At 59.6% G+C, this 55631-nt stretch carries 63 protein-coding genes and 3 pseudogenes (1 of these 66 running past the window's edge); 24 read left to right on the forward strand and 42 right to left on the reverse strand.

Annotated elements, in window-relative coordinates; all coding sequences use genetic code 11:
- Positions 1–322: 322 nt before the first annotated feature.
- Both OEJ37_RS21915 and OEJ37_RS21920 read right to left on the reverse strand, forming a co-directional pair.
- Entirely contained in the window at positions 323–538 is a 216-nt protein-coding gene (locus OEJ37_RS21915) for a hypothetical protein (RefSeq protein WP_152855901.1), read from the reverse strand.
- Positions 539–1147: 609 nt separating this feature from the next.
- On the reverse strand, positions 1148–1300 hold the full coding sequence (locus OEJ37_RS21920; protein ID WP_175917262.1) for a hypothetical protein: 153 nt from the start codon (positions 1298–1300) through the stop codon (positions 1148–1150).
- Positions 1301–1378: 78 nt separating this feature from the next.
- On the opposite strand from OEJ37_RS21920, the gene OEJ37_RS21925 reads away from it, so the two are divergent.
- From OEJ37_RS21925 to OEJ37_RS21955, 7 genes are all read left to right on the forward strand, one after another.
- Positions 1379–1663 (forward strand): hypothetical protein, encoded by a 285-nt coding sequence (locus tag OEJ37_RS21925; protein WP_131948223.1) that lies wholly within the window; start codon positions 1379–1381, stop codon positions 1661–1663.
- Positions 1664–1947: 284 nt separating this feature from the next.
- On the forward strand, positions 1948–2151 hold the full coding sequence (locus OEJ37_RS21930; protein WP_047902004.1) for a cold-shock protein: 204 nt from the start codon (positions 1948–1950) through the stop codon (positions 2149–2151).
- Positions 2152–2876: 725 nt separating this feature from the next.
- Complete coding sequence (locus OEJ37_RS21935; RefSeq protein WP_174416970.1) at positions 2877–3161, forward strand: hypothetical protein; 285 nt, start codon at positions 2877–2879, stop codon at positions 3159–3161.
- A 47-nt stretch (positions 3162–3208) separates the two neighbouring features.
- Entirely contained in the window at positions 3209–3418 is a 210-nt protein-coding gene (locus OEJ37_RS21940; RefSeq protein WP_174416840.1) for a hypothetical protein, read from the forward strand.
- A gap of 35 nt (positions 3419–3453) precedes the next feature.
- A complete protein-coding gene (rpsU, locus tag OEJ37_RS21945) occupies positions 3454–3666 on the forward strand; it encodes a 30S ribosomal protein S21 (RefSeq protein WP_174416841.1) in 213 nt (70 codons plus the stop codon).
- A gap of 19 nt (positions 3667–3685) precedes the next feature.
- A complete protein-coding gene (locus tag OEJ37_RS21950; protein WP_034181799.1) occupies positions 3686–3883 on the forward strand; it encodes a hypothetical protein in 198 nt (65 codons plus the stop codon).
- A gap of 482 nt (positions 3884–4365) precedes the next feature.
- Complete coding sequence (locus tag OEJ37_RS21955) at positions 4366–4545, forward strand: hypothetical protein (RefSeq protein WP_174416843.1); 180 nt, start codon at positions 4366–4368, stop codon at positions 4543–4545.
- Between the two features lie 528 nt (positions 4546–5073).
- Here OEJ37_RS21955 and OEJ37_RS21960 read toward each other — a convergent pair.
- From OEJ37_RS21960 to OEJ37_RS22015, 12 genes are all read right to left on the reverse strand, one after another.
- The gene (locus OEJ37_RS21960; protein WP_174416844.1) at positions 5074–5277 is read right to left on the reverse strand and encodes a hypothetical protein; all 204 of its coding nucleotides are present in this window, start codon (positions 5275–5277) and stop codon (positions 5074–5076) included.
- A 246-nt stretch (positions 5278–5523) separates the two neighbouring features.
- On the reverse strand, positions 5524–6243 hold the full coding sequence (locus tag OEJ37_RS21965; protein ID WP_175917261.1) for a Crp/Fnr family transcriptional regulator: 720 nt from the start codon (positions 6241–6243) through the stop codon (positions 5524–5526).
- Between the two features lie 65 nt (positions 6244–6308).
- A complete protein-coding gene (locus OEJ37_RS21970; protein WP_175917260.1) occupies positions 6309–6530 on the reverse strand; it encodes a hypothetical protein in 222 nt (73 codons plus the stop codon).
- A gap of 142 nt (positions 6531–6672) precedes the next feature.
- Positions 6673–7248 (reverse strand): nitroreductase family protein, encoded by a 576-nt coding sequence (locus OEJ37_RS21975; protein ID WP_263345606.1) that lies wholly within the window; start codon positions 7246–7248, stop codon positions 6673–6675.
- Complete coding sequence (locus OEJ37_RS21980) at positions 7242–8270, reverse strand: SagB/ThcOx family dehydrogenase (RefSeq protein WP_263345608.1); 1029 nt, start codon at positions 8268–8270, stop codon at positions 7242–7244. The genes OEJ37_RS21975 and OEJ37_RS21980 overlap by 7 nt, the downstream gene beginning before the upstream one ends.
- A gap of 317 nt (positions 8271–8587) precedes the next feature.
- A complete protein-coding gene (locus tag OEJ37_RS21985) occupies positions 8588–8854 on the reverse strand; it encodes a DUF1488 domain-containing protein (RefSeq protein WP_034181437.1) in 267 nt (88 codons plus the stop codon).
- Complete coding sequence (locus OEJ37_RS21990; RefSeq protein ID WP_174416848.1) at positions 8855–9040, reverse strand: hypothetical protein; 186 nt, start codon at positions 9038–9040, stop codon at positions 8855–8857. It lies immediately after the preceding gene.
- Positions 9041–9570: 530 nt separating this feature from the next.
- On the reverse strand, positions 9571–9726 hold the full coding sequence (locus tag OEJ37_RS21995; RefSeq protein WP_174416849.1) for a hypothetical protein: 156 nt from the start codon (positions 9724–9726) through the stop codon (positions 9571–9573).
- A 361-nt stretch (positions 9727–10087) separates the two neighbouring features.
- Positions 10088–11101, reverse strand: a complete 1014-nt coding sequence (locus OEJ37_RS22000) for a hypothetical protein (RefSeq protein WP_175917258.1) — start codon at positions 11099–11101, stop codon at positions 10088–10090.
- Between the two features lie 114 nt (positions 11102–11215).
- The gene (locus OEJ37_RS22005; protein ID WP_174416851.1) at positions 11216–12043 is read right to left on the reverse strand and encodes a hypothetical protein; all 828 of its coding nucleotides are present in this window, start codon (positions 12041–12043) and stop codon (positions 11216–11218) included.
- Positions 12044–12163: 120 nt separating this feature from the next.
- On the reverse strand, positions 12164–12751 hold the full coding sequence (locus OEJ37_RS22010) for a tetratricopeptide repeat protein (protein ID WP_263345612.1): 588 nt from the start codon (positions 12749–12751) through the stop codon (positions 12164–12166).
- A 126-nt stretch (positions 12752–12877) separates the two neighbouring features.
- On the reverse strand, positions 12878–13051 hold the full coding sequence (locus tag OEJ37_RS22015; protein ID WP_263345614.1) for a hypothetical protein: 174 nt from the start codon (positions 13049–13051) through the stop codon (positions 12878–12880).
- 177 nt (positions 13052–13228) lie between these two features.
- Between OEJ37_RS22015 and OEJ37_RS22020 the strand changes: the two genes are divergently transcribed.
- A complete protein-coding gene (locus tag OEJ37_RS22020; RefSeq protein ID WP_263345616.1) occupies positions 13229–13840 on the forward strand; it encodes a TetR/AcrR family transcriptional regulator in 612 nt (203 codons plus the stop codon).
- Positions 13841–13963: 123 nt separating this feature from the next.
- Positions 13964–14914: a universal stress protein gene (locus OEJ37_RS22025; RefSeq protein ID WP_174416855.1), complete on the forward strand. Its 951-nt coding sequence runs from the start codon at positions 13964–13966 to the stop codon at positions 14912–14914.
- Positions 14915–14925: 11 nt separating this feature from the next.
- Here the strand turns inward: OEJ37_RS22025 and OEJ37_RS22030 are convergent, their stop codons facing one another.
- A complete protein-coding gene (locus tag OEJ37_RS22030) occupies positions 14926–17217 on the reverse strand; it encodes a heavy metal translocating P-type ATPase (protein WP_263345619.1) in 2292 nt (763 codons plus the stop codon).
- A gap of 228 nt (positions 17218–17445) precedes the next feature.
- Here OEJ37_RS22030 and OEJ37_RS22035 point away from each other — a divergent pair, with 228 nt between their 5' ends.
- The gene (locus OEJ37_RS22035; protein WP_263345621.1) at positions 17446–18063 is read left to right on the forward strand and encodes a hypothetical protein; all 618 of its coding nucleotides are present in this window, start codon (positions 17446–17448) and stop codon (positions 18061–18063) included.
- 108 nt (positions 18064–18171) lie between these two features.
- Here OEJ37_RS22035 and OEJ37_RS22040 read toward each other — a convergent pair whose 3' ends face one another.
- Positions 18172–19128 (reverse strand): cation diffusion facilitator family transporter, encoded by a 957-nt coding sequence (locus OEJ37_RS22040; protein ID WP_411859278.1) that lies wholly within the window; start codon positions 19126–19128, stop codon positions 18172–18174.
- A gap of 315 nt (positions 19129–19443) precedes the next feature.
- On the opposite strand from OEJ37_RS22040, the gene OEJ37_RS22045 reads away from it, so the two are divergent.
- Positions 19444–19827: a hypothetical protein gene (locus OEJ37_RS22045; protein ID WP_263345623.1), complete on the forward strand. Its 384-nt coding sequence runs from the start codon at positions 19444–19446 to the stop codon at positions 19825–19827.
- A gap of 114 nt (positions 19828–19941) precedes the next feature.
- On the opposite strand, the gene OEJ37_RS22050 is transcribed toward OEJ37_RS22045, so the two are convergent.
- The 6 genes from OEJ37_RS22050 to OEJ37_RS22075 all read right to left on the reverse strand — a co-directional run bounded on the left by OEJ37_RS22050 (position 19942) and on the right by OEJ37_RS22075 (position 24350).
- Complete coding sequence (locus OEJ37_RS22050; protein ID WP_263345797.1) at positions 19942–21321, reverse strand: ATP-binding protein; 1380 nt, start codon at positions 21319–21321, stop codon at positions 19942–19944.
- A gap of 5 nt (positions 21322–21326) precedes the next feature.
- Complete coding sequence (locus OEJ37_RS22055) at positions 21327–21992, reverse strand: winged helix-turn-helix domain-containing protein (protein WP_263345625.1); 666 nt, start codon at positions 21990–21992, stop codon at positions 21327–21329.
- A gap of 24 nt (positions 21993–22016) precedes the next feature.
- Entirely contained in the window at positions 22017–22754 is a 738-nt protein-coding gene (locus tag OEJ37_RS22060; protein ID WP_263345627.1) for a cytochrome b/b6 domain-containing protein, read from the reverse strand.
- Positions 22720–23217 (reverse strand): diheme cytochrome c, encoded by a 498-nt coding sequence (locus tag OEJ37_RS22065; protein ID WP_263345629.1) that lies wholly within the window; start codon positions 23215–23217, stop codon positions 22720–22722. Before OEJ37_RS22065 ends, OEJ37_RS22060 begins: the two co-directional genes overlap by 35 nt.
- Before the next feature lie 12 nt (positions 23218–23229).
- Positions 23230–23646 carry a DUF1924 domain-containing protein gene (locus tag OEJ37_RS22070; RefSeq protein WP_411859282.1) on the reverse strand — a complete coding sequence of 139 codons (417 nt, stop codon included), beginning with the start codon at positions 23644–23646 and terminating at the stop codon, positions 23230–23232.
- A 227-nt stretch (positions 23647–23873) separates the two neighbouring features.
- Positions 23874–24350 carry a carboxypeptidase regulatory-like domain-containing protein gene (locus tag OEJ37_RS22075; protein WP_263345632.1) on the reverse strand — a complete coding sequence of 159 codons (477 nt, stop codon included), beginning with the start codon at positions 24348–24350 and terminating at the stop codon, positions 23874–23876.
- Between the two features lie 271 nt (positions 24351–24621).
- Here OEJ37_RS22075 and OEJ37_RS22080 point away from each other — a divergent pair, with 271 nt between their 5' ends.
- Positions 24622–25089, forward strand: coding sequence for a CreA family protein (locus OEJ37_RS22080; RefSeq protein ID WP_263345634.1), 468 nt, complete (start codon positions 24622–24624; stop codon positions 25087–25089).
- A 220-nt stretch (positions 25090–25309) separates the two neighbouring features.
- Entirely contained in the window at positions 25310–25783 is a 474-nt protein-coding gene (locus OEJ37_RS22085) for a hypothetical protein (protein WP_263345635.1), read from the forward strand.
- 4 nt (positions 25784–25787) lie between these two features.
- Here OEJ37_RS22085 and OEJ37_RS22090 read toward each other — a convergent pair.
- Positions 25788–25916, reverse strand: a pseudogene (locus OEJ37_RS22090) (chromate resistance protein ChrB domain-containing protein); the annotation flags it as partial.
- A 153-nt stretch (positions 25917–26069) separates the two neighbouring features.
- On the opposite strand from OEJ37_RS22090, the gene OEJ37_RS22095 reads away from it, so the two are divergent.
- Positions 26070–26213 carry an H-NS family nucleoid-associated regulatory protein gene (locus OEJ37_RS22095; RefSeq protein WP_411859279.1) on the forward strand — a complete coding sequence of 48 codons (144 nt, stop codon included), beginning with the start codon at positions 26070–26072 and terminating at the stop codon, positions 26211–26213.
- Positions 26214–26480: 267 nt separating this feature from the next.
- Here the strand turns inward: OEJ37_RS22095 and OEJ37_RS22100 are convergent, their stop codons facing one another.
- Positions 26481–27134, reverse strand: coding sequence for a response regulator transcription factor (locus OEJ37_RS22100; RefSeq protein ID WP_263345637.1), 654 nt, complete (start codon positions 27132–27134; stop codon positions 26481–26483).
- A gap of 224 nt (positions 27135–27358) precedes the next feature.
- Between OEJ37_RS22100 and OEJ37_RS22105 the strand changes: the two genes are divergently transcribed.
- Positions 27359–27649: a hypothetical protein gene (locus OEJ37_RS22105; RefSeq protein ID WP_263345638.1), complete on the forward strand. Its 291-nt coding sequence runs from the start codon at positions 27359–27361 to the stop codon at positions 27647–27649.
- 114 nt (positions 27650–27763) lie between these two features.
- Here OEJ37_RS22105 and OEJ37_RS22110 read toward each other — a convergent pair whose 3' ends face one another.
- On the reverse strand, positions 27764–28483 hold the full coding sequence (locus tag OEJ37_RS22110) for a Bax inhibitor-1/YccA family protein (RefSeq protein WP_263345640.1): 720 nt from the start codon (positions 28481–28483) through the stop codon (positions 27764–27766).
- A gap of 296 nt (positions 28484–28779) precedes the next feature.
- On the opposite strand from OEJ37_RS22110, the pseudogene OEJ37_RS22115 reads away from it, so the two are divergent.
- Both OEJ37_RS22115 and OEJ37_RS22120 read left to right on the forward strand, forming a co-directional pair.
- A pseudogene (locus OEJ37_RS22115) lies at positions 28780–29347 on the forward strand (oleate hydratase).
- A gap of 470 nt (positions 29348–29817) precedes the next feature.
- Positions 29818–30600 (forward strand): helix-turn-helix domain-containing protein, encoded by a 783-nt coding sequence (locus OEJ37_RS22120; protein ID WP_175943144.1) that lies wholly within the window; start codon positions 29818–29820, stop codon positions 30598–30600.
- 101 nt (positions 30601–30701) lie between these two features.
- Here OEJ37_RS22120 and OEJ37_RS22125 read toward each other — a convergent pair whose 3' ends face one another.
- On the reverse strand, positions 30702–30926 hold the full coding sequence (locus OEJ37_RS22125) for a DUF3562 domain-containing protein (protein ID WP_263345642.1): 225 nt from the start codon (positions 30924–30926) through the stop codon (positions 30702–30704).
- A 269-nt stretch (positions 30927–31195) separates the two neighbouring features.
- Here OEJ37_RS22125 and OEJ37_RS22130 point away from each other — a divergent pair, with 269 nt between their 5' ends.
- Both OEJ37_RS22130 and OEJ37_RS22135 read left to right on the forward strand, forming a co-directional pair.
- Complete coding sequence (locus tag OEJ37_RS22130; RefSeq protein ID WP_263345804.1) at positions 31196–31489, forward strand: c-type cytochrome; 294 nt, start codon at positions 31196–31198, stop codon at positions 31487–31489.
- Positions 31490–31559: 70 nt separating this feature from the next.
- A pseudogene (locus tag OEJ37_RS22135) lies at positions 31560–31948 on the forward strand (DUF3564 family protein).
- A 130-nt stretch (positions 31949–32078) separates the two neighbouring features.
- Here the strand turns inward: OEJ37_RS22135 and OEJ37_RS22140 are convergent.
- Together OEJ37_RS22140 and OEJ37_RS22145 are read right to left on the reverse strand one after the other, a co-directional pair.
- Positions 32079–32390 carry a hypothetical protein gene (locus tag OEJ37_RS22140; protein ID WP_263345807.1) on the reverse strand — a complete coding sequence of 104 codons (312 nt, stop codon included), beginning with the start codon at positions 32388–32390 and terminating at the stop codon, positions 32079–32081.
- Positions 32391–32717: 327 nt separating this feature from the next.
- Complete coding sequence (locus OEJ37_RS22145; protein ID WP_263345644.1) at positions 32718–32930, reverse strand: DUF2964 family protein; 213 nt, start codon at positions 32928–32930, stop codon at positions 32718–32720.
- Between the two features lie 174 nt (positions 32931–33104).
- Here OEJ37_RS22145 and OEJ37_RS22155 point away from each other — a divergent pair, with 174 nt between their 5' ends.
- A complete protein-coding gene (locus OEJ37_RS22155) occupies positions 33105–33725 on the forward strand; it encodes a hypothetical protein (RefSeq protein WP_263345645.1) in 621 nt (206 codons plus the stop codon).
- A complete protein-coding gene (locus OEJ37_RS22160) occupies positions 33692–34030 on the forward strand; it encodes a lysylphosphatidylglycerol synthase transmembrane domain-containing protein (RefSeq protein WP_263345646.1) in 339 nt (112 codons plus the stop codon). Before OEJ37_RS22155 ends, OEJ37_RS22160 begins: the two co-directional genes overlap by 34 nt.
- 197 nt (positions 34031–34227) lie before the next feature.
- Here OEJ37_RS22160 and OEJ37_RS22165 read toward each other — a convergent pair whose 3' ends face one another.
- The gene (locus OEJ37_RS22165; RefSeq protein WP_175942794.1) at positions 34228–34470 is read right to left on the reverse strand and encodes a hypothetical protein; all 243 of its coding nucleotides are present in this window, start codon (positions 34468–34470) and stop codon (positions 34228–34230) included.
- 826 nt (positions 34471–35296) lie between these two features.
- On the opposite strand from OEJ37_RS22165, the gene OEJ37_RS22170 reads away from it, so the two are divergent.
- Positions 35297–37558, forward strand: coding sequence for a putative bifunctional diguanylate cyclase/phosphodiesterase (locus OEJ37_RS22170; RefSeq protein ID WP_263345649.1), 2262 nt, complete (start codon positions 35297–35299; stop codon positions 37556–37558).
- 190 nt (positions 37559–37748) lie between these two features.
- On the opposite strand, the gene OEJ37_RS22175 is transcribed toward OEJ37_RS22170, so the two are convergent.
- Both OEJ37_RS22175 and OEJ37_RS22180 read right to left on the reverse strand, forming a co-directional pair.
- A complete protein-coding gene (locus OEJ37_RS22175) occupies positions 37749–38015 on the reverse strand; it encodes a hypothetical protein (protein ID WP_411859280.1) in 267 nt (88 codons plus the stop codon).
- 136 nt (positions 38016–38151) lie between these two features.
- Positions 38152–38286 (reverse strand): entericidin A/B family lipoprotein, encoded by a 135-nt coding sequence (locus tag OEJ37_RS22180; RefSeq protein ID WP_063500114.1) that lies wholly within the window; start codon positions 38284–38286, stop codon positions 38152–38154.
- 584 nt (positions 38287–38870) lie between these two features.
- Here OEJ37_RS22180 and OEJ37_RS22185 point away from each other — a divergent pair.
- A complete protein-coding gene (locus OEJ37_RS22185) occupies positions 38871–39275 on the forward strand; it encodes a DUF2384 domain-containing protein (RefSeq protein WP_263345653.1) in 405 nt (134 codons plus the stop codon).
- Positions 39276–39542: 267 nt separating this feature from the next.
- Here OEJ37_RS22185 and OEJ37_RS22190 read toward each other — a convergent pair whose 3' ends face one another.
- Entirely contained in the window at positions 39543–40982 is a 1440-nt protein-coding gene (locus tag OEJ37_RS22190; protein WP_263345654.1) for a hypothetical protein, read from the reverse strand.
- Between the two features lie 8 nt (positions 40983–40990).
- The gene (locus OEJ37_RS22195; RefSeq protein WP_263345656.1) at positions 40991–43537 is read right to left on the reverse strand and encodes a hypothetical protein; all 2547 of its coding nucleotides are present in this window, start codon (positions 43535–43537) and stop codon (positions 40991–40993) included.
- A 382-nt stretch (positions 43538–43919) separates the two neighbouring features.
- Between OEJ37_RS22195 and OEJ37_RS22200 the strand changes: the two genes are divergently transcribed.
- Complete coding sequence (locus tag OEJ37_RS22200; RefSeq protein ID WP_263345658.1) at positions 43920–45044, forward strand: HEPN-associated N-terminal domain-containing protein; 1125 nt, start codon at positions 43920–43922, stop codon at positions 45042–45044.
- 104 nt (positions 45045–45148) lie between these two features.
- Here the strand turns inward: OEJ37_RS22200 and OEJ37_RS22205 are convergent, their stop codons facing one another.
- From OEJ37_RS22205 to OEJ37_RS22245, 9 genes are all read right to left on the reverse strand, one after another.
- Positions 45149–45862 carry a hypothetical protein gene (locus OEJ37_RS22205; RefSeq protein WP_192719835.1) on the reverse strand — a complete coding sequence of 238 codons (714 nt, stop codon included), beginning with the start codon at positions 45860–45862 and terminating at the stop codon, positions 45149–45151.
- 507 nt (positions 45863–46369) lie between these two features.
- Entirely contained in the window at positions 46370–46573 is a 204-nt protein-coding gene (locus OEJ37_RS22210) for a hypothetical protein (RefSeq protein ID WP_263345660.1), read from the reverse strand.
- A 38-nt stretch (positions 46574–46611) separates the two neighbouring features.
- Positions 46612–46797, reverse strand: coding sequence for a transposase (locus OEJ37_RS22215; RefSeq protein WP_317891540.1), 186 nt, complete (start codon positions 46795–46797; stop codon positions 46612–46614).
- Positions 46798–46801: 4 nt separating this feature from the next.
- Positions 46802–47380: a nucleotidyltransferase family protein gene (locus tag OEJ37_RS22220; protein WP_263345661.1), complete on the reverse strand. Its 579-nt coding sequence runs from the start codon at positions 47378–47380 to the stop codon at positions 46802–46804.
- A 438-nt stretch (positions 47381–47818) separates the two neighbouring features.
- Positions 47819–49081: a YiiX/YebB-like N1pC/P60 family cysteine hydrolase gene (locus OEJ37_RS22225; protein ID WP_263345663.1), complete on the reverse strand. Its 1263-nt coding sequence runs from the start codon at positions 49079–49081 to the stop codon at positions 47819–47821.
- A gap of 1 nt (position 49082) precedes the next feature.
- Positions 49083–49574: a GNAT family N-acetyltransferase gene (locus OEJ37_RS22230; RefSeq protein WP_263345664.1), complete on the reverse strand. Its 492-nt coding sequence runs from the start codon at positions 49572–49574 to the stop codon at positions 49083–49085.
- A 394-nt stretch (positions 49575–49968) separates the two neighbouring features.
- On the reverse strand, positions 49969–53103 hold the full coding sequence (locus tag OEJ37_RS22235) for a DEAD/DEAH box helicase (RefSeq protein WP_175033653.1): 3135 nt from the start codon (positions 53101–53103) through the stop codon (positions 49969–49971).
- A gap of 13 nt (positions 53104–53116) precedes the next feature.
- The gene (locus tag OEJ37_RS22240) at positions 53117–53944 is read right to left on the reverse strand and encodes a hypothetical protein (protein WP_143330888.1); all 828 of its coding nucleotides are present in this window, start codon (positions 53942–53944) and stop codon (positions 53117–53119) included.
- Between the two features lie 535 nt (positions 53945–54479).
- Positions 54480–55631, reverse strand: partial view of a hypothetical protein gene (locus tag OEJ37_RS22245; protein ID WP_263345665.1) — the 3' portion only. Its footprint extends 1128 nt past the window's final position; only the last 1152 of its 2280 coding nucleotides appear in the window; its start codon lies off the right edge, out of view; it ends in the stop codon at positions 54480–54482.

The following is a 55631-nucleotide window of genomic DNA, read 5'->3' on the forward strand; positions in this document are numbered from 1 at the left end:
TTGCCGTGGCGACCATTCTGCTGCTGTGGCACGTCAAGAAGCTCCAGGAACCGGTGATCGTCACCGCTGCGGCGCTCGTCGGGCTGATGGCCTACCCGTTGCTCCATCATTGATTCGAAGGCGCGATTCGCGCTTTCGAATCGACGAGCCGGCCTGCCGCTCCTGCCCGTCGACCGTCGAGCCGAACCCGTTCTCGCCAGCAGGCCGGGCACGAAGCGCTCGCAGCGCGAACGCTACGGCTTCGCTCTCTGTCGAAACCGGCCTCTTGCCCATTGCGGTTCGATCCCGGCGGCGCACGCTTCGGACGAAGTGTCCGCCGCCTTCAACCGAATTGGGCGGTCAGCCATCCTTCGGCCCATTTCGTCGCGTATGCGACCGCGTCGTCACGCGCATCGAAGCCGGCCAGATCGCCGCTGGCATGTACTTCCCGCTCACCGCCGTCCAAAAGAGTCGTGGTGATCCTCACATGCGCGATGTACTCTCCGTCCGCCCTGCGGGGTGTCGGATCGATTCGGAACCGTGTCGAATTGAAGAGCATGGGCTCCTCCCTGTTGGGTTACCGCGAGCCAGGCTGTCGCGGGAGCAGCGCGAGAAAGCGCCGGACGTCGACAAGTGCGATCGCCCGGCCGCCTCCTGGCAGGATTCACGACTCGCCATCCCGCTTTTGCGGCGTGGCGCACAACCCGATTCGAACATCAGGAACGCATCCGCATCGACCTCGCGGCGATGGTCGCGGATAGACCGGCGAATGAAATGCCGCCCGCAGGCAGAGATGGAAGCCCGTTGCTCCGGAATACTTCCGAAGCCACGCTCAAGCGACGGGACGAGAGGGGAGCGTCATCGCTATTCAATGGTGCCCGGACGATCGGCCACGGTGAGCAGCCCGATCGCATTCAGAGAGACACGCAGCGCAATGCGCAAGAATCGGTCATGGGTCATCCGATCGTTTGATGCTACGCCGTTCCACAATTTTGTATAGCGAAATTTCGGGTGAACTCCTGTCGCCGGAGCGTGCCTTCGTACTGTTGCGAGGTGTGAGTCACGGCGGCAGCGCGTATAGTGGGGCTAGCTGCACCACCGGCTCCGGATAACAGTTTCGGCACTGACGACGCAGCTCACGCATGGGAGCCGATGCTCACGACTCGCATCATCGAGCATCGATGAATTCGAAGCACGCCGTGCCTGGCTTGCACGAGCCGCGGATATCGATACTGGTGCTGCATTCGACGATGTCCTGCGCATCGAGCAGCGTCGACACATAGGCGAGAAGCACGTCACCAACGGTCTTTTGCGTCCACATCGAACACCCTGCTCGAAGGAGAGCGTCGACACGAGCTGGACCGGCTAACGTAAGCCCCTGGAACAAACAGCGCCACCCATGAAAATCGACCGCAGTTCCATTCCCCACTACCTCGTCCTTCGTGCCGGCTGGCCACCCTATGTGCTGAATGCGGACCGCCTGGTGCTCCGCCGCGAAGCGAGCCCGCTGTTGCGAGCGTTCGCGCGAACTCGCGGAAGCTTTGCACATGTCGATGACGTCGCGTGGAACATCTTCTCCGATGCAGAGGGCCTTTCAGTAATCGAGCGTCGGGAAACAGGGTTTTTCACGTTGATCACCGGAACCGAGACCGAGCATCAGCTGCATTTGCTGGCAACCCTCTGACATTGCTACAGGGACAGCGTACGGCCATCGTCGAACAAGGGCCGTGCCCGGGGATTTTTACGGAATGCTGATTTTTCCGGGCAGCCACTTGTTCTGCCCCTCGGCCGAAAGCGCTTGACACCTTCGTTGCCGAGGCGTACTGTCGGTCGCTGAAGTATTCAAGAAGCGTGATTGCTGCCCATCATTAACCGCGACCTGCGGTATTCGTTGTCCTCTCCCTCCTTGATTATTTTTCCCGCACCCATTCAGGGCGCATACGCACGTCCATTTTCAGGAGATCTAATATGGATACCGGTACCGTCAAGTGGTTCAACGACAGCAAGGGCTTCGGCTTCATCACGCCCGACGCAGGCGGAGACGATTTGTTCGCGCACTTCTCGGAAATTCGCGGCGACGGCTTCAAGACGCTCGCCGAAGGCCAGAAAGTCAGCTACGAAACGAAGAGCGGCCCCAAAGGCCTGCAGGCGTCGAACATTACCGCCCTGTAGTCCCCGCAAGCCGTCAGCCCGTTCACGGAGCGGCACGTAACTGCCGCTTCCGGCGCATACGCACCTCCATCGCGGACGCCACGCGTCTCGATGCATGCTCGACCGGATCACCGGTTTCGCATCCGATCGTCGAGCATGCGCGTATGCAGATGCCCAGCCGCCCCTCGCAGCACGCGTGTCCAGCCGCGTGTGCGTGATCGGACGAGTCCCGCGCAGCGGATCGCTCAAGCCGCGCAGCAGGAGAACCCGCATGACCAGAAGTCAACCTCGCAGTAACAAGGCGCCTCCGCGTGCCAAGCCTGCCATGACCCTGCCCAAGCTCGGCACGGCATTGAACTGGGTGCCGCCCAAGGCTCCCGCTGTCACGAAGTCGCGCCCGAAGAAGCGCCCGCCTGCTCAGTAATAGCGGATCGAGCCAGCCGCTGCGTGACAAAGCGGCAAAGAGGCGGCCACCGCTGCCGTGCAGCGCGATCCCGGCGCGATGGGTCGAAACGCGCGATCCGGAATAAGTTGAACGCCCAACAAACGATGCGCGTATGATGGGTTCATTCGGGCGATCATTTGCCGTCTGACTGCTCACCCCTCCATCTACCCTCTTGCTGCATCGCCCCTCCTCCGCGCTGCAACGTTGTCCCTTTCACCCCACCGGCACGCCCTGCAACGGCGATACTGGCCGGATGTGTTCGCCCATGCAATTCGTGGTGGCCGAACGCCAGGAGTTTGCCATGAGCATGCATGTCTACCGTGGATTCGAGATTTATCCACTGATTTACCCCCACGTACCGGCGCCGGATGGTTGTCCGCATAACTACGATGCCGGTTTCGACGCAGCAGTCAAGATTTGCCTTCGCGGCACCACCGACACGCTGACGCAAAGCCAGACGTTCAGATTGCACGACAAATCCCCGTTTGACAGCGCCGGTGACGCACGTCGCGCTTCGCTGCGCTACGCCGAGACCATGATCGACGACAACCGCGAGAAGCAGGGCTTCTTTTCCGGCGCGCTCTGACGCGACTCGTCAATACGACGCAATCTGTCGGCGATTTGGAGGACAAAATGATCATCGACGAACTACTCGGCCTGATCAGACGACATGAGGTCACCCGGACCGATGCCGTCCTGCCCGCCGGAATCGCCGACTCGGCACAAAGCCACCAGCAAGAACTGCAAATGTTCGTGGCGGTACGCGCACTATCGATCGGAGCCGGATATTCGGAATTCGAGTCCGACGAGATAGCGAGCGCCGTCATGACACGACTCGGTTAGTTTTTTCCGTTCCAACGCTCCCAAACAGGATCTACATGACAACAGTCACACTCAAGGTCAACGAACCGATCGACGTCGCACTGCGGCGATTCCGGCGCAGCATCGAGAAAACCGGGCTGATTCGGGAGTTGCGCAGTCGCACCAGCTACGAAAAACCCACGACGGAACGCAAGCGGAAAAAGGCCAGCGCCGTTTCCAGGCAGCGCCTGCAGGCGAAGCGGATGTTGCCGCCCCGCAAAATGTACTAGGGAGCACATCGTGTACAAGATGCCGGGCGACGAGCCGCCGTTCTTCCCGCTGACGAAATGCGAAGTCGATTTCGATCAGCAGAAAGACATGGTGACGCTGCTGCCGAGCTTCTATGCCTTCGGATGCGAGTACACCAGCCGCGGTTTTCTGATCGGGCGGGACGATGCGTTCAAACTGATTGCCGCGATCGAGAAAGCGCTCAGCATCCAGGGATGAGCCGACGCTCGCGCGCTCGCGAGCATCGACAACCAGAAGATGGACTATGCGCGTCCGGACCAAGTACGTAGATTTGCTCTATTTCCTCGTTGTCCTGCAACTCGTCACTCAACGGCAGAGTCGCGAGTGGCTGTCGCCGTTTCAACTCGTCGAATCGCTGCAAGGATGGCTTATCGTCCATCGCGCGAAATGCGAGTGGCGCGATCGTGTGTGGATCGGCCATGCGTCGCTTCAGATAGCGAAGTCGGTCCGCCCGGTCGACAACGCCGCATTTTCAGGACCGCTTCCTGATGTAACGAAAGACTCGACGCCCCCGCCACGAGACGCGCTCGCGGGCCGATCGAGTCTACGGATGAAGTGCATTCGCTACCTCAGGGAGCAGGTCTGATCGCGGCCGCACTCGCACGAGCGGCCATGCGTTCTCAACGGTACGAATCCGCCGCGACTGGCCAGCAACCCGCTCACCTCGCCCCGAGGGACACATGAAATACCAGGAAAGCACGGCAATCGATCGACGCGATCAGGCAACCCGGCAACAGCAGCGTGACGACCTCGCCCGAGCCGACATCGAACGGGCCGACAAGCGTACGCAAGACGACGCCCGCATCGACTCCAATGCGAGCAAGTGGCGCTACTTCCGTCCCGACCATCAGGTGAAGTAAATGACGCGACACTGCTCCCGGCGCAGGCGGCGGTTGACGTTCGCGCCTCGCGTCGTCGTGCGCGCGTCGCGCAGGCTGCACCGCAGACGTTCCGGCATCACGCACACCGGCGCAGGCGGTTCGAGAACTCGGCGCTGGCCTTGAGCCGGCACTGCTCCGCGCAACGACACCGCTCGGGCGACCGTGCAGGAAATGACTCGTGCGATGCGGGTGAGCGCTTGCCGCGTCGTCTTCGACCACTGCCGTGCTCGAGGGCAGGCGCAGTTTCATTGCTGCTCGCCGAATGGTCGCCAATCTCGATGCCGCCGGCATGAACGTGACGTTCGAGCCAGCCGCCCGGCGTGCCGAATTCATATTTGCGTAGCGTTTCCGCGCTTCGGCCCGGTACAGCGCCGCGACACGCGCTTCTGCGTAGCCATGCCGCTGACGCGCCAAAGTAAAAAGCCGGCGTTTGGCCGGCTTCGATTTCCGCCTTGCTGGGACGGCTCCCCGTTCTGTTTGAGATCGAGGAGATGTGCTACGCCTATGTCAATGGTTCGACAGAAAACCCATGCCCAGACGTTTCCTTGCATCGGAAATACGTTGCTTGGGTGTGACGGCTTTCCACGAAAGGGTATGGCGTCTTTTCCAGTCAGGACGAACGACGGGCATTCCATCGTCGGTCGCGCGTGCGTCCGCCTGTTCCTGTTGCCCGTCCTGCGAATTCTTTTCTCGTTTAGGGTAATCGTTCATCAACAGGCTCCGTCAAGAAACCGCGTTTAGTCATGGATTGGCTCGCGCCGCCCGAGTCGAGATAAAACGGCCCAAGCGATACGGATCGCAACGGCCCACTTCCGTCACGGCGTACTCCTTCCATGAGGTCTGCGGCCGATCTGCAATCTGTGCGTCACGTCGAACTATGCGCGTGCGGGCTTCGGCAGTCGGTACGCTGTCGTACGGACCGATGGCACGGACAGGTGCGCGGCCTCGGTGCCGGTTCTAAAGGCGCTTCAAATCAGGGAGCAAGCGGTCGAATTCTCGCCTGACCACGCCGTAGCATTCGCACACACGCTTTTCGAGCCCGGAGCGATCCAATACCTCGATGTGCCCGTAGTTGTACCGGATCAATCCGGCATCCTGAAGTTTCAGCGCAGCTTCCGTCACGCCCGATCGTCGAACACCGAGCATGTTGGCGATCAACTCCTGCGTCATTTTCAGTTCGCTCGATGGCAGCCGGTCAAGACTGAGCAGCAGCCAGCGGCACAGTTGCTGATCGATCGAGTGATGTCGATTGCATACGGCGGTCTGCGCCATCTGCGTGATGAGCGCCTGCGTGTAGCGCAGCAAGAGCCGCTGCATCGAACCGCCTCGACGAAACTCGTCCTTCAGGATGCGTGCATCGAGTCGGTAAGCGTGTCCGGCGCTTTGGACGATCGCGCGGCTCGGGGTTGTTTCGCCCCCCATGAACAGCGCGATGCCGATCAACCCGTCGTTGCCGACGATGGCAATTTCGGCTGACGAGCCGTCCTCCATCACGTACAACAGCGAGACGATGGATGTGGTCGGAAAATAGACATGACTGAGCGCGCCACCCGACTCGTACAGCACCTTTCCCAACGGCATGTCGACCAGCACGAGCTGCGGCGAAATATGCGCGAGACCTTCTGGCGGCAAGGCTGCGAGCAGATGATTGTCAATCGGAGAGGGCAGCGCCGACATAGGTCGCTCCTGCAGTGATTGCGGCCCCTACCCAACGCGAATCGACGCCACGAAACGTCATCGACTCAAGGCTCGAACTCGCGAAGCAGACGTTGCGCGAGGATCTTGGCGTCTTCGAGCGCGAGAGCGTACTGCTCCCGATCGGAATCGGTCTGGTAGGGCGGATCATCGTTCGGCCCCTCATTGGTGCGGCGCAGATACACATAGCCTCGGTACACACCACGCGCGGATTCCATCACACGAATGCGTGCGAAGTGTGTTTCGGTAGTGAATGTGAAATCGTCCATGATGACTTCCGCGTGTGTTCAATCATCCTAGCACTCTGGGTGAAATTGAACGGATGCGGTCGAAGCCGCGCAGCTCACGTGGAAGCCGGCAGGACGATCCTTGCGGATATCCCCTCGCCGGGGTCGACGTGCGAGCTGTCCGTCACGGCTGAACCTCGTACGGCGGAAATGCCGACAGACGTGGATCGTCCACCGCGCCGCCGACGGTGAAGTGATAGAGGGATTGCCAGACATGATCCTTCGTGCCGAGCAATGCGTGCATTTCATCATCGAAAAAGCAGCCGATCCCCGTTGCGCGCACGCCGGCGGCTTCTGCTTCGAGATAGAGCGCCTGGCCAAGCATGCCGCATTCCCAGAACAGATGGCGATAACGCCATGGTTGCTTCAACGCGATTTCGAATCTCGCGATCATCCCGAGCGCGAAGCAGGAATCGGCGCCGATATCCTGGTGGCAGCAGATCAGCCTTGCCGCCGCGCGCAAGTCGTAAGGCAGTAGAAGATAGAGCGGCAGGTCGGCCGGCCCGGTCTTTTGCCACAGCCATTCCGGACGCAGGGATCGCTTCAGGTCCGGCAGTGCGCCCGGGTTTCTTGCGAGCATATAGAGGCCCGGCTCCAGGCCGTCGACACGATGCACCATGAGCGCCGCATGCACCGCCTCAGGAGACGTCAGCGCATTCCACGGCGGCGTGCCGGGATGTGCCAGCAGGCATGTCAGCATGCCGAAAAAGCCGCGTCGCCGATGCGCGTCGTGCCATCGAAATCCACGGCGCTGCGACGCTGTCTGGCGATTCGGGCGAAGCCGAGATCGAGGGCTGGCGTCGCCGGCGCCGAGCGCGGCTCCTGGTTCGGCGACAGTGGTTCGCGAGTACGGGTCTTGTGCGTGGCGCGATGAATCGAATCGATGTCCGGCCAGGTCACATGTCCCGAACTCAGCTGATTGGCGTGTCCGTGCCACTGTGCGCTGTCCAGAGCGATCCGCATGCGCTCGAGATCGGGTCGCGTGTCGGGGTTGCCGATCCAGAGCAAAAGGTCCGGCGCCTCCGTTTCGGCTTCCGTGAAATCTTCGCGGCGGTCCACCCCAAGCAAGCCGGCCACTGCATCATCCGCAGCCGTCTCCATCAACCGTGCCTGCCAGCCGAGCGCAGCGGCTGCGTAACTCATCGCCGCGATGACATGGCCGCAATCCTGTTGGCAGTAGCGCCAGGCGCGCATCCCATATTTCCATGCTTCGCGCCAATGGATCGAGCTTATGCCGACCAGCACACCACTTCCCGAAAACGCGTCGGTCCATTGCGGCGCGTCCACCGCGGCACGATGTTCGAGTGCATGATCCCGGCTCAGGTAGTGGTAGACGCCTGCCGACAAGCCGGGCAGGGCCGGACACAGAAGATAGCCCTCGGTCGGATGCAGATTTCCGCTCGAAGGGTTGCAGCGCAATGCCCACCGCTCGGCGCCATAGGATTTCCACCCCGACAAGCCGAGCGAGAGTTCGAACAGGATTGCCAGACTGGACAGATCGAATCGGCGCGCAGGCGGCAGGTCGCCGCAACGCAACGCGTTGTAACGTGTGGCCAGCGTGTCCGCGGCTAACGGCAGATCAACGCGCGGTGCGCCGTGAAACACCCGGAACGGGTCCGGCTGGGTGGTCCAGTCGAGCCTCCCGGGGCCGGGAGCGTAGAAGTCGAGACGGTGCTTGCTGCGTTCGTGATAATCCAGCAGCGCATGCCTTAACCGATCCATGTCCATCTCAGACCCGGAATACCCGCACGCGCACTGTACAAAACCGGATGACCCGACGCTTGAGCGCGGCCATCATCACGTCGCGGAATTCGGTGCGCGCCTTCCTTCAACGTCGAACTCGCCGAGGTGCGAATGCTTGTTTTCCGCGAGGGCTTCAGTATGCGAGCGCCAGGAAACAGCGGCGGCCTCGCCTGACCGAGCCGACCGGGCGCTCCGCCCGAACGATTGGCGGCCCCGATGCTCGCAGACGACTACTCACGGCCCGTGCGGGTCAAAAGGAACGCGCCCGCCGGGTGCATGCGCAAACCGGCCCCCTCTCACGAGATCATGTACCTGTTCTGGGGACCGCCCTTGTAAAGGTCTCTGGCGAGCCCCAGAATCCGGTCGCGGTTGCGGTCGAAGGCCGCAAGCAACGCGGGCTCGCTGGAATCCATGTCGGAGTTCAGTTTCGCCAGCATCGCATCGTCGACCAGGAAGGTAATCTCGCGAGCATTGTCGTAGCCCCAGAAGCACACACAGTGTCTGGACATGTCGTAGGTGCGGCTGGGGTTGGGAAAGTTGAGTGCCGCGTCGATTTTTCCCATCTAACCCTCCTGGCAGATATATCGCCACTTGCTCGCGTTGACATCGAGGCGGGCGTCATTTTCGCGCCGCTTCTCGGCGCGCTCGATGTCCGCGCGCTTCAGTGCCAGGGCGCGAGACTTTTGCGCGTCGACGTAATCGTTTTGCCTGACGGACGTGGCGGACTTTCCTTCGGTTTGCTTGGGCATGCCGGTTCCCGAAAAATGAATTACAAATGTCAGGACCGTCGCGGTGACCGAATGTCGTCGTCTGCCCACCGGAGGCACGAACGACTACCCGCGGGCTTGCCGCCGACGGCCTCTCTTGCGCACTGAACTGCCGGATCGGGCCTCGCGGGGAGGCCAGGTTGACGCGCGACGTTCGCAGCTACGACGTTCGCGCGCGGGGTCGTTGTGGTGAGCGTTCTGCGGAGCCGTGCGGACAGGGGAAAGCGTAAGGAGTCGAAACAAGACCGCCGGTAGCGCACATCGAACCTCATGAGAATGCGCCCTATATCACGGCCATGCAAGCGCTATCTCGCGCCAGGGCCATGAACGGCACGATTTCCTCCAGGCCACACTACTGTCATCAAATCGGACTCGGCGGCGGCCGGCCGGCGCTTTTCCCGGCCCCGCGGCCCAAGCAACGCGCGGCGTGCGCGGCGGCTTGTTCGGCGTCGCGCACGACCGTCGTCACTGCCGTGGAGAGCGGGATCGGCACCGCATCGTCGACCACGCCGTCAGTGCTTGTGGTGCATCCAGCTCATGTGATGTGCATCAAGCCACTGAACCATCCCTTCGCCCTTGTGGTCGCGCAGGTAACGTAGCGCCAGCATGACCACGATGGCGAGCACGACCGCCAGGCCAACTACAAAGCTAATCATCGACTGAGTCATGGCAGCCTCCTTGACAGGTCGCGACCATCTTTACATTGTAGGTGATGCACTCGCGGAAACCAGCGTCCGGCTCGGCTTCTGTCCCTAAGAAAAACGAATCAGCGTCCCCCCCGGGCCGGCGGTCGATGGAGGCGGGCGGCTTCGCTTCGGTTCCGGCCGATTTTCTGGTTCGCCGGACAAAAAGGGGCCGGCGTTCGGCGGGCATCTGCCGTACGCGAAAACGAAATACCGCCGGCAAGCCGGAGGTAAAAGATGCGTCCGTCCACGGATGACGTGGCGCACCTGAGGCACTCGATTCGGCGAGCGACGGTCATTCAGCAGTCAATGACCCGCGAGACGCTGCTGCGCCGGAGGCACCCGCTCAGTTCTGCGTGAGCGGATTCAGCGTCGTGCACAGGAAGCCCGTGCAATTCGCCGGCTTGAAATAGAACGACGCCATCACCGGGGTCGTCGTGCCGAACGCGAGATCGCCCAGATACGCGGAGCCCTGCGCGCCGAAATCGTTCGACTGCTGGACGAAGCCGGCGCCGGTCGCCTGGATCGCGGCCGACTGGTACGCGAAGGTCGGCGACTGCGTCTGGTCCTTCACGTAGACCGACGAAATCGTGCTGCCGAACAGCATCCCGCCTTTCGCGCGATAACCCTTCGCGCCTTCGCTGTTGGCCTGCGCGATAAAGTCGCTGACGCTCGACGTCGGCACCAGTGCATCGTACGTGTAGGTCGCGTTCGACGCATTGTTCTTCATGTACACGTTCGCCTGCACCGATCCGACCATCATCGGGCCCACGAACCAGTAGCCCGACTGGCCCTGGCCGTTCGCCTGCGTGAGGAACGCGTTCGTGTCGGCCGGCAAGCCCGTCGTCGTATACGTGTAGGTAGCCGACGAGCCGCCGTCCTTGCGATAGAGATAGCCGTACGTGAGCGGCCCTTCGAAGCGGTATCCGCTCGCGCCTTGCGTGTTGGCCTGGCTGACGAAGCCCGTCATGTCGGCCGGCGTCGATTGCAGCTGGTACGTGTACGCCTGCACGGTGCCGTCGCTCACGAAGATCGAGCGCGAACCGCCGTTGGACGCGTTGTAGAAATAGTCGCCCAGATAACGATAGCCCTTCGCGCCTTCGCTGTTGAGCAGCGTCAGGAAACTCGCCTGATCCGCCGCGGTCGGCTGGGCGTCGTAGCGCAGCGTCAGCATGCTGCCGCCCGAACCGCCGCTGCCACCGCTTCCCGTACCGCCGGAACCCGTGCCGCCAGTGCCGCCGCTTCCGCCGTTATTGCTCGTGCCCGATCCGGCGCCGGACGATGCGGGCGAGGAATTGTCGTCGCCGCCGCAAGCGGTCAGCGCCAGACAGGTCAATGCGATCAATGCAACGGCTTTCATCGGAGTCACCTCGAAACGGAAAGGACGAACGAATCCGGTACGCGCGGACAGCACCGCGCGCATGGACGGTCATGTACGGAAATCGGCCGGCGGCACACCGCCGGCCCGGGAACGTCAGTTGACCTGGAGCTGGCCGCCGCGGCCGAGGCCGCCCTTGACGTCCTGCGCCTTGTAGCTGCGCAGTGCGACGACCATCTTGTTGTACGCATCGATGAATGCGACGACGGTCGCCTTGCCTTCCGGCGTCGACGAGAAGCCGGCCAGCGCGCCGCCCACGCCGCCGCCGAAACCGCCCAGCGCCGCGCCGTAGTTGGTCGCCGTCGAGCTGCCTTCCGACGCCGCGATCTGCACGGCCGAGCGCACGTCGAACAGCGTCAGCGTGACGACCGATGCCTTCGCCTGCAGGTGGCCGGCCACCGCCGCGATCGCGCCGTTGCCGATCAGTCCGCCGATCATGCTGCCGATGCCGCCGATCGGCGAATCGTTGATGACGATCTGCGGTTCCATGTAGTAATCGGCCGCGACACGCTGGCCCTTCTGCTGCTTCGAGCCCGCGCGGTATTCGCCGGAGCCGCGCTGCAACTGCGTGATGCGCGACAGGCGCGCGTCGCTCTTCTGGTTGCCGATCGACGTGATCACGAAGCAGTTCGACTGCTGGACTGCCAGGCGCAGCAGCGGGTCGATCGTCGTCATCTTGGTCGCGCTGCCGAACGGGCCCCACCAGTCGGCGTTGCGGCCGTCGTCGACGGCGATCGTGCCGAGCGGCGACGTGCAGCGCTGCAGCCCCGAATCGGCGCCTGCGCTCGTGCCGCCTGCCGCGGCACCTGTCACGCCGGCGTTCTGGCCGCCGGGCGTCACCACGCCGCCGCAACCCGCGACGGACGTGCAAAGCGCTGCAACCAGCGCACCTTGGGTGAGGCGATGGGAAAGGATGGTCTTCATGTCGTTATCGTTCGATAGAGTCGTTATTCGGCTTACGTGTCCGTACGAACGTCGATAAGCCCCCCGGCGTGGCGCGCGATGGTGGTCTCCCCGCTGCCGCCCCCGTTGCTTCCGGCCCGGTCAGTAGTACCAGTGCGTCTGATTCCAGACGCCGTAGTACGGATAGCCCGAGTACCAGTAGCCGTAATAGACGTCACGCCATTGCGTGCGCCATTTCCAGTCTTCTTCGTCTTCCTTTTTCGCTTTCCGCGCGAGCTCGAGCAGCTTCTTCGACTCTCTGTCGCCGCGGCCGGCCGCGATCGACAGCCACTTGTCCGCTTCGCGCGGATCGGAGCCCATTTCCTCGAGGCCGAACAGGTAGAAGCCGCCGAGCGCCTTCTGCGCCTGCAGGTCGCCGCGCTCGGCTGCGTCGCGCATCCACTTGAGTGCCTGGTAGCTGTCCTGGCGCACGCCGTCGCCGCGGAAATAACGCAGGCCGAGGTCGTAGGCGGCCTTCGGCTGGGCTTTCGCGGCCTGCTTCAACGCGACGATGCGAGGGTCTTCGCGATCTTCCGCATCGTCCTTCTTTTGGTAGGAGACCTGATCTTTTGGACGATAGGAACAACCAGTGTCGTCGCAAATCCGCACCGTGTTGCTCGTCACTGACGGATCCTGCGCGCACGCGGCCAACAGCAACAGCAGCCCCGATGCGAGTAAACGGCGGTACATTGATGTTTTCCTCAAGTTTTATTTGCGCCGACTGCTTCGCGCGATCCCGCCCCGCGAGCGTGCACCGGTTTGCGCGCGGCGCGGCGAATACCATCCGCCAGTGCCGGCACATATGCCAAGGCTCTCTCAGGTTCTCTTTTCGTCTTGCATTACCACTGCACCGTCAGAAGCCGGCGAGGCGCACAGGGCGCCGCTCCGGCATTCTTTCAACTCCGCCACGATGCCCGCTGCGGCACCGTCGAGCGGTGAATCGACGGCCGGCGTTCCTGTTTTTTCAAAGCACGCATCATCGACCGTCATTTTCTAGTTTCAAATGATACATATCGGTCTATATCATAGTCAAGACAACTTGCGAACGCGTATCAAGGGCAGGCCCGCCAAGTCCGGGAGGTCGGTGGCGAGACCAGATGTGACCGAGCGGTACGATGCTAGAATGTTCGATCTACGCAGTCGGAAGAATCAAGGAGGGAACCGTTCGTGCGAGCCAGCAAACGCCAGTTGGTGGTAGACAAAGCTACCGAACTGTTCTCGAAGCACGGTTTTCATCCGGTCGGCGTCGACTGGATCATCGACGATTCTCGCGTCGCCCGAATGACGCTGTATCGGCATTTTCCGAGCAAGGACGAACTGATCCGGGAAGTGCTGGTCCAGCGTTACGACCTGATCGTAGGCAGTATCGACGCCCAACTGCAGCACGTCACCAATCCGGTCGAGCGGGTCAAGACGATTTTCGACTGGTACGAAGCGTGGTTCAATACGCCGGCATTCGCCGGTTGCCTGTTCGAGCGCGCATTGGCCGAATTCGGAACGGCGTATGCGCCCATCTCGGATGTCGCGATCCGCTATCGCCGCAAGATGGTCGAATGGATCGCCGAGCTGCTCGCGGATCTCGTTTCGCCCGAAACGGCACAACGGCTGGCGGCCGTTTATATGATGCTGCTGGACGGTGCGACAGTAGAAGCGAGAGCGTTCAACGATTCGGCGTCCGCAGGGCGGGCGTGGCAAGCCGCAAAAGCGCTTCTGGAACAGGAAATACGTGCCGACACCGAGCACGCGAAACACGCGGACGCCCATACGCAACGCGCGTGATCCGAGTGGGGCCGGAACGTCGCCGGCTAATTCCCGAAAACTTGATGGCGATCAAGCTGCCACAAGCCGCACACGCAAAAAATTACCGCGTGCAATACCTTGGTTTGCCACCGGGAGACACTCATGGGCACCAGCACTTCAACCTTCCAGGCAGGGGCTCCTCTCCAAAGGGTGCTGATCGCAATCGACGGCTCCGTTGCATCCGACCGTGCAGTCGCCTATGCACGACACATCGTTCCATCGAATGCGTCGGTACACATCGTGAGTATTGCGGAAAATCCGCGAACGCTCGTTCCGCTCGGATCGCAGGCCACGTCATTTCTCGAAGCCGCGCGCAACGAGTTGCTTAAAGACGCATCCGACTCCGTGTCACGCGCCAAAAACGAAATGCAGCGCGACGATATCGACATCGACACCGAAGTAATCGACCTGTCCAAGCATGGCGGCGATATCGTGCGTGCGCTGATCGAGAGCACGGAAGTTCGCCAGGCCGAACTTCTGATCGTCGGTGCACATCAGCACCATGGCTTGCGCAGATGGATTGAAGGAACGGTTTCGGGTCCGCTGGCCAGACTTGTTCGTTGCCCGCTGCTTATCGTTCCGGAAAGTTTCGTCTCGACTGCCAAGCATCTGCCGCAGCGGATCCTGTTTGCCGTTGACGGAAGTCCCCTGGCGCTCCACGCATTGCGAGCCGGATTGCAGTTCTCGAGACCTGACACCGAGTTACGCGCGATCTACGTACAGGATCGCGCCGTATCGCTGGGCGACTTCGTACCTGTCGAGACAATAGAGGGCGCATTGATCAACGAAGGAAATCAGGCGCTGCAAGAAGCCACGGCCATGCTCGATGGCGTAACCGTGCACTCACAGTCACAACTGCTTCAAACGGATCGAACCGGCGCGGACGTTTCCCAGGTAATCGTGCGCGACGCCATCGAATGGAATGCGGACATGATCGTCATGGGCACCCATGGGCGGCGAGGCGTCGCGGGCTGGGTTGTCGGTAGCGTTGCCGGCCGCGTCGCGCGGATCACGAAGACGCCTGTCCTTCTCGTGAATGCGCCTCGTGCGTGACGCGTTTTTTGTCACGCATCCGTTCCGACCGCGTGGAACAGTTCCTCCTCCTGAGCACAATGCAGGCGCACGATTGCTTCCAGCCCGTACAGCAAGCGTTGTACTGCCTGCATCTGCATCGCGTCCGGTCCGTCATCCGACATGTCCGCGACCATCTGCCTGAGCGACCGGACCATCTTGAAAATCTCCCGGTGCGCGCTGCTCATCGCCGCGAGCGGGTCCTCGCCACCGAGAAGTGGCGCGAGACGCGGGTAGACGTCGAGGTCGTCGGATTGTTCGTGAGGCAGGAGCCGTTCGTCCAGCGAGTCGATTACATGAGCGAGTTCGTTCGCCATGATTGCGCCGGATAGCTTCGGTATGCGATCTGCCAGATCCCTGATCTGATCCATCAGCGGCGCCAATGCCGAATGCTCGCTCTTGAGTTTTTCGACGTCGATGTCGGCGCGGCGAGCCTCCGTCAACATCGGGCGCGCAAGTGACGCCCGTAACGCATTGATGATGACGACGACGTCGATGACCTCCTGAATCACCGCACCGGCGATCGGCTGCAGGAATCCCAACGCAGCAATCGTCATGGCGGCGACAGACAACGACATGCCAATCACCACGCTCTGCAGCGCAATCCGGCGCGACTGCCGGGCGATACGCATCGCGTCCACGAGTCGATCCAGCCGATCCACCAGCAGTACCACGTCGGCCGCTTCCGACGACGCCGCCGCCCCGCGCGCACCCATCGCAATACCGACGTCGGCCGCCGCCAGCGCTGGCGCGTCATTCACGCCGTCGCCCACCATGATCACTACGCCCTCCTTGCGAGCTGCCCGAATTGCGGCAAGCTTGTCCGTTGGCGTTTGCTCGGCGCGGACATCGGTTACGCCCAACAGTTCGCCAACGGTTTCCGCAATGTCCCGCCGGTCGCCGGTCAGCATGATGAGACGCTTGACGCCCTCGCGTTTCAGCAGCCGCAATGCCCTCGGCGTTTCCAGCCGCACCTGGTCGGCCATTTGAATTGCGCCGATCATCGCGCCATCGACCCCGACGAATACAGCGGCCCCGCCCTGGCTGCCGACCCGCCGAAGGAAGGCGTCGCTCCAGGGCACAACGGCCGAACGGGCGGATACGTACTCGAACTTGCCGATTGCGACGGTCCGATGGTCGACCTGGCCCGTCACGCCTTCGCCGGCCGTTTCGTTGACGGCCGACGGCGGAGAAAGGTCGACGTGGCGTTCGCGCGCCGCGACCGTCAACGCATCCGAGATGACATGCCCTGAAGCTTGCGCCAAGGATGCCGCGAAACGCAGCACATCGTGCGTTTCGACATCCGGGCCGCACTCGATCGAAACGATGCGCGCCCGGCCTCCCGTCAGCGTCCCTGTCTTGTCGAAGAAGAGAATCGTCGCTTGCGCAAGACGTTCCAGCGCGCCTCCGCCTTTGACCAGAACGCCTCGCTTCGAACAGCGCGACATGCCGGAAACGATTGCTACCGGCACCGCGAGGATTAACGGACATGGCGTGGCTACGACGAGCACGGCAAGCGCGCGCGCAACCTCGCCTGTCACCAGCCAGGAGATACCCGCGATCAGCAGCGAAACCAGCACGAAGAATGCCGCATAGCGATCCGCAAGACGGACGGCCGGACTGCGCTCGCGTTGCGCACTCTCGACCATCCGGACAATGCCGGCGAATGTACTGTCGCCGACCGTCGCGCGGGCGACCATTTCAAACGGAGCGCCGGCGTTTACCACGCCGCTGCATGCGAGCTCCCCGGAGCCTCGCCGCTGGGTCGACGACTCGCCCGTCAGCATGGATTCGTCCAGTTCCGCGTTGTCGGTCAGCGTGCCGTCGACCGGCACGAATTCGCCGCTTCGCACGAGCAGCCGGTCGCCGGGGCGGATGGTTTCCAGCGCGACAGAACGCCATTCACCATTCTCGAATCGGATTGCCCGCCGGGGCGCACGGCTGAGCAGCGCGGTCATCTCGCGTTGCGCGCGATCTTGCGCATACTGTTCGAGGGTACGTCCGCTGGCCAGCATCAATGCAATGACGGCGGCAGTGAGCGTCTCGTCGAGCGCCATCGCCAGCCCGATCGCCAGCCACGCGAGAACATCGATGCCGGCCTGCCGCTTCAAGACGGCCTTTGCGATGGATACGGTCAACGCGAGCAAGACCGGCAACGTTCCGAGCAACCAGACGACTCGCGCGAGTGAAGGCAGGCCGAACGCAACGCACATGCCTCCTCCGGCGAGCGTAACGGCCGCAAAGACCAGCAACATGAAATCGATAGACCACGGAATTCGAGACATGACGATATTTCAGATCCCCGTGCATGGACGTGTTCGGTGAACCCGAATCCGGTCGCGGAAGGCGTTGCATCAGTCTAGGAAACGCCTCCGTCCGACGCTTGACCTGGGTCAGGACGACGCGCCTCCGGCGAAATGCGGGCACGCCGCGTTGCTTGACGTGAGTCAAGCCGTCGACTCCTTTCGTCAGCAAAATGGAATCGTGATGCCGGATGGCCTGGAGTCGATATCGTGCTAACGCTGGCCGTGCTGTTCCTGGTGATTCTTCTGCTGAATCTCATACCGGCGTTCGCCCCTCCGACCTGGATGGCGATGTCGTGGGTCGGGTTCAATCTGCCTGCCGGAAATCCGTTGATCTTTGCTGTCGTCGCGGCTGGTGCAGCGACAACGGGGCGCGTCATTCTGGCTACCTTCGCGAGGTCGCTCGTCCGGTCCCGCTGGATACGGGAATCGGATCGCGAGAATATCGACATCGCCACACACTGGCTGCGGAAACACAAGACGCTGACCGCCAGCGCATTCTTTTTCTATGCGTTGAGCCCGCTTCCATCGAACTATCTCTTCATCGCGTATGGGCTCTCAGGGTTGCCGCTCAAAATCATTGCTGCGGCGTTCTTCATCGGCCGCACGATGACCTATGCGATCTGGGCGCTCCTCGGCCGCTTTGCGTCGACCCAGCTAGATGTGGAATCTCAGCTCGAAGGCGCTTACCTCGGCGGATACTTCGTCGTCACGCAACTGGTATTGCTCGGCTTGGTCTTCGCGTTGATGAAGCTCAATTGGCGTGCACTCGTCAACGAACGTCGATTGACGTTTCGACGCGGTCGTCGTCCGGGCAACCCGGGGTGATATGAGCGGGCGCGCCGGGAGCGTGTGGCGGGCAAACGCGCAACCAAGCTGCACCGATCCACCGCCGAGGCAGCATTCCGAACGAACGTGCCGGCAGCCCCTTCTTGTCTATGCACCCCGCATTTCCGACGCGATTTCGGTGACGCTTTCCCGCTTGCGGGGATCAACGTGCGTCATCACGTTCAGAACACGATGATGTCTCATCACGCGAGCACGCGCGTCGACAGCGATGTCATGCCCTTGAGCAACGGTGAGATCGGCGTCGATGTCGAGATGCACGTCGACGAGGATCAGATCGCCCGTCTTTCGCGTGCGCAGGTCGTGCGCGTCGAGCACGCCCGGTGTCGTACGTAGCGTCGCGAGGATCGCCTGCACATCTTTGGCGTCGGCCGATCGATCCATCAAGTCGTGCAGTGCGTCCCAACCGAAAGTAACGCCCATTTTCACGATCATCCCGCCGACGATCAGCGCGGCAATGGGATCAAGGAGCGGGTAACCGAGCAAATTGCCGACGATGCCGAACGCGACCACCAGAGAGGACGCGGCATCCGAGCGCGCATGCCATGCGTTGGCGACCAACATGCTCGATTTCACCCGCGTTGCAACCGCAAGCATGTAACGGAACAAGCTTTCCTTCGCGATAAGCGCAATAACCGCGACCCATAGAGCAACCGCGTGGACGCGCTGGATTGCTTCCGGATGTTCCAGTTTCTGTATCGCGGACCAGAGCATCCCGCCACCGACCAGTAGCAGGATCAATGCAAGTGCAAGCGATGCGCCGGTCTCGAAGCGCTGATGTCCGTACGGATGCTTTGCGTCAACGGGCTTCCTGCAATGGTGACTGGCCACCAGGACGACGAAATCCGCGAGCAAATCGGACAATGAATGAATACCGTCTGCAACGAGCCCTTGCGATCGAGACAGGACGCCTATCGCCACCTGTCCGATGCTAAGCACGAGATTCACCGCGACGCTCACCCAGGTGCTTCGAGTGGCTGCCACGGCCGCCGCTGGCGTCGCTTCCGCAACGATCTCCGGGAATTCATCGCTGTTTTTTGATGTCACGATCCGTGTCACATTCCAAGGATTGAGCGAACCGGATCGGCGCGTGCTTACCGGTCATGGCATGTCAGCAAGTCGAGAACACGGGGCAAGGACGCATGCTGTTCTGGCGCAAACGTTCACAGCGTAATTTCGTCGAACGCCATTAGCGCACGAGCAGCATGCATCATCGACGGTTCGGCGCACATTTGACCACAACGTGATCCCCGGCATGCGTTCGATAGTATTGACGGTCACTCGCTGGCACTTGATCTGAAACAAAGGATCTCCCGCCCTTCTCTATACGGTTGAATACACGAAAATGGTTTGGAGACTTCCATGTCCAGAACGAATATGTTCACCGTTGCTTGCCTGCTCGGCGTTGCAGTCGCGATGACGTCCAGTTTTGCCGATGCCCAGCCACGTCAGCCCGCTCGCAGTACGGCAAGTGAGGCAGGAGGCATGATTTACGGCAGCCAGCTGATGACGCCGGCCGAACGGAATGAATACCGTACTCGTATGCTCGCGGCGGCGTCGGACGCCGAGCGCGAAAAAATACGTGACGAACACCACGCCGAAATGCAGAAGCGAGCAAAAGCACGTGGCATCAAGCTCCCGGACGTTCCCCCCCATATGAAAGGCATGCATCGGGGGCAAGGCATGGGCATGGGCTACATGCACGGCCAACCTGGCGGTCCCGGAACCGGCGCGGCCAGCCAATGATCACATGGTTCGGCGCGTCCGGTGCCGAACGCGCCGATACTGCTGCTCTGGCCGCTCCCAAGATCTCCGGCAACGCGTAGAACTCGTCCTGCCTGGCTGGACCTACACGATCGGCTAACCTGGTGCCGTATCGATTTCGTCAGCATCCGGCCATGAAACGATCACACGTAGTCCGCCAAGCGTGGGCGATCGATCGATCTGGATGTCTGCATCATGCGCCGATGCGATTCTCCGCACGATCGACCATCCAAGGCCGCTCCCACTCGGCCGGGTTCCCGCCGGCCGAAAGAACCGTTCACCCAGTCTGCGCAGGTCGACGTCGCCAATGCCCGGGCCGCCATCTTCGACCCGTAGCGTGGTGCGCCGCTGTTGTCGGTACACCGAAACGACAATATGCGCCCGCGGCGGGCTATAGCGAATCGCGTTGTCGACCAGATTGCGCACCATCGACGCGAGCAATGCTTCGTTGCCGCCGACGATACACGGCGATGGCGCATTGAGTTCCAGTTTCTGCTGTTTCCCGATCGACAGTGGCGCTGCCTCCGCGACCACCCGCTTCGCCAGGACCGAAACATCGACCGGCGCCCGATCCGCCAGTGCGCCCGCATCGAGACGCGAAAGCAACAAGAGTTGATCCACCAGACGTGCCGCTCGATCACACCCTTCGAGAACGCCCCGCAGTGCATGCTGCCGCCGCTCGTCGTTTCGCTCTGCCATTGCAACCTGCGCCTGTGCCTTGACGGCCGCAATCGGCGTGCGCAACTCGTGAGCCGCATCGGCAGTGAATCGGCGTTCCGCGTCCAGTACGGTACGAATCCGTTCGAACAGGCGGTTCAGTGCATCCAGCATCGGCCGCATCTCCAGCGGCGTCCGATCCAGTTGAATCGTGTCAAGCGCCTGCGGATTTCGTTTCGCCAGTGCTCGGCCAAAATCACGCAGCGGCGCCGTGCCGCGGCGTACCGCCCAGCCGATGGCCAGCACCAGCAACGGCAAGGCAGCCGCCATCGGCCACAATGCACTTCGCATGACGGCGCCCAGGATCGCTTTGCGTGAATCGATTCGTTCGCCCACGAACACCTGAACATCGTCGCGCAATCCGCGCACCACAAAGACCCGCCACGCAGCCCCGTCGATCACGACGGTCCAGAATCCGGAAGCGCGATCGCGCCCGATCAGTTCGGAAGCCACCATCGGCATCGACGGCGCATTCTCGGAGTGCAGGCCGAGCCGCCCGTCATGGAACACCTGAAATGCCACGCGGGGCCCGTACGGATGAAGGATCGGCGCGTCAATCGCATTGTCGTCGTCATCCGGCCCTCGCGCCTGTTGCGCGACGAGCAGTGCCGCCGCCTGCGCGAGGTGGCCGTCGAGCAACTGGTCAATCTCGCGCCGAGCATCAAGCCAGGTCAGCATCAGCGTCGATAGCCAGACGCCGAGGACCACGGCCGGCACGAGCGTCAGCAGCCGGCCATGCAACGAGCGCGCGGGCAGCATGGCTTTCATTCGCCGTCCCGCATCAGCATGTAACCCACGCCACGCACGGTCCGGATCAGCTCGCTGCCGAGCTTGGTACGCAGACGATGTATGTGCACCTCGACGGCGTTGCTCTCCACCTCCTGCCCCCAGCTGTACAGATACTGCTCGATCTGCTCGCGCGACAGGACCCGACCGGCATTCAGCATCAGGATATGCAGCAGGTCGAACTCGCGCGTCGACAGCGCAACGGCGACGCCGGCGCGGCGCGCAGTTCGCGACGCGGGCTCCAGTTCGACGTCCTGCGCCTGGAGCCGCTCCGTCGGTCTGCCATGGGAGCGCCGAACCAGCGCTCTCAGGCGCGCACCGAGCTCGTATAAGTCTACGGGCTTGATCACGTAGTCGTCGGCCCCCACATCGAGCGCCTTGATGCGGTCGGGCACGGCATCGCGCGCAGTAAGAATCAGGATCGGTAAGGCAATACCGTCGCTACGAATGCGTTGCAAGACATCCATGCCATCCGCGAGCGGCAAACCGAGATCAAGAACCGCTGCGGCATGAACATGCGCGCGCAGCTCGCGCTGAGCCGCGTCGCCATCGCGCACCCAGTCGACCTGGAACCCTTGCTGGCGCAATCCGGCGCGGATTCCATCGCCGAGCAGGACGTCGTCTTCCACGAGCAGGATACGCACGATGATGCACTCCGCCTGCGGCCGTCAATCGTCATCCCGGCCCGCCCCATTCGCGGGACGGTTGGTGTCCGTCGCGACGGGCCGGTCCGCCGGTACGGGCTGCGGTGTCGCACGCCATTGTGTCCACCACCAGCCGATCACCGCTGCTGTCATGATGGCTGCAATCCCCCACCATGCACGCCGGATGCCGTCGATCGGCGCCCCGCGCTTGTAGCCGGTCACCATCGCACCGGCCAGATTCTCGCGATGAACGGCGCTGCTGACGAGAACGGCGACGACATGTACCGCAACGAGCGCGAGCATGATGTTCGCCGCACCCTCATGGAAATCACCGAACGATTCGCCGGTGCCCGTGTAGGCCGCCCAGCCGGTCGCCCCGGTGACAACCGTCATCGCCAGCATGGCGACAATCGCAACCGCGCCGGCCGGATTATGGCCGACGTAATGTTCAGGCCTGCCTTTAGCAAGGCTCAGCAAGTAGCGGAAAGCGGTCGCCGGCGGACGCACGAACGAAGAGAACCGCGCATGACGCGTGCCGGCAAGGCCCCACGCGACGCGAAACGCAACGAGCCCCAGCATCGTGTACCCGAACGCGACGTGCATCAGCCGCCATTGTTCGCTCTCGGCGGTAAGCCATGCGCCGCCAAAGGCAACGACCAAAAGCCAGTGGAACACGCGCAGCGGTGCGTCCCAAACCAGTATCCGTGCGGGACGCGACTTCTCCGGTTCACCTTGTACCGGGGATGCGGATGAATCGTTCATCGAAATTTCCTTTGTCTGCTTGTGTATGACACGCGGCACAGTTCGACGGCCGTTTGACTGCGGGGCGGTGCCACAACGACGCTGGGACTTCATCGTGGGTGGCGATGAACCACGACGATCGGGTAATCCTGTCTTCCGGCGGACGGCGAGCCGCGGAGCCCGTCGCCGCGTGTGCCGTCAGCCAGGTCTCCAGTTGCCCGACCGTTGCCGCATCCAACGTCGCATCGGTGCCGAAATGGCGATCGAGACCGTTCAGGATGCGGCGCCATGACTCGGCAGGCAGCGCCCCGGGCGGATAGGCGATATGGCAGGTCGCGCACTCCTGCTTGTACTTGGGCAGCAACGGAATCGCGGCACCCCGCATCTCCTCTTCCGCCGGCGCCGCGCGCGGCAGCAGCAGCATCATGACAAGGCTCAGGCAAACGAATTTGCGCACCGAGATCGTCGAATCAACGCTATTCATGGCCGTTCACCGTCAGGGTTTCAGGCTCATGAGCCAACTGAGGACGTCAGCCTTTTCGGCCGCCGAGCATTCGCGTCCAACGACGTCCTTGCAGTTTCTGCGGAACCATTTTTCCGTCCTGGCCCCGTCAGTGAACCGGGCGGGATTGAACGCGGGAGCGAGCGGCTCGATGGCCTTGCCAGTGACGACGTGCCGGCCGGGGCCGGTCGGCGTGCTGCCATGACAGGTCGCGCAACTCCAGTCGCGCCCATGTCGAGACGTGAAGAACTGTTGACCTCGCGACGGCATTGCGCCCGCGCCTGCCTGCGCTGTATAGCCGCTCAGCAACTGCGCTGGCGTTTCGGCATGTGCGCTGGCAATGGCGGCAACCAGCATCGCAACCCAAAGGCAAGGGTCGCAAAGCGCGCGAAATGAATGGGATATCCGCATCGTGATTCTCCTGAGCGATGCGTTCATGTTCGGGCGGATTCCTTACCGGATTCTTAACGTCCAGGCGTCCGGTGGTCAGCGCGATGTCGTACTGCAACCTGCTCGATCGATTCGAACACTTGGAGGAACCCGACCGACGATTGCCGCATCGACGGCTCGACGCAGCCGGTATCGGGTTCGCCAGGCGCTATTGCCAGCCACGACAGTCAGAACAGATCTGACCAGCGTCATCGCACAATATGCCGGCCCGTCTTTGCGCACCCTGTGCAAAGACGCATGACATCGTGCCGATCAGGATCTTCCCAGTAAAATTTGACATCAACGGCTCGATGAGAATCGATACGGACCTGCTTCGTCTCGTCAAGATGACGATCGCGTGCCGATACCGTGTAGCGACCCGCTGGCAGACGCACATACAGGAATGGCCCCGTCGTCCGAACCGTGAGGACATGCCGCGCTCCTTCCAAGATCTCGACATCCACGTCGGACAGGTACTCACCTGTCTTCGATGCAAAGGTCATCCGCAAGTTATAACGGGAGGCCACTTCGCGAAACGCACTTGCCTCGTCAGCACCGATGCCGCCCGTCACATACGTCACCCCGTCGTGCTCGACCGGCGTCAACACCGAATCGGCAAAGGCACTCGTTGCCATGGCAAGAAGGCATATCGATGTGCACAGCGCACCGACGATTCTGGTCCACATGATCATCTCCGATTGCACATGGCATCTTTTGCATCCGCTATCGCTCGGATACGCGCTATGCGGGAAGGCCGCGGAGATTACACATACGAATCTCGCTGCTCTCGCCACAAGCATCCTGCCGCCCTCCAGTTCGACCTTGACTCAAATCAAGCGATCGACGCGCGCAGCAACCTAATCTGGTTATCAAATCGGCCTCAGCGCCGCAAACAACGGGCGAAACGAGCTTGATGATTAGTTTAGGACTCCCGCGATGATCACGCTACGAACAACCATGTGGATTGCTTCCACGGCTTTTGCGATGCTCGCCGCGCCAACTGCCACTGCTGAAGAATTGGCGCGCATACCTACTCACTCTCAGCGCTACGGGATCCATATCGGAATTTCCGCGTACGACGATCCGCTGCTCAAGGGGGTGACGTGCTTCGTTTCGGAACCGCATACAAGCGGTCAACGCCCCGGGTTCCGTGACAAACATGGCAACGGCGAATCGTCAGTGTCCTGCCATCAAGTCGGAACACTCGCGGCTACGGCGCATGTGCCGCAACAGGCACAAGTGTTCGACGAATCGGTAGACCCCGTATTTCGATCGATACACGTAATTCGTATTCTCGATATAAAGCGTCTCGTCGTGTTGTATTTCTCGTACGCCGAGAGCGACGTGGCCGGCGATCTACCGGGACATGTCGACGTCATTCGCCTGCCCGTACGTTCCGAAAAGCAAAGCTCGTCAGCCGAATGATTCGAAGCGTGAGCGATAGACTGCGGTAATGCTCCTCAATTTCCCCAAGCAACGTTCAATCGAAGAAGAAAATGCAGTAGATGCTGCGACCGAATCGGCGCATAGCCGACGGGGCTTGATCTGCATCAAGCCTATATCTTCATTCTGCTCCAGCATAAAACTTAGCGATTGGGCACTCCGCTCACGGACTTGCGAGCTGTGCGTCAGTGAGGAGATCCCGATGCGACTGCGAATTAACTCGATCCTGCTCGTCTTGCTGCTTATGCTGTTTGGCAACGTATCGGCTGCTTATGCGGACGATCTCACGCGCAGCGTGACGACCCACGATCTTTCGATCCACTACGGGGTTGTCCCGACGAGCCAAGCCTCGGCGCCGACCCGCAGCAGCCCGCAAGCAATACACAACGTGAACCTATACGTGCTGACGGTCGCGCTCTTTGACAAATCGACAGGAAAGCGCATCGAAGATGCACACGTCGTTGCCGTCGTTAAAGGACCTCGCAGCGAGGCCAGCCGGGTGCATTCCAAGGCTGTCACGATACAGCTGGACCCAGCGCGGGAGGGTGGTGCGATCACATACGGGAACGTGTTCGATGCGCGCTGGAAAGGGACCTACCACATCGAACTGTTGATCACCCAAAATGGAGAAACGCATCCCGAGCACGTGTTGCTCAACTACGAACAACAGTTTTGAATAGATCGGTACCGCGCACGATCTCGACGAGCTTGAGTAGCGCCGGGACATCCATCTGGCGCTTGTCGAGAAACGCATCGAAGCTGCAACGCTTACCGTGGTGTCCAAGCTCGATGTCGGGTGCGCCGTAGGGGCCGCGCCGATTTGACTCGGCGCTTCCGCGTTGTCGCTCTCGCTTGATCGTCGATTTTTCCAACGCGAGCACGTGTTCCAGCGTGACGGCATCACCGGCAGCGCCCTTTGGCGCATTTTTTTCATACCGGATGTCACGACGCGCAGGACCCGAGTGCCAGCGAAATACCATGGCCCGTCGTCGGGTAAGACGTGGTCCGGCCACGATCCGCGCCCGAAATGGCTCGTTGGCAAGTCGCTCGACTACTATCTGGTCGAGCGGGCAGCGAAGCCGTGGTGGCTCGACAAGGACGCCTGACGCATAGCGACAGATATCTCGGATTCGATCGAGCATGCGCCCCTATCGCCCAAGCGGCCTGAGACCAACGATCCGCTTGGGTATCGGTGGCGTCGAAGCGATCGGATGGCGCCTGTTGGCCCCGCGGCTGATCAACCGCAGACTGTCGTAAGACACATGAGAGCGCATTTGCCGACATCCTGGTGCCGAGACAGCGGAGGTTCGCTTTCCGACGCGACTCTTGTCCAGTCCATGACCTGCTTGATCGCTTGCAAACCGGGTCCATGGCTACCCGAGAATGTTGTCACCAAGATCCAGCAACTGGTGACGTAGCGCAAAGCGAATCATGTCTGAATCATTAATCAGGTCCAGTTTTTCCAGAATGCGCGACTTGTACGTGCTGACCGTTTTGATGCTGATGTCCAGGCTCCCTGCCATCTGCGCAATTGATTGTCCGGATGCCAAACCAACCAAGACCTCGAACTCCCGAGCAGTCAGACGATGATGAGCGAACGCCTCACCGTCGCCGTTAGTGACTTGCGCTAGCAGATCGCCCACCATCGTGCTTACGTATACCCCGCCATCGGCAAGCTTTCGAACCGCATCGATCAGATCCGACTTTGAGCAGGTCTTTGGAAGAAATCCCGAAGCCCCCGCCCTGAAAGCCCGCACCGCATGGGTCTGCGCGGAATGTGCCGTCAGAACGAGCACCCGAACATCCTGATGCTCCTTCTTGATTTGCCTGATGAGTTCGACCCCGTGAATACCGGACATCGTCAATCCGAGTGACAACACGCGCGGCTTCACAGCGCGCACGAGTTCGAGCGTGCCGGCCCCATCTGTCGCTTCACCGGCGACATCGACGTCGTCGACCTCCGCGAGGACGCTGCGCACACCCGCCCGCATGACAGCATGCGCGTCGGAAATCACCACTTGGATCATGACAAACACCCACTCATTCGGTAAGTGAACGAACCCGCAATGGCGGACGATTTACAGGCACCGATTTATTTGAAAGCATGGGATCGGGAAGGCGTCTCGTCTGCACGCTGCCGTACAAAGTGCGGCGGCATGGGCCCAGCGCCACGACACGCGCACTTCCGGCGAGACAAGGGTCCTTCGAATCCGGTGCCGAATATCGAGCGATACCCCGAAGTGGCGTCCCCTTGATCCAGATCAGCACGCAAGGCAGGCCCGTGCCGATGCTGTTCATACGGCGTCAAGGGTGTTCCAGCCTGCCGTACAACGTCATCCACACACACGCCAAAGGAGTCGCCATGCATGCCGAACGGATAAAGGAGCTGTGGGCCGAATTTGATGACCTTGCTTCGAAAAGCGAAAACGCGGATGTTCAATTTCTGATCCGGGCGATCAAGCTGCATGCAGAGCTGATGGATGCCCGACTCGCCGCGCTCGAGGCGTTGGGCGGCGTCAACGTTCAAACCAAACCGACGTGATGTGCGACCGGTGTCGGGCGGCCGGGCCAGATTCATCCCGGCTCCTGTTTGCTCCGGCGGTGATCCCGCCGAGGCTTGCCGCACGGCCCCCTGTCCCGATCCGCAACCGTTCGCCTAGCTGCGGCGGTTGCCGAGGAGCCGCATCAGCATCAGGAAGAGGTTGAGAAAGTCGAGATAGAGCGCAAGCGCTCCCAGGATCGCCTTCTTGCCGACGATCTCGCCCTCTTCGCCCGCTATGTAGAGGCGCTTGATGCGTTGCGTGTCGTATGCGGTGAGTCCCGTGAACACGAGCACGCCGATCACTGAAACGACGAACTGCAGCGCCGAGGAAGCCAGGAAGAGATTCACGACCCCTGCGATGATGATGCCGATCAGCCCCATGAACAGAAAGGAGCCGAAGCGCGAGAGATCGGCCCGTGTCGAGTAGCCATAGAGGCTCGTCGCGCCGAAGGTGGCTGCGCTGATGAAGAATACGCGCGCAATGCTCTCGCCCGTATACACGAGGAAGATGCCGGAAAGGGAGAGCCCGACCAGCGCGGCGTAGGCCCAGAAACTGATCTGCGCCGCGCCGAAACTGATGTGCTCGATGCGGAAGCTCAGGAACATGACCAGCGCCAGCGGTGCGAGCAGCACGACCCAGAAAACGGGCGTTCCGACAATCGAGCGGTAAAACCCCGTCGACGCGCCGATGTAGGCAATGGCGCCCGTCAGCGCCAGGCCCCCGGCCATATAGTTGTAGACGCGTCGCACATACTGCCGAAGGCCGACGTCGTCACTACTCAATACGCGCTGCGACTCTTCTGCTCCCGCCTCCCTTCGAAGGTCGTTTCCCATGATCGATTCTCCTCGGATCGCAGTCGTGGCGGCCGCGCTTCGTCGCGGCCACTCCCATAATCAATCTCGCCCCTCGGGCAACCGAGCACCTTGACTCACATCAAGCCCATCCGGCGCCGCACCCGCTCTACAGGACCTCGCGCGCACGCGAATTGCAGCGCACAACGCCGCGGATCTGCTTGAGCTGCGCCAAGCCGCGCGCGATACGCACCGGCATGGCCTGCCGCATCCGGCTCGGTTGACGCATCTCGATCGCCGTGCCCGGAACGCGGATATCGTGGCGCGAGCGCTCGCGAATGCTCCAGCGGATTCGCGACCTGACCGGCAATGTTCTCGGCGAAGCCGGTCTGATCACATTCGCGGAGTCGAACTGGCTGATGTCGATCGTCGTGCCGCATCAGCCGCATTTCCTCAGCCAGCCCGAGGGCGTCAGCGTGTTGTGGGGATACGGGCTGTTTGTCGACGCGCCCGGCAACTTCGTCGAGAAGCCGATGGCGGCCTGCACGGGGCGCGAGATCATGACCGAATTGCTCGGACATCTGCGACTCGACGAGCAGGCCGAGGCCCTCCTCGCGTCGTTCACCTGCATCCCGTGCATGATGCCGTTCATCACGAGCCAGTTTCTGGCGCGCCGGGACGGCGACCGCAGCAGGTGTACCGCAAGGCACGGCCAATCTTGCTTTCGTCGGACAGTTCTGCGAGTTGCCGGACGACGTCGTGTTTACCGTCGAATACTCAATCCGCAGCGCGCAAACGGCCGTCGCGGCGCTGCTCGATCTCGACCGACGGCTGCCCGCGGTCGACATGAGACAACACGACCCACGGGTGCTGTACCGGACATTCACGACGCTGCACGATGTCTGAACAAGGCATGCAGGACGGCGGGCGCGACGCCCGCCGGGCGGATCGGCAAGCGACCGCGACCGGCGCGCGTCCTTGACTTGAATCAGGTGGTGCCGCTGCTGGAGCACCCCGGCGCCGCCCACGAGCGTTTTCACCGGCCGCAGCCGTTGTCAGCATCCTCCTACAGCCGTTCTCCAAACCCTACGTGACTTTCCATCCCTGCCGATTTCGGTCCGGCCGCGCGCGAACCATACTGCTCTATATGGATGCCCGAGCGCCGATCATGCCGTCGCCAGCGTTGCCGGACGATGGCGCAGCACTGTTCCGCGTACCGGATCGCCGCCGTCGCGCTGACTGAATCGCCAGGTTCCGCGCTGTGCACGGCCTGCAAATGGCCAGGAACGAATTTTTCGGCCAGTTCGACCGCGCCACTGCATGACGCACCATCCATGCAGTGGCGCCGCACCCGACCGAGTGACGAGGAGCAGATCATGCTGACCGCCCAAGCCCGCGAAAATGCCTACCCCGCCGTCGCGCATGCGATGGCGATCGCGCTTCATCCCGTCGATCGGGACGAACGGGTGAAGCGCCCCGGCGCGCGCTGTTCGACCTGCTCGGTCAGTTCGGCGTGCATGCCGGCGGAATTCGACGCGGCCGACCTGGCCGTCCTCGACGAGGTAGTCTGCACGACTCGCTCGGTCAAGCGGGGCGAGTCATTGTTCCGTGCGCACGATACGTTCCAGAGCCTCTATTCGGTTCGCACCGGCTCGTTCAAGACGATCGTCATGCATCGCGACGGCCAGGAGCAAGTGACCGGATTCCAGATCGCCGGAGAAACGCTCGGTCTCGACGGCGTGTGCAGCGGGCGTCACAACGGCGATGCGATCGCGCTGGAGGACAGCACGGTCTGCATCATCCCGTTCGGCCAGCTGGAGAAGGTTTGCGCCAAAGTAAGGTCGATGCAGCACCATCTCCACAAGATGATGAGCAGCGAGATCGTGCGCGAGTCGAGCCTGATGCTGTTGCTTGGCACGATGTCGGCGGAACAGCGAGTCGCTGAGTTCCTGCTGAACCTGTCCGAACGCTTCAGGGTGCGCGGCTATTCGTCGGCGGATTTCAACCTGCGCATGACGCGCGAGGAGATCGGCTGCTATCTCGGGATCAAGCTCGAAACGGTCAGCCGGATGCTGTCGAAATTCCAGCGCGACGGCCTGATCGACCCGCACGGCAAGCAGATTCATATCATCGATCTGGCCGGGCTTGCCCGCGTCTGAGCGCTGGCCGCCCGCGCAGCGTCGAGCCGCCGGGTTCGGGTCCGGTGCCAGGTATCCCGCAGGCACGAACCGGTTCCGTCGAATACCCTCGCGCGCACCGCCTATCCCCCCGGTTTCGGCCGCCCCGGACGCCCGCCTGCAGCGTGCAGCGACCGCATGCGCCGGCTCAGGCGACGGATCGCGAAGATCCGCAGGTAATCATGCACGCGGGCACCTTTCGCCAGCGCCGCGATTTCGTCGTCGAGCATCCGCCGCAACGCGTCATCCGGAATCGACAGGTCGCGCGCCAAGGCCGCCAACGACGTGAGCAACCGATCCTGGTTCATCACCACCCTCCCGCAAGTACAAGGTCTTCGGCCAAGGTAGTCCTGGCCGAATCCATTGAAACGCGCGGCGCCGCCACCGGCTTGATATGAGTCAACGCGCCCCGCGTTGATGTGCGGCCCGGCCGCGGATTCAACCGACCGGTGGTGCGCGTTCCGGCGTTTGGCCTGCATCAATCGCCGGCTCGGAGCCACGCTTGGACTGGATCGGACTACTTGCCAAACACCGCGCGCGACGACGACCGCATCCAACGAAATGCATGGCGTGATAGCTGCTCGCCCTCGCGTGGCTCGCATGCGGGACGGCGTCCGTCCAGGTGCAGGAGCCCGCCACGCTCGTCGATCAGCAGCATTGCATGTTCTGCCACACCATCGACATGTCGTTCCTCGCGCCGTCGTTTCACGAGATCGCGGATCGGTATCGGGACACGCCGCATGCCGAAGACATCCTCGCGGACAAGCTGAGACCAGGCGGCCGCGCGCGCCGAGGCGACACCGCTATGCCTCTGCCCGCCGAGCGTGGCGGCTCGCTGTCCTCCGAGGACGCGCATACGCTGATTCGCTGAATCATGAGCCAGTAAAAGCCTCGACCGCCCGTGCCGGCGGCCAACCTCCTTCGTCGATTCGGAGCCCATCGTGCGGATCACACTGCATCTCGATACTTTCGCCTGCGACAACCCTTCGGCCTATGCCATTCTCTGGATCGACACAGCCATACGACGGTGGTCGCGCGAAGGTCATGCGAGGATGGACCTGCCCGCGTGGGGGACACTCGTCCACAAAGGCAGCGCCACCCTGATGACGGGGCCGGACAACGCGGGCACCCTATGCCGGCTCGACGATTTCGATCTCGACGCACCGCCCGGGCCGTTCGAAGGTCAGGCTGGCTGCGCGCGCTGTCTGCACGACGCCCGCCATGCGCCAGTGCCTGGCGCATGGCGCATGGCGCATGGCGGGTGCAGTGGGTCGACGAGACGGCGGAGATGCCGGAACACGAGGTATTCACGGGCGACGAAGAAAGCTAGCCGGACCAGGGCTGCCGACCGCGCCGGCTCCGTCGCCGCGGCGGATCGACACACGCGCGGCGAACCGTTGTGAACCGCCGCGGGCCGGCGCATCGGGCCATGGCGAATCGCGCCCGACGCGCGGGACGTGTCAGCGAGGGTTCGCGTAGGTTTCAGCGGCCACGGACCGGGCGAGTTGCCGCTCGGCAATGTCGAATGCCCGCTCCAGCGCGCCCATGGGATCCACGCCCGTCGTATGCGGAACGGGACAGAATTCCCCCTTGCGTGTGATCAGATCGAGTCGTACGTCATACATCGGCTCGCGGGTCGACGCGCCCATGGCCTCGATCGCGAGATTGCAGCCGGCCAGTTGCGTACAGAACGGCTCGAGGCGCATCAGCTGGATGCTCGCTTCCGCCTCCAACTGAGCCGCCCCGGCGAAGCCGAAGTACGCGATCCGCATCCCGATTCCCATGTTCCGCTCCTGTTGATCGCGCCGATTGACGGCGAAAGCCGGTTCATCAGTGTGGTGCGCTCGCAATACCCGATTTCGGGCATCCATCTTCCGCGGCGACGGCCCTGCCTCGTTGATGTGAGTCAAGCGACGGACATCGCCGCACGCTGTCCGCCAACCGGCGCCGGTCTCGTGAAATCGGCACCGACCATCCAGCCGGCCGGCAGTGCGGCGCGGAAATTGACCGGCAACACCCGCACATCGACCGCTCGGTGCGCGGGTCGGACAACTGAAGCTTCGGCGACACGCAGAACCGGGTTGCCATCAGGCATCCTGTTACAGGCGATCGTGCCAGACCCGCGCGGTTCGCGGGATCGTTCGCCGCCGCATCGCGATCAATCCCGCGACGCCCGAACAACAGGACAGCATACCAACATAAAGCGCCGAGCCGTCGTCGACCAGCATGGCGTGCACCGTTGCGATGAGCCCGACTTGCGACGCGAAGATTGCGACGTTGGCAAAACACTGGCGAAACACGTTGGGAAACATGCCACTCTCCTTGAAAGGGATGACGAGTGCGACGTTTCAGGCATCCGCATCGGTAGCCCGGGAGGCAGAAATCATCAGCACCGGGCAGTCGGCCACGAGCAGGAACCGTTCGGCCACGCTACCCGGCACCGCGTGCCGGATACCGCGGCGGCCCGCGGGACGGCAGGTCGGATCATGCACCTGCCCACGCTGATCGCCACACGAAACCATCGAACATGGCGAACAAAGCCATGCCTTCATCTTCGAAGCTTCGGAATCCGCAGCGTTGACTTTTATCAAGCGCCGGTGCGGTTCCGACTGTCCCTCGGAAAAACAACGGCGCCGCCCGAATTGTCTGGCCGCACCGTCGACGACGCACAGCGTCCCCGTTCGCGCCAGGTAGCACGCGCCAGGCGCTCGCTGCCACTGCGGACCCTCGTTCCTCTTGGTATCGCGACTCTTGGTATCGCGAAAGTTTTCACCGATCAGGTGCTGCCAAGTGACGGCGTTAGCGGCACGCTGCTGGTCGTGCGCGGACTGATTCGGCGACACATTCCCGCCGAGATTGCCATGGCAGCGATGGTGATCGGCTTGCTCTCGTACGACGCCGCCTATCTGATCGTCGTGCTCACCAGCGCCAGTATTCTTTGGGCGCACCATCGCATCAACATCCCGTTACTGATCGGCGTCACGATATTCGCGGTCGTCACGGTAGCAATCCCGACTACCATCCTTGGTCTGAGCAGATGGGGCGAGCGCCCGCCGATTGCGTGGGTCAGCAAATGGCTTGGCGCGACAGATCTCCTAGGGAGCTGATCGATGCGCCGACGGATCTCCTGCGTAACCCTCGCTTACTGATGCAGACGGCGGGCCTCCAACTTGCGATATTCACGCGCGATGCACTGACGCTTTGGCTTGCGTTCAATGCGCTCGGTGAAGTGCCGGAACTCTGGGTGGATTTCGTCAGCTTCGCGATTGCGTCGATGGTCACAACGATTGGCCCGATTCCGATTGGCCTGGAAACTTTCGAAGGCGCATCCGTGGGCATGCTGAGTTTGATCGGCGTGTCTGTCGAAGCGGCGCTGGCCGCGACGCTCTTGCTGCGCGGAATAACCTTTTAGCTCCCGATGTTGCCCGGCGTCTGCCTTGCTCGACGCGAGATCGGACACTCATAGGCGGGGTTGCCGAAAGCGCGGTGGGCAATCTGAGCGATTGGCTCGCCACCAAACTAGCGTTTCTGATGTTTGAAGGGGCAGTTCTAGATGAAAAAAGTAGGGGGCAGTTTCGAGTGAACATCAACAACGAGGGTATCTTGAGACTACTTATCCCCGAAATTTCCTTCGTCGATGAGCATGTGACAGTAGGCGTCAGAAGCGTCGAGCGCCAAGTCCTCGGAGATGAACGTGCCAGGCACGTTCATCTCCGAAATCACGGTTTCGGTGGTGCCGCTCCAATGACGCCGAAGAACATCAATCGTGCCGCGCCACTGGCCATCCTCGCTGAAATTTGCAGAGACTCGGTAGAAGTAGCCGCGATATGGCTTGAATCCGTCCAGGTTCATTGCTCCCCCCTCGCCCAATGGTTATCGTAGCCCTCGACGGAGACTGGGATTGCACGAAGCAGCACGGGGATATTGGAAGTGACCCGGATAATTGGGGCTGCTCCAAAACCGCCGTTCAGGTAGTCGACGAAGCTAACGACTTCGAATGTCGGCTTATGGCGAATCCGAGTGGGCGCAACTACCCCGAAACCGGACCATACCGCGTCCGACCCTCGATTCGCCGTCAAGCGCGAATGAGATTCCCAGTCACTGAAGTTTGTTAGATGGATGCACGCGACTATACTTTCATCGTCTGACGAAATTGGGCCAATCTTTGGGGCTGAGTTTGACCCAACGCATGCGCGGCCCGACATACAGGGTAGCGCGGTGAATCGACGTTGACGCATTGAACCAAAATCGCTGCAAGCGTGGAGCGGCCGGAATCGTCCAACTGTCCTAAGCAATCGTGTATCTGCGGACCGACCCGTCACCGTGGAGGCTTCGACCGACCCCACGCCGCCGATCGGCGCGATACGAATGCGATCGCGCTAGGCGGGATCGAAGCGTCCCTATACGCGTGTTCGGCGCACTTTTTGTCGGCGCAACACTTGAGATCGGTTCGATTCAGCTGCAACCGTTAGCGGGATTGCGGGGAGAACCTGGCATGCGTTTTCAATCTAGGCTTCACCACGGACAGGGGGAGGCGCGGTCTTGGCCTCATGCCGGGGCTTACATGGAACCGCACTGGCTGCCCAGGGGCGTGCGCTCCGGCAGACACGGTGCGACGACGCCTGCAAAGGCGGGATCGTTGCCCTGGCCCCACCACTGGCACCGTCAAGGGCCCTGCGTGAGCGCGCAGAGCGATCCGGTCAATCGGCGCGTGCTCGTGATCAACGACAACGTTGCGGCGCACCAGAATTTCCGCAAGATTCTCGCCCGCCCACTGGACGGCGAAACTGCGCCGGCCGCAACCCAGGCGTCCTTTTTCCGCGAGGTTCCAGCCGGTCGCGCGGCGTTTCAGATCGATTCCGCCTATCAGGGCCGGGAAGCGCTGGAGCGGGTCGTGCGTGCGCTGGCGGAGAACAAACCCTATGCGATGGCCTTTGTCGACACGCACATGCTGCACGGTTGGGACTGCCTTCAGACCATCGAGCGACTCTGGCAAGTGGACCCGAAGTTGCAGTTTGCCCTATGCAGCCCGCATTCTGATCCCCCTTGGGGCGCCCTGGCCAGGCGCCTGGGCGGAGATGACCGGCTGCTCATTCTCAAGAAGCCATTGAACAACATCGAGGTCCGTCAGACGGCCAGCGTGCTGACCACGAAGTGGCAGATGACGAAAGAGGCGGCCTTCAAGACGAGCGACCTGGAAGAGGTCGTCGAGGAAAGAATCAATGCGCTTGCTGAAGCCAACATCATCGTCCAGAACAGTCCGGTCATCCTTTACCGTCTGCGCGGCGTGCCGTCGTTTCCGCTCATCTACATATCGCATGACATCACCAGGTTCGGCCACGACCGCGCTACCTTGCTCGCTTCGCCAGTCTGGGCCAACGAGCTTGTCGCTCCGGACGACCAGGCCAAAGTCGATGCGGCGCTGGCGCGAGTACTGGACAAGGACACCGAAGGCGTTTCGATCGAGTTCCGCTTGCGCACTGGCGACGGCGCTTACCGTTGTGTCGAGAATCGCTATGTTCCGGTCCGCGACAAGGATGGACGGCTAATCGAAGTTGAAGGGATCATCATCGACATTGCCGAGCGCAAGGCAGCGGAGGAAAAGATCGCGCGGCTCGCTCACACCGATGCGCTCACGGGATTGGCGAATCGGGCCGGCTTCCTCGCGCGGGTGCACCAGGCTTTCGCTGCAGCCCAACATGGCACCATGCCGTTTGCGATCTTCTTTGTCGCTCTCGACCACTTCAAGCTGGTCAATGACAGACTGGGTTACCCGATCGGCGACCTGTTGCTTCGGGAGGTGGCAGAGCGTCTCAGGAATTGCGTTCACGAAAGCGACTTGGTTGCACGGTTGGGCGACGATGCGTTTGCCGTGCTGCAGGGCGAGATGGTCGAGCCGGCGGACGCCGGGGCACTGGCTGCGAAGCTCCAGGCGGCGCTGGCGGGTCCCTATCTGCTTGATGGCAACGATGTGCGTATCTCGGTGAGCATTGGCGTCCGTGCGTACGTTCAGGGCGACAGCGGAGCAGACGCGATGCTGACGCAGACCGATTTGGCGCTCCACCGCGCGAAGCATCAGGGCGGCAACCAGTACCACTTTCATTCTGACGAACTCGACCAGGAAGTACGCGAACGTGTCGCACTCGCCGACGACTTGAGAGGAGCGATTGATCGCGGCGAGCTGGAACTCCAGTACCAACCCGAGGTCGAGTTGTCCTCCGGAAACATTCTAGGGATGGAAGGGCTGGTTCGCTGGCATCACCCGACGCGGGGTCTCATTGCCCCCGGTGTGTTTATTCCGATCGCCGAGAGGGACGGCACCATGGCAGCGCTTGGGCACTGGGTGCTAGATCAGGCGTGCCGGCAAATGAGAGCATGGCGCGACGAGGGGGTGGCCCCGCTGATGATCGCGATCAATCTGTCTCTGTTCGAGCTCAGGAGTGCTCAAATGTTTGTCCACGATGTTACTGAAGCCGTCGCGAAGTGGCGTCTCCCCCTCTCCGATTTGGAATTCGACGTGACTGAGGCGACTCTCGCCAGGCTGTCGTGGGCACAAAGCGACATACTCCCACAGCTACATGAGCTCGGCGCGAAGATTGCCATCGATGATTTCGGTAGCGAGTATGCGTCGTTTGACTATGTCAAGGCTTATCGTGTGAACCATCTCAAGATCGCGCAATCCCTCATCCGCCGGTCTACCAGAGATCCCGAGAGTGCGGCGACGATCCGTGCCATCGTCACCTTTGCGCACAGTATCGGGATCGGAGTCATTGCCCAAGGCGTGGAGACCGAGCAACAACGTGCGCTGCTGGCTGCGACGAATCGGGCGACGAGTGCGCAAGGCTTCCGTTTCAGCGAAGCGGTGGGGGCCGCTCGAGCCAGCGAGCTCCTGCGCCAAGGCCACATCGCGCCATGCGCGGGGCCTTGTTCGGAAGGGTAGGCGTTCAATTGTTGCTGCTGCAAGTTCCGCCAGGCCCACGGCGCTGCCGGTTCATTCGAGTACGCGGTGAACGTCGAACCTGACGAGCCTGGTTGGACCGAAGGGCGATACTGATGGCAGCGTCAATGGCATTCCGCGCGCGGTTCCGTACCAAGGCCATAAACAGCAAAGAGCACCCCGAGGTCTGAGCCTACTCAGCGGGACCATGAATCACATCGATAGCGGCTTGGCCGGCGATCTCCGCGACCAAATACGCCCAACGACGAGAAAACGGGCCGCCTCGTATCTTGATACGTTCACCCAGCGCTGCTACGCCGGGAAGTTTGATTGGCCCTTCAATTCGAAACCAGACGTCAAACATGTCCTTTGATGTGGACTGCAAATCGACGTGAATCTCGAATCCGCGATATTCGATCGTTCGTTGCACGAAAACCCCCGGTTCCAGCAGTGTCGCCACCCGAACGTCGCGTCCGCTTGCCGATGTCATCCGATGAATTCAGTTCATCGCGACGAGTGATGGAATCGGATTTCGATCCCGAGTCAGACGACGCAGTGGACCATGTTGGACGGTTCACCCGTAGCGCCCGCGTCGGCTATTTGGCTTGTTCAGCCGTGTTATGGATGGCCTGACCGCCCTTCGAAATGTCTTCGCCCGCACCCGCAACTGTGTTGCAGCCCGCGAGGAGAGCGGTACCAGCGATCAGAAACAGAGCGATGAGTCGCGTCATGTTGTCCTCCTTCCACAGATGTTTGGCGGCGGAATACGGCAGCGAGCCTCAACAAGCGCGGCCGTCGCGCACCTATCCGATCCGGCTCGGACATCCGTACGAGTCTTATTGTAGGAGAGAGTCCGCCAACTACGCGTCGAACGACGCGGCGTTGTCGATCGAACATTGTGCTAGAAGTCCCCGCAGACAGATATTCTCCGACTACTTGTTACAGATCGATGCAGGTCACATCCTGTATTCAGGGGATGTAGTCTTTTATTCGAAGACAACATATCGAGACTGCGGACATCTTTTCCGAGAACCAACAAAAATGTGGGCTCTCAGAAAAGGTGTCTTTGGGCCCCTAGACAGATCAAGGACTTGGACATCTTTTTTGAGAAATCTACATGCCTCTCGTCTCAGAAAAGATGTCCGTGGCCCCGGGGATTCTCAGAATAGTCGTCCTTGGGAATGTCGCGGCCCTGCGAAGGTATCTCGACCGACCTCGGCGACCCAAAGCGCCATGGTTAAGGGTTTCGGCGACCGGTGCAGTCGGTAACCTTTGTGCTATAAATGTGCAGATAGTGTGCTTCCGGTAATCCGTTATGAACCACGATCTAGCCGAAAATTCAACGCCACCCCTCGATTTCGACCAGTTCATGGCATCTTTGAGGGACTCGGAAAGCGTCGCGCCGATCGTCTCGGCGCGACGCTTCGCGGCCGCCCTGCATATCGATATGCAAACACTCGCAAGGCTGGCCCATGTGCACCGCAATACGGTGGGCCGTTTGGCTGGCTCCGAAAGTGTGCAAAAGTATCTTCGGGAAGCGATCCGGATCATCCGCGCTGCAAACGATATTTCTGGGGACATACAAAGCACGCTCTTCTGGTATCGCAATGAGCCGTTGCCGACCTTCGACTACAAAACGGCTGAAGAGTTAGTGTCGGAAGGACGCGTGGACGACGTACTTCGCTACGTCGTTTCGCTCGACGCAGGCGCGGCCGGATGAGATGAAACGCCTGCGTTGCGGTCCTGAAAAATAGCGACTACTCTAATGCCATAGCTGACCTAGGTTCAGCAGCAGCAAACAGGGAGCGGGGCATACTGGGCTGGACGTCGTTCCGCGGTATGCTGCCTGCCCCACCTCTTCAAATGCCCGCTTGTTGAGCGGGCATTTGTTTTTCGTGCCGACCCGACTGAGCGTCCGCCCAGAAATTGTGTATTTCGGACCCCAGCGCCGTGAACGGTATCCTCGAGTGCTTTCTGACTTTGCATATTATTGGCACCTCGGACCGCGTGAGAGCGCGCTCGGTTTCTGCAAATTTCCCTGGATGATCAGTACGCAGACCTGAACACCATTTTCCACAGATTGAAGGTCCACCAACTGCGCAGGGTCACGTGGCGGCCCGTTCTTTGGGCTGCAATCCAGCACACAGAGCACCGCAGTCTTTTTTCCCTTCGCCACTGCATAGGATGCTGTCTGACTAGTAAAGCGTCGGCCATCCTCTAGAGCGAAAAGCGCCGATCTCTCAACCTTCAACTCGATAGGGATTCCGCGGAACGACAAATCAGTGGCACCACCCGCTGCGTTGGCATGTTCGTCCAGTTCGATCCCAATGGATGCGCTGCGTCGCAATGCGGCACGAACATCCTGTTGGAACTCAGCCTCAGACCGCATGCCGGGGAACAGCGCGTCTTGAACCGCACTGCCGGCAAGATTGAACAGCGCCGCGAGGATAGTTAGCAGGTCAAGCAACTCCGGCTGCGCAATGCCCGGCACTCTACGTAACGCTTCGCGAAACTCGACGAGACGCCGGTCCATTGCAGGGTATCCGCACATGGAACGCGACGGATCTGTGCCATCAATAAGCAGCGTACGGTGTCCCACAATCGCAACCGGCTGCTCCGACTTCGGTGGCAAAAACTCCGCTGCGTACTTGAATTCGAACGGCCTCGCATGGAGACCTTGCGACACCTTCAAAATGGCGCGACCTCGCTGACGTAAGACGTATGGCGGATCACCCGGCGGACGGGAAAAACGAAAACTTGGGAATTCGTACGTTGAGGCGGGCTCCACAGAAACCGGTGTAAGTTGCAGTTCACTATGCTCCTCTGGCCACCGCGTGACGCGGACTTCCAACTCCAGATCGTGAACTTCTCCAGGCGTAAGCTGATGGGTGTGCTGCGCGTCGATCAAGTCAATCTGAAACTTCAGAAATGCTACCGTGAGCGGCTCGGCCTCCGGCCGCTTATCGAAGTGCGGGTCGCGCATCTTCCCTGTAAAGCGGATGTCTTGGGCAAACATGCCTAGCGGCAGAGGTATAGCACCGACTGCGTTGAGAAGCTTCACGGCATCATCCAAACTAGATACGTCAAGCAGCGCTTTGCTGGCTTGGACCAGACTAGCAGCCGCCACCTGGCTCTCATATTCCTTCAGCCAAAGTGGGTAGCGTGCCTTCGCGCTTCGTAAGAAGCGGTCAGCGTCTGGTAGCGCCGTCAAAACAGCATCGTGCCATTGGACTATGCTTGCCGAAATGCGCAACAACCCCGCAAACGCCGCGTATGCGACAGCAGCGGCTGGATTGGCAAAAGACGCCGAAATCGAGTCTAGCTCGCCGGCCAGTGCACTCAAATCTTCCGTCTTTGCATTCTCTGGGAACCGCAGCAACGCTTCCGCCGCGTTCAAGCGTGGCGAACGCACGTCGGGGCGGGTCAAATTTGGCCTCATTCTTCGCCTCTGTTGCGCTTCACGCCCTCAAACGTCTGCCGCCATTGGCTAGCGCATTCGAGAGCATCTGCATGGTTTCCTGTCGCAAGGTGTCGCTCGAACTCGATCCCAAGCATCGATAACTGCGCGTATTGTTTACGTATCAGCATCCGCGTTGAATCAGGCAATATGTCATGGGAGTGGCCTGCAATCTTCGCGGCAATATCCCAAGCACCGACTACGCTAAAAACCTCGATACAGGCCGCGGCCAATACCCAATCGTCGGAGCGCTGCTCGCACAAGGTTACTAGGGCCGCCTGCATGCCGAGCAAATGGTCTTTGGGCAGTTCACGCAGTAACGAAACCAATTGATCGTCATAGGTGTCGTAACGCTCCTCCGACCGCAAGAGCTTGAGAAGGAGATCAGGAAAGCCCTTTATCGGTACTAGTCGCGTCAACATCCACGAGTGACCGCGTCGTAGCACGATCGCTACGTCGACCTTCATCAAGGTTGCAACAAAGACGGGTCCCCATACCCCAGCGAAGCGTGGCTTCTCATGCAAGCGGCCGACTAGGAGCTCGATACAAGTCACAAGAAACGAATCATGTTCGCGGTCACCCTGAGCATACGCCATGAAAATCGCCATGACCTGCTCGGTAATTCGATCTTCGTATTCCTCTGGAAAGGAAATGCGCTCAAGTGCCTCAGCGGCAGACTGATGAACACCGATGATCGGGTCGGACAACAGCAACAAAAATGCATCGTGCACAAGGGACGGAAGGTCGGTCATGCTCAAGTGACGTAGCTCCCGCAATGTCTGCGCGGCTGCCATTCTCACCAACGCAGACTCCCCGACCATTGCGCCATACAGGAACGGGAGCACAGCATTCGTCGATGCCGCTGTATGCATCAACGGCGGCAAGGCCCGTATGAGTGCGCTACGGAACTGCTCCGGCCACTGTACGTCACTAGCGATAAAGCCGATGAATTTCGCCGCGACAACTGTACTTTCGGCCGCCGCGCTACTCGCCCATTCCAGAATGGCCGAACGCAGACAAGCCAATTGCTGTCGTCTGTTGCGGCGGTCCATCTGCGCGAGGAAAGCGCTCGCTTCGCCAGAAGACACCTGCACCGGAGAATTGGTGACGTCCGCGAGCGCCTGATCCAACAACGCAGCCGTCCCCAGCAGGAGTTCCATTTGATCGCATGCGACCTGAGTTAGCTGCTCCGGAAAGTGTCGCAAGGCTTCGTGAGTCTCCTGCAACACATCGGAATTCTGCGTCGTTGTAACCCACGTCAAGAGGCGGCGTAGCGCTATCCCGTAAGGCCTGAGATCGGGAATCACATCGACAGATTCAAAGCGATTGCCCGGCAATCTCAACAACGTGGAGTAAACGCCGGCGATCCGCTCTTCTCCGGCAGAAGAAGCTCCTTGATAGTAGTTTACGAGCAATGCGTCGACCTGTTGATCGTCTGCCAGCATGGCATAGACAAGCGCGCGCTCCAGCGCGTGCACGACTTCGCGCATTTCCGAGTCTGAGTCGATATCGATCAAAGAATCGACTCGAGCGAGTTTTGCAGCAAGGCTGCGAACCAAACTTAATGGATAGGCATTGCAACCATATGCGAGCGGAATCGCTCTCGCCGCGACCTGAACCATAAAACCCGAGTGACTAGCAACCAGACCATCTAGCGCCTTTTCCACAGCTGCGGGAAATCTAGACGCTAAAGCTTGCAGCGCCTCGGGGCGTTTCTCGGGTTCGGAAAAATCGAAGTCGTGACGTGGCGGCGCAGCCAGCAAGCACAAGCTCTTAACGGCCGCTTCCACTTGGGAAGCATCAACCAAATCAAGGTGTGCCAGCAAGACTTGTGCAGCAATCGCGATATTGCGCTCCCTCGAAAGACATTGCATCGCGCAAGCAACGAGCCGCTTGTGGTCCTGGGATACTATCTGGAGACAGCTCAGTGCCGTTTCGATCGCCCACGACTCGTTCGATTCAATCAGATGGAAGAGGTAGTCGACGACGTCGTCGGCAAACACCTCGGGCGCGAGACGAGCCGTCGCAATGATCTTCTCGGACGCTGACTCCGTACGAGTTTGATCCAGTGCCTGCAGATCTTCAATCAAGGAAACAACGGGTACTGCCGCATTAGTCTGAAGTGCAACGCGCACTTTCTGGCGGGCATCGAATTCATTGCGCAGCTTTCTTTCTTGCCGCTCTTGATCGGCCGCCATGGCAGCCACCATCTGATCTCGGCGGCCCACGAGTTCCACAAGATTGGGGAAACGCAATGGTTGCCTAACGGTGCAACTTACGCAGTTTCGATCGTAGAACGCAAGCGCCGCCTCCTCGAGATACCACGTTGCGATTCCGCCAGCAGGGGCGTGGTCACAGGCCATTGAGTGATGGCCGATCGGAAAGCCGGTAGCGGCTTCAATCATCCCCGTGCCGCCGTTTTTTTCGATCCTCGCGTGACCGCACCAGTTCTGGATAAGAACCTTAACTTCCTGGTTGCGCTGGCCGACTTCCACCGTCCGCTGGTAATCCCGTTCGCTAACCATGAGCTTAGAACCTCTGTCGTTTCAGAGAAGACAAATGCCGAAATTCATTTTAATCTGTCGACGCACCGAAAACATGTAGTCTCTGCTCCGGGGGCAGTTTCCGCCAGTCGCGACCGGCAGGTGCCAGCCGCAAGCGGCTACTTGGGTACATGTCGCGAATGGCCACTCCCGGAGACGGCTCCTCCTTTGAGCCGTCCCCGTACAGACAGCCTATCAGCGTCAATCAGTTGCCTCTGTAATTGGGCGATTGTGCAAGTCTCTACCCCCACGACGTCCTCGATTGCCTAGGTCAGCTAGGTACTCGTGGCATCGTGAGATACGATGACGGCGTACTGCCCCTGCAAAACTTCCGATCAGTCATTCCGCATTTATCAATCTACCCATGAGCCTGGATCGCGTTTGCTCCTCTTGCTTCTCTGATCATGACTTGCGTGCTTGGGTTCGGAACCAAGATGGTCCCCGTGGCTGCTGCGTCTGCAACAAATTTGACTCCCCAACAGGGGAGTTCCACAAAATTGTGAATCGCATCGAGGAATGCCTTAGGCGTTACTATGGCAGAGCAGTCGATCAACTTGGATATTGTTCAGCGGAAGGGGGATATTTAGGGGAGCACTGGGATTCGTGGGACATGCTCGCCAAGGTCGGGTTGGATTTTCCTCGAGACTATAGCGGCAGGCTGAACTCGGCTATTGCGGGCGCCATGACTGATGAACCTTGGTGCGACTTCGATGTCGGCGCACTTGACCTTGACCATGCGTTGTGGAGCAGTTGGGAATCGTTTTGCTCGACAGTAAAGCACGAACGGAGGTTCTTTTTTCACGCCAGTGGTAGGGACGACCAAGACTCGCTCACCCCTGCATCACTATTGAATAGCATCGCTCATGCGAGTGAAGCCCTCGGTTTGATAACGGAGATTCCTCCCGGATTGGGATTTTGGCGTGCTCGGCCAGATCTTCAGAAGGGGCAGCGCGTCGGGGCATCAAATTTTGGGCCACCTCCAGCCCACCTCGCTCGTCAAAGCAATCGCATGAATCCTGCCGGTATCCCGATGCTATATCTCGCATCGTCGCAGGTGACCGCTCTAAAAGAAACTCGCACGGAACAAGCAAAGGTAGGACGCTGGCGCACGGCGCGCTCGATACGGATTCTAGATCTTCGCTGCCTACCACCCGTGCCTGGTGTGTTTTCCGATTCCGCACGCGCACCAGCCCTGACGCTCAAATTCCTACATAACTTTGCCGACGACATCATGAAGCCGGTCGCGCGGGACGAGCAGGTTCATATTGACTACCTGCCATCACAGGTTGTTACTGAGTTCATGCGTGATCATTCGTTTAAAGCCGGAGCGCTGGACGGAATTGCATACAGGAGTACCGTCCATCGCGGTGGTTGGAACCTTGCACTTTTCCTCGGACCGATCGATCTAGGGCTTGCGAAACGCGAATGGGGCCCCACACGTCCACTTGCATTTACGTTCGACAAGTCGATGTGGGCCACGTCCGTGTAGAGCCGCGTGCCACGGCAGCGTCGGATACCTTGCTGCTCCTTTGCGAAGGACGCCATGCTACAGGAGCTCATGCATCTCTCTTCAGACAAAATTATTTCAATGAATCAAGCCCCAGAGCCCCGTGTCACTACCGTGACCTGAGGATCGCCAAGCTGCGTCAACGTGTCGTCAAGCACCCGAAGGTACCGCACAGTCGATTTTTCGTAGTCCTCTAGGAGCTGAGATTCAAAGTTCTCTTGTCTGCTATGCTCTTGAATGGAACTCATGATGCCATCGTCGGTCTTGTGCGTAATTCCGTCATCGATAACATCTTGCGTGACAGCTGCCATGCGTGTCGTGCACTCGGTGACATACGCCAGTTTGGCAATGTCGAGATCACCTTTTCCACCAGAAGGCATACATGGATTAGGAGATGAAAGGTTGCTCACCGGATGAAGATCAATCTCATCGACGTGAATCAGGTCGTCAGCCATATGCTTCCCGAAATATCGGACCAGCTTGAAGTGTTCAACGATCAGTTGTTCACGCCAGCGCCGGTGGAATGCCATATAGTCTGCCCAAGACGACGCCGAAAACTCCTTCCAGCCCTTGTTGTGTGAGGCAATGGTCATTTTGGCTAGTTCATTGTAGCCATCGTTCAACAATCGACTTGTCTCCTGCGCGGTAGCCTGTGCACCATCGATAAAACGCACGCGCTCAGCATGCGCTTCCTGACGACTCAGTTGCCAACCTATCCCCCCCAACGTCAGCGTAGAGGTGATAAGTGCTGCCGCAACCGGGCCTGCAAAATTCTGCCAATACGAAGCATCGTTACTCATTTCAAATGGTCCTAGACGAGGTGGAAGATATACCCCTTGAAGTTTGCCACGCAAGTTAATACGATTATTTTGCCCTGATACTCGGGGTTCCACCACAACGAGAGGTGACCATGGCAACGGGAAAGAAAGCCGCATCGGACGCGGGCAAGATCTTGCGTGATCCGAAGTCGACAAAGAAGGAAAAGGAGGTCGCAGCATCTGACCTAGCACAGCGCAAGGGTCCCGCATCGAACAAGTCCAAACCAAAGAAATAAGCCGCCCCGGCGCGCCGTGTTGATTAAGGTCCATACGCACGCGGCGCTGCTTTTCTCTCTCGCAGATTCCCCACCTACACGGCAATCGTAGGTGGCATCCTCCGATCTCCGCTAGCTACCAACCAGCTCTTCAGGATTCGCAATTCGATTCATACGCGCCATGAGATTCGCATATCGGAGAAGCTTGTTCGATAGTTAGCAACCTACAGCGCGACCAACTCGTACAGCATAAAGGTAGTCGCCGTCAGACACTTCACCTGTTGGCGAAGCAGCCATCCCGCTGCAACAGCACGTGAATCCGGCGATAGCCGTATCGGCGCTTCTGCGCGGTGATGGCCATCATCCGGCCAGTCAGCGCTTCGTCGTCAACTCGGCGGCGTGATTCGTAGTAGAACAGCGAGCGCGAAATCCCTACCAGCCCGCAGGCCCGGGTAACACCCATGGCGCGTTCGGTCATCAATATCCGGACCGCTTCGCGCTTGGCCTGCGGGCTTGCTACTTTCGAGCCAGCAGGTCCTTCAACGCGGCGTTGTCGAGCATAGATTCAGCCAACAGGCGCTTGAGCTTGCTGTTCTCCTGCTCCAGTTCCTTCAGGCGCTGTGCTTCGGAGACCGTCATCCCGCCGAACTTCGCTTTCCAGTTGTAGTAGGTCGCTTCCGAGATGTTGGGCGCAACATACAGGCTCTTAGCACGGAACGATGGTCACGCGAGGCCAGCGATTGCGATACTGCTTCTCTTCTAACCGCTGCCGATACGTCGCGACACTGACTCGCTCGGGATTCCGACGAACCACCATGGCAAATAAATCATCCAGCCCATACGGTGCAAGAACCCTGATCGTGTCGTCAGGAAGCAGAGTCAACCCGACTGCGGTTGCATACTCCGGCCACGACGCGACGGCGGCCTCTAGCGACTTCAATGGTGGCACGGCGTAACCAAAAGCCGCCTCGAACCAGGTGTGAACGGCGGCTTGATTGGTGACCTCCCATGGCAATTGGGGGTGCATCCTGCTTAGATGAGACTGAAACGTTGCGTCGCGCTCTGCAGAAAGATCGGCACCATCGAAGTACGCGACATCGACGTCAGGCAATGCTGATGATGATTCCAACCCATGCAAAGAGTCCCAGACGAGGTTCCGGACGGCACCAGCACCGATGCACCAGGAAGGTAGATTCAGGGACCGGACTGCAACCAGTACGGGCCAAAACCATGAAGACTCTCGCGCAAGGGAAACGAGGTGTGCTTCGAAATCAGTTGATGGCATGAGCGAAGAGTCCGCTGGGTAGAGGCGAGGATCTGCCGCTGAGCAAACTCGCCGCTCATGGCAAGTCGATCTTAACCGAGTGTGACGCAGATGGAGGAGATAGGCGTCCTTTACCGACCGCTTACTTCCATTTTATCCCAGTCTCGCTTAAAGTTTTTAGTCGCAACTTGAAGGCACTTCTCGTAGTTATATATTTCCATACACGCATCTCCGCTTGCTGCAGGGGTTTTCGATTGGATCAAGACAGAGTAGTCAAATTTCTCATGGCCGCAATGCGATGATGACTTAAAGCAGGCGATTTCATTGCCCGTCTGTCGACTACAACCAGCCCTCAGTCCGACTCAAAGCCGTGTGACGTCCCAACCATAATCACACGACGCTGAAGCGGAATACAGCATCAGTCAGCCAGACTGCCGTTGATGACGATGGACTGCGCGGTTAGAAAGGCTTCATTGGTTCGTCGATCGAACGGATGTGAAAACAGTCGTCGCAGAGTCGAAGCGTTCCCGGCCCAGCCGCCGGAATACTCACGAAGACATAATCGCAGGCTGGATCATCCGCACAGACACTGCATACATCCATACTTCCCGTTGCTCTAATGGCCGCTTCCGTCATTGCGGCCTGCTTGGGATTCCATTCGCGCAACGAAGCAAACCACTCAGGTGTGTGCGGACGGAGCAACCTGGGAGGTGCGGGCTCGCGCAGTCCCTTACGCTCGAGCCACTGAGTTGCCGCTCTAATGCGCCGAGCATGAAACTGCGTCAGGATATCGTACAGCTCTACCTTCAGCGCAAAGTATTGGCGAGGGTGCAACGTGTTCACAGTCACGTAGCCCGCGTGGTTCAGGACAAAACGGTTTTGACACAACTCCTCGTCTGCCAGCAGCTCTTCGCAGTACCTCTGCTTGCGTTCCGCTGAGCCAGTGTGCCTCTCCATCAAGGCGACGTGGTACTGCCAGGCATTCCTTTCAAACTCATCGCGCCACAGTTCCAGGTACCTAGAAGATCGCAGGGCTTGCACTAGGAAAGCGTCGCACTCCGGATGCTCTATCAGGTAGGCATCAATGTCGTTGAGTGACTCAATCTCAGAGGATAACTTGCGGGCCTCCCGAAGCAAGGCGTTGGTTGAATCGCGCATGGCCTGCACGTTGTCAATATCGTCAAGCCAGTCAGCCTCTTCTTCCGCGCTGAGATTTCTGAGCACATTAGACACTTCAACAAGCGTAGAGCTCTTTAGGAACTCCCCGGGATGACAAAAATCAGCATCCGACACGAGGTCCACGCCGGCATTGCGATAGGCCTGCGCGACCAACCGCGAACAGTACTGTCTCCGGCCAGCGGCGAAACCTGCTAACACGCTCTTGGCGGCGCCGGTCATGGAGTATCGGGTACCAACCGCTGCTCTGGCGAAAGAAATGACGGAGTGCAATTGGTCAGTCGTCAGCGGCTTCACCGGTCGAAGTACATGACCAGCGCAGCCTGGATCAAGAATAAGTCGCTCAAGATTGCGTGCGTGAACACCGTCGCCAGTGGAGTCGATCACACTCGACTTACCCACACAAATCATGGCATGAGAGATGTCCGCACCGGTGACCCTACGGATCGTTTGGCTCATTGGCTCGAGCGTGGTCGTCAGGACAATATCGCCGGGCTGGATGAGGCCGACGACGAATGCCCTAGGTCTCAATTTCAATTCGCTCATTTCACAACTCGGATTGAGCATCGATCCGACGCAGGTACTGAATGATGGGGTCTCCGCTGTAGCTATCCGCCCCTTTCTTAATCGGCTCAGACAACACCTTCTCAGCCAGCCGTTGCGAGGCAACATTGTCCTCACCAACGATGGCCTCAATCCAGAAGGCCGTCATTCCTGCTCGGCTGAAGCCGTTCCACATCTCCTTGATGGCGGCAACAACAGCCCCACGGGCCTTCCCCTGCCCCCGATAAGCCTCGGCGACCGCCCAACCCACGCTGAAACAAGGCTCGCCCTCGACCGGGTCACATGGAATGAACTGCACGAGAGCCACAACGGAACGCCCAGCCATTTGGGCATAGCTCAGCCTAGTTTCGCCGTTGGGCCGATCCATGTGGACCAGCAAGCTTCGGTCAAGGTCGCCGCACTGCACTGTTATCGCATTTGCAGCAAGGGCTTGTTGAAATGACTTGAGTGCTCCTGCCACATCCGGCAAAGGCATAATGCTCACCTATTAGGGGTTACGATGTCGACCAAAAAGTTTTCAAGTAAATCAATTCCCAGCCGCTTCGCTCAATGTGGATCATTATGCCTCAGACCAGTCAGCGTCTTTGAGATCGATGCCTCTCTGTTCAAGTCGACCGACAATACATCGGCCGCAAAGGAGGCAAAGTCGCCGCCTGCGGAATATCGCGGACGCCCGAAGAGGAACTGACCGATTCCCGACAGGCCACTGAGCCAAATGGTCAGGCGGAGTTTTTCGCCATTAAATTCAAATAAGCAATATTCGATTTTCCCACCCCGACAGGGAATAGGACATAACGGCCAGATTCATAACAAATACATTTAAAGCGCATACAGCAAAAGACTGCGCACAAATAATTAACCTACGCTCGTCAAACACCTTCTAACATAGACCATACTTGGTGATAGTCTGCGCCACGCTGCTTCCCAAGGGCACTCGCCCACGTTTCACGACTGCCTTTTAATTCTTCGCGCAATCGATAAACGCTTCCGCCCTGTCCAAGTGACGACCTAGCAGCAAGGCCCAACGCAGCATTGCGTGGCACCCCGGCACTACGCAAAGCGATCGCGGAGTCGCGATTGACACCATACAAGGCCATAGATGGAACATTAGCCGCCTCGCGGCGCTGTTCGTCACTCATTGACTCAAGGCTCGTACCGAACTTCATCGATATCAATGAAGCAAGCCCCCATGATGCGGACGTAGATATCTTCTTCACGTTTCTCATACATTCCGTAATTTTCTCTACGTCTGTTTCACCCTCGAAGTACTCCTTCGCAATGTCAGGAATGGGGCGGCCGTTCACCCAATCTGCAACCATGAACGCTAACTTGCTACCATCCGAGCCCTTGCCAAATTCCAGATTCTCGCGAATTTCCGGAATCTTGAGCAAAATTCCCATGACTTCCTTCAAAGTCCTATTTTTTCCATTAAACAGTAGACTTCCGCTCAAGAGTGATTCAGGCGCATGAACTTGTGCCAAGTCACTCAACGCACGACGAACACTTTCTATAGAAAATCCTGTCGAATCGACTAACTTGACCGCCCCCATGTCCGAGGCAAAGCCTTGTGCGTATTGCTGCGTTTGAATCAGCAGGTGTCGCGCCAGCACCGTATTGTTCTCACGGAGAGCTTTGTAGCCCAATGTCCCGCGCAAGATAAGCTCCAACTCATCTGCAAATTTCACGGGGCCGACACGCCGGAACGTGTGAGTAATGAACTGAGCGAAGGCTGACCATTCCGGTTGCCACACGAAATCCCTTAGCCCTTTTAGGGCGCGCTCGTCATACAGCTTTTGTGCCATTGCAAGTAGCCTCGACGCGAGATTCTCGAGAGCTTCACTTACAAATTTCTCATGCTTGGTTTGCTGCTCTTGCGTGCTGCTAGCGAGTGCGACAACACCGACTGCTTCCTGGTCAACACGCCCCACGCGTCCAGCAATATTCCAGAACTCGGAGTAATCCATCTTCGACTTATACGGTTGGGAAATCGTCGCCAACACCAAGTTCGAAATCGGGAAATTCACCCCTTGCGCAAGTGTGGTGGTTGAGCAAAGAGTGTGAAGCTGTCGTTCGGAAAAAAGCAACTCGATGAATTGGGCAACCTCCTCAGGCAATCCTGAATGGTGGACCGCAACACCGACGTTTATATAGTCGGCCAATGGAAAGTCCTTTCCCAACTCATATTCAACAAAGCGTGCAGCAAGAGCCCGCCTTGTATTTGACTGTTCGCCAAGATTGTCAAAATACATCGCCAGCGTTTTCGCAGCATCCCATGTCGCGTCAACGCGACCGCACAACAAAACTGTAGGGCCACGCGTACTCAAAACCTGAGTAGTAGCAACAGCAAGCTTATTTACCGCAGTCTTGGATACGGATTCCGTAAGTCCAAGCAATGGGCTCACGCCGGGAAGCGTCACCACTTCATCGACGAAAAGTGTCCGCCTCGGCGTATGCAGCGTGCGAAATTGAATATCCTCTAGCAGTTTCCCACGCTTCGCCTTATCGCGAGGGGGCAGGGCGAGACCGACGACTCTATCATTCGGCACCCAATCCGCCGCAATGGAGTAATCCTGATAATTTACCTGGTCGAGCCACGTCGCGACTTCCTTCGCGTTCTTAATAAACGGCGTCAGAAGTAGAAAGCGCGCGTCTCGATGCTCTCGATTCAGCATCGCCAACAGCAATTCAAGTTTGATGGCACGGTCGTCTGAGCCACCTACATTGTGCGCTTCATCGACAACGACCAATGCAAGCACGCCGAGCTTGTCGCGTATGTCATCGCGACGCATCAGTAAATCAAATTTCTCGGGTGTGCAAACAAGCACATTGACCGGTGGTTCGGAATTCTCAGCAGACTCAGCGTCCAAAATAGCTGCTTCGACAGAATCGAATTCCAATGCCGGAGATAGGCGTTCAACGCGTAAACCTAACTCTCCGAAATCGTGACGTAGCTTCGCCGAGATTTGATTGACTAGAGCACGCGTTGGTGCAATGTAAGCAACAAAACCTTTAGAGCTGCCCAGGTCATTTATCGCTTGCAGTATTGAGAATTCTGCAATAAGCGTCTTTCCACTAGATGTCGGTAAATTTACGACTATCGAGCGGCGGGCTGTTGAAATGAGCCCTTCCTCAGCCAAGGCAGCCCGCTGAGGCGGAAGCAGTTCGAAGATTGGATTGTGTGGTCGATTTACAAGGTAATTAGCAAATCGCTGCGTTAGAGAATTTGCACCTCGAACCGCGGTGCGAACCGAGTTAGCTATCAACTGCTTCGCGGCAGCATGCAACAGAATCCCAACGTCGAGCAAATCTAACGAGCGAGCGCGCTCAAACGCCTCGATTGCACGCTCGAACTGCATGTCGGTTTGCGCGCCAATATCTGATGCACCCTCACTGCGTCCAGTTATCGTGTAGGACGCCATCCGGTCAGCCGCACTGGCGAGATTGTAGAGCCCCACAAGCTCAAGGGCGGCAGATTTCTGTTCCCGCGTGCCCCGTCCTTGGAGCCATCGACTCTCGTATGTCTTTTGCTGCGCCCTCAGACTCGCAATTATTGAGACCGTGGCATCAATGTCGTCGCGGCCGTCCTTGCGCAACAAGCCAACCCAGGCAAACGCAACAGACTGACGCACATATGGCAGCCAATGCTCTCGAGGTGCAGAAATGGATGCCATCTCGGTCCGCAGAAATCTGCGGGCTTCAGCCGGGCGGTCAGCAATGATGGCGAGCGTAGCTGTCCGCAACAGCCAAGTCAGATGGTCTTCTGGTGGCTCATCGTCGGGACGCTCATCTTTAAGCAGGAGATACGATTTTGCTGCTCGGTTGCGAAGCTCGGGGGCAAGCTGATTCGGCCCCATGGCATCAAGAACTGCAAGCTCTGCAATGACTGAGGCGAGTTCGTCCCTAACCTCATCGCGAAGCGATAGGCCAAACGTCTCATAGATACGCCGCTTTTGCGCCTCGGCATGTGCACGTTCGACGCTTCGCAGGGTTTCAGAAGTAGCCACGATGCTGTACCTATCAAAGCGGTGTGCAATGTAGCGACCAATTTTTGGCTGGAACGCAGATATACAGAGCGAGAAGCGAAACGCAATCTACGTTCGGCAACTTGCCCGACAACGCCCCGGCGTGATGAGCAACATCTTTCGCCTGCGGGGTAGTGTCTCGAACGAGGACACCGACGAGTTCTGCCCCCGTCGGAAATTCGTTCGCAAGACGCTTGAAAGCTTCCCGCCAGACGGGCATAAGCGACGTCTCGCGAACCCGGCTGTATGTGTACGACAAAAGGCGCCTGAGCACTCGCCAGTCGGTGGCAAGCGTATAAAGTTGGTATTCTAACCCTTTGTTCCCGTACATGACCGCCGGGGGAACTTTCAAGTCCGATGACGTCTTCACCTCGGCAAACAGGAACCGGTAGCCACCGTCATCCGACGGTATAAAACCCACTATGTCAGCGCCCGGAAGGCTCGCGCGGACTGACCGCATGTCTCGCCTACGGTTTGTCGGCCAGATGGCTTGCAACTGTGACTGCAAGGCGAGTTCCGCCATTGCTTCGCCGATGTCATTCTCCGAGAGTTGCTCATCTGGAGCCATGAGCGCCGCGTGTAGCGCTGTATCGTCGAACCCCTCGACTCGCATGAAATCGTTCAGGGCGGCAACTTCCTCCGCGTCATACGCGCGGTTGCGAACTGGGCCCTTCAACCAATCGATGCAATCGGCTTCGTCAGCGACACAAAGCCCCAAGTACGCAACACCCGCCTCGGCGGACTTATAGTTCTGCTTCGTGGAAGAAGGCAGCATACAATTCGATTTTTTGCCAAGAACACACGTCTTGGTCGTTTTCTTCAAACCGTCTGGTCTACGACGGCCCCTCGGCGCTACTCTTATCGTCTCTCACACACTGCACCAACACTCATCATCCGCCTGGAGAGCTCCAACTTCCCCATATCATCTACTGCTTTAGCTAATTTAATCAAGCTTGTGTGTGGAGAAGGGAGGTGAGGCCCTAGCAGGCTGGTCGGATACCGATGATAGTGGATAAGAGGGGAGCCTTTATGTCACTGCGGCATGGCTGATTTAGTAGGGATGGCCATCAGCACACCACATTGGCCGACAATTGGAACGAGTGGGGCCGAGGCCGTGCTGCCATCCAGGCGAGATTCACGTCCGATTGTCGCAAACAGTCTCTAAATTCTGCAGCTGTCAAAGATGACAGCCACCTCCCACTGGCAGTATCAGCGATATTCCCATTGGGCCCGAATCGCTGTTGATGTCGGCAAGCCACCCGGAAGACTATCTATACGACCAACGCGATCGAGTCCGGTACTCGTACCTGCGACTTGATCTAACTCAGAGTGATAGTTCAGATCCCGACTCGTTCATGTTAATCATCGACGTCGGAAAAGATAGACCGTCCTGCCGTAACGTCTCTTACTTTCGCAGGTGCAACTTTCTCCCAAAAGCTAGCTGAACTGTCCTCCGACTCCGTTGATTTGACCGATCTCTTAGCGTCTGCCAACTCATCTTGTAACTCTTGGATTCTGCTCTGCAAGTCGTCAGGAATCAGATCTTCGATGTCGCGAAGGAAACTAGAGACTGGATCAAAATGATCGTCGAGATCGCTGTCTGGATCTGCGCTATCAGCGAGGCTCGATATACGGTCGCCAATATCCTCGTCCAGCAACCCGAGTAGTTTCCCGGTAAGGCGCATCAGTTCTAGAGGAGGAATAAGCCGGAGCAAGTCGTCGTCCTGGAGGAAAGACAGGTCGAGATTGCGAAGTGCTGCTTCTTGGAGCTCGTCGCTCGTTGCCAAACGCACACTGTCCTCCAGAACTCCAAGTCGATGAGCAAGCCCGTGGAGTCGAATACGATTGTTCCACCCGACCTTATGCCAGGAACGTTCGTCGCCGTGCCTTCTTAGAATGGAGGGGTCGAGTTCGAGGACCTTGTTGGCCACAGACTCCGGACATCGCCCCACCAAAAATAGAAACAATTTCTCATTAAGTCCCGCCGCATCCGGCGCATCGACTAAGCGTCCGATTAGATTGTCGAAGCTCGTAGCAGGCACTACTACAGCGTCGCGCACGCTTGGTGCTCCTTCGCAGACGGCTTCGCTGAGCAGGTTTTCAAGGCGTGTGCCGCGAACGTATAGGCCCACCAAATCTGACCTAACACTCAGGATGCTGCTTATCGCGTCTGCGAACGTAGGATGAACGAATCCCCAACACATTTGCCCGCTTTCCAAGCGTTTTAGCAAGAAAACGCCTTGAAGCTGACCAAGTGCTTCGATGACGGACGCAACCGGCACTCCAAATTTGTCTGCGGCTACCTTACACTCCGAATCGCCGGCCGAGTGATCAGGGAGCATGGAGCGAGCAAGAAAAACGGACGTCATCGCCGCTTGCTGCGCGGCTGTGAGTTCGAGAATCGTTTCCTTTAGGAATTCCTGAGGCTCATGCACAAAACGAAATAGATCGTCGGGCAGCGACTTCACTCCGGTTGTGTAGCTCGAATCCCCTAATCTTCGCGCGATTTC

Origin of the sequence: Burkholderia sp. BKH01 (assembly GCF_025685725.1) — a bacterium.
GTDB lineage: Bacteria > Pseudomonadota > Gammaproteobacteria > Burkholderiales > Burkholderiaceae > Burkholderia > Burkholderia pyrrocinia_C.

Coding starts and splice junctions, on each gene's coding strand:
- OEJ37_RS21915 (WP_152855901.1), bottom strand. CDS start 538: ATGCTCTTCAATTCGACACGGTTCCGAATCGATCCGACACCCCGCAGG.
- OEJ37_RS21920 (WP_175917262.1), bottom strand. CDS start 1,300: ATGTGGACGCAAAAGACCGTTGGTGACGTGCTTCTCGCCTATGTGTCG.
- OEJ37_RS21925 (WP_131948223.1), top strand. CDS start 1,379: ATGAAAATCGACCGCAGTTCCATTCCCCACTACCTCGTCCTTCGTGCC.
- OEJ37_RS21930 (WP_047902004.1), top strand. CDS start 1,948: ATGGATACCGGTACCGTCAAGTGGTTCAACGACAGCAAGGGCTTCGGC.
- OEJ37_RS21935 (WP_174416970.1), top strand. CDS start 2,877: ATGAGCATGCATGTCTACCGTGGATTCGAGATTTATCCACTGATTTAC.
- OEJ37_RS21940 (WP_174416840.1), top strand. CDS start 3,209: ATGATCATCGACGAACTACTCGGCCTGATCAGACGACATGAGGTCACC.
- rpsU (WP_174416841.1), top strand. CDS start 3,454: ATGACAACAGTCACACTCAAGGTCAACGAACCGATCGACGTCGCACTG.
- OEJ37_RS21950 (WP_034181799.1), top strand. CDS start 3,686: ATGCCGGGCGACGAGCCGCCGTTCTTCCCGCTGACGAAATGCGAAGTC.
- OEJ37_RS21955 (WP_174416843.1), top strand. CDS start 4,366: ATGAAATACCAGGAAAGCACGGCAATCGATCGACGCGATCAGGCAACC.
- OEJ37_RS21960 (WP_174416844.1), bottom strand. CDS start 5,277: ATGAACGATTACCCTAAACGAGAAAAGAATTCGCAGGACGGGCAACAG.
- OEJ37_RS21965 (WP_175917261.1), bottom strand. CDS start 6,243: ATGTCGGCGCTGCCCTCTCCGATTGACAATCATCTGCTCGCAGCCTTG.
- OEJ37_RS21970 (WP_175917260.1), bottom strand. CDS start 6,530: ATGGACGATTTCACATTCACTACCGAAACACACTTCGCACGCATTCGT.
- OEJ37_RS21975 (WP_263345606.1), bottom strand. CDS start 7,248: ATGCTGACATGCCTGCTGGCACATCCCGGCACGCCGCCGTGGAATGCG.
- OEJ37_RS21980 (WP_263345608.1), bottom strand. CDS start 8,270: ATGGATCGGTTAAGGCATGCGCTGCTGGATTATCACGAACGCAGCAAG.
- OEJ37_RS21985 (WP_034181437.1), bottom strand. CDS start 8,854: ATGGGAAAAATCGACGCGGCACTCAACTTTCCCAACCCCAGCCGCACC.
- OEJ37_RS21990 (WP_174416848.1), bottom strand. CDS start 9,040: ATGCCCAAGCAAACCGAAGGAAAGTCCGCCACGTCCGTCAGGCAAAAC.
- OEJ37_RS21995 (WP_174416849.1), bottom strand. CDS start 9,726: ATGACTCAGTCGATGATTAGCTTTGTAGTTGGCCTGGCGGTCGTGCTC.
- OEJ37_RS22000 (WP_175917258.1), bottom strand. CDS start 11,101: ATGAAAGCCGTTGCATTGATCGCATTGACCTGTCTGGCGCTGACCGCT.
- OEJ37_RS22005 (WP_174416851.1), bottom strand. CDS start 12,043: ATGAAGACCATCCTTTCCCATCGCCTCACCCAAGGTGCGCTGGTTGCA.
- OEJ37_RS22010 (WP_263345612.1), bottom strand. CDS start 12,751: ATGTACCGCCGTTTACTCGCATCGGGGCTGCTGTTGCTGTTGGCCGCG.
- OEJ37_RS22015 (WP_263345614.1), bottom strand. CDS start 13,051: ATGACGGTCGATGATGCGTGCTTTGAAAAAACAGGAACGCCGGCCGTC.
- OEJ37_RS22025 (WP_174416855.1), top strand. CDS start 13,964: ATGGGCACCAGCACTTCAACCTTCCAGGCAGGGGCTCCTCTCCAAAGG.
- OEJ37_RS22030 (WP_263345619.1), bottom strand. CDS start 17,217: ATGTCTCGAATTCCGTGGTCTATCGATTTCATGTTGCTGGTCTTTGCG.
- OEJ37_RS22045 (WP_263345623.1), top strand. CDS start 19,444: ATGTCCAGAACGAATATGTTCACCGTTGCTTGCCTGCTCGGCGTTGCA.
- OEJ37_RS22050 (WP_263345797.1), bottom strand. CDS start 21,321: ATGCTGCCCGCGCGCTCGTTGCATGGCCGGCTGCTGACGCTCGTGCCG.
- OEJ37_RS22060 (WP_263345627.1), bottom strand. CDS start 22,754: ATGAACGATTCATCCGCATCCCCGGTACAAGGTGAACCGGAGAAGTCG.
- OEJ37_RS22065 (WP_263345629.1), bottom strand. CDS start 23,217: ATGAATAGCGTTGATTCGACGATCTCGGTGCGCAAATTCGTTTGCCTG.
- OEJ37_RS22070 (WP_411859282.1), bottom strand. CDS start 23,646: ATGCGGATATCCCATTCATTTCGCGCGCTTTGCGACCCTTGCCTTTGG.
- OEJ37_RS22075 (WP_263345632.1), bottom strand. CDS start 24,350: ATGTGGACCAGAATCGTCGGTGCGCTGTGCACATCGATATGCCTTCTT.
- OEJ37_RS22080 (WP_263345634.1), top strand. CDS start 24,622: ATGTGGATTGCTTCCACGGCTTTTGCGATGCTCGCCGCGCCAACTGCC.
- OEJ37_RS22085 (WP_263345635.1), top strand. CDS start 25,310: ATGCGACTGCGAATTAACTCGATCCTGCTCGTCTTGCTGCTTATGCTG.
- OEJ37_RS22100 (WP_263345637.1), bottom strand. CDS start 27,134: ATGATCCAAGTGGTGATTTCCGACGCGCATGCTGTCATGCGGGCGGGT.
- OEJ37_RS22110 (WP_263345640.1), bottom strand. CDS start 28,483: ATGGGAAACGACCTTCGAAGGGAGGCGGGAGCAGAAGAGTCGCAGCGC.
- OEJ37_RS22120 (WP_175943144.1), top strand. CDS start 29,818: ATGCTGACCGCCCAAGCCCGCGAAAATGCCTACCCCGCCGTCGCGCAT.
- OEJ37_RS22125 (WP_263345642.1), bottom strand. CDS start 30,926: ATGAACCAGGATCGGTTGCTCACGTCGTTGGCGGCCTTGGCGCGCGAC.
- OEJ37_RS22140 (WP_263345807.1), bottom strand. CDS start 32,390: ATGCGGATCGCGTACTTCGGCTTCGCCGGGGCGGCTCAGTTGGAGGCG.
- OEJ37_RS22145 (WP_263345644.1), bottom strand. CDS start 32,930: ATGTTTCCCAACGTGTTTCGCCAGTGTTTTGCCAACGTCGCAATCTTC.
- OEJ37_RS22155 (WP_263345645.1), top strand. CDS start 33,105: ATGCACCTGCCCACGCTGATCGCCACACGAAACCATCGAACATGGCGA.
- OEJ37_RS22160 (WP_263345646.1), top strand. CDS start 33,692: ATGGCTTGGCGCGACAGATCTCCTAGGGAGCTGATCGATGCGCCGACG.
- OEJ37_RS22165 (WP_175942794.1), bottom strand. CDS start 34,470: ATGAACCTGGACGGATTCAAGCCATATCGCGGCTACTTCTACCGAGTC.
- OEJ37_RS22180 (WP_063500114.1), bottom strand. CDS start 38,286: ATGACGCGACTCATCGCTCTGTTTCTGATCGCTGGTACCGCTCTCCTC.
- OEJ37_RS22185 (WP_263345653.1), top strand. CDS start 38,871: ATGAACCACGATCTAGCCGAAAATTCAACGCCACCCCTCGATTTCGAC.
- OEJ37_RS22195 (WP_263345656.1), bottom strand. CDS start 43,537: ATGGTTAGCGAACGGGATTACCAGCGGACGGTGGAAGTCGGCCAGCGC.
- OEJ37_RS22200 (WP_263345658.1), top strand. CDS start 43,920: ATGAGCCTGGATCGCGTTTGCTCCTCTTGCTTCTCTGATCATGACTTG.
- OEJ37_RS22205 (WP_192719835.1), bottom strand. CDS start 45,862: ATGAGTAACGATGCTTCGTATTGGCAGAATTTTGCAGGCCCGGTTGCG.
- OEJ37_RS22210 (WP_263345660.1), bottom strand. CDS start 46,573: ATGACCGAACGCGCCATGGGTGTTACCCGGGCCTGCGGGCTGGTAGGG.
- OEJ37_RS22220 (WP_263345661.1), bottom strand. CDS start 47,380: ATGCCATCAACTGATTTCGAAGCACACCTCGTTTCCCTTGCGCGAGAG.
- OEJ37_RS22225 (WP_263345663.1), bottom strand. CDS start 49,081: ATGAGCGAATTGAAATTGAGACCTAGGGCATTCGTCGTCGGCCTCATC.
- OEJ37_RS22230 (WP_263345664.1), bottom strand. CDS start 49,574: ATGCCTTTGCCGGATGTGGCAGGAGCACTCAAGTCATTTCAACAAGCC.